Origin of the sequence: Streptomyces sp. NPDC050658, from assembly GCF_044457025.1 — a bacterium.
GTDB lineage: Bacteria > Actinomycetota > Actinomycetes > Streptomycetales > Streptomycetaceae > Streptomyces.
In genome coordinates this window covers 389808-447478 of sequence record NZ_JBITGM010000003.1, presented here as the reverse complement: position 1 = coordinate 447478, position 57671 = coordinate 389808, and the positions used below count along the sequence as shown (strand labels likewise).

General features: G+C 69.2%; 52 protein-coding genes (2 of these 52 cut by a window edge). 31 read left to right on the top strand and 21 right to left on the bottom strand.

The genetic code is table 11. From position 1 onward, the window contains the following. Positions 1-2283, bottom strand: the beginning of a protein-coding gene (locus ACIBKX_RS13615) for an FtsK/SpoIIIE domain-containing protein (protein WP_363276811.1). 2430 nt of this gene lie to the left of the window's left edge; the window shows 2283 of its 4713 coding nt (coding positions 1-2283); the start codon lies at positions 2281-2283; its stop codon lies off the left edge, out of view. 309 nt (positions 2284-2592) lie between these two features. On the opposite strand from ACIBKX_RS13615, the gene ACIBKX_RS13610 reads away from it, so the two are divergent. From ACIBKX_RS13610 to ACIBKX_RS13585, 6 genes are all read left to right on the top strand, one after another. Then, complete coding sequence (locus ACIBKX_RS13610; RefSeq protein ID WP_190085684.1) at positions 2593-2895, top strand: WXG100 family type VII secretion target; 303 nt, start codon at positions 2593-2595, stop codon at positions 2893-2895. Between the two features lie 139 nt (positions 2896-3034). Beyond that, positions 3035-3361, top strand: coding sequence for a hypothetical protein (locus ACIBKX_RS13605; RefSeq protein ID WP_363276812.1), 327 nt, complete (start codon positions 3035-3037; stop codon positions 3359-3361). An 8-nt stretch (positions 3362-3369) separates the two neighbouring features. Beyond that, positions 3370-4764, top strand: coding sequence for a hypothetical protein (locus ACIBKX_RS13600; protein ID WP_363276813.1), 1395 nt, complete (start codon positions 3370-3372; stop codon positions 4762-4764). Between the two features lie 55 nt (positions 4765-4819). After that, on the top strand, positions 4820-5494 hold the full coding sequence (locus ACIBKX_RS13595) for a hypothetical protein (protein WP_363276814.1): 675 nt from the start codon (positions 4820-4822) through the stop codon (positions 5492-5494). Between the two features lie 13 nt (positions 5495-5507). Then, positions 5508-6125 carry a hypothetical protein gene (locus ACIBKX_RS13590; protein ID WP_363276815.1) on the top strand — a complete coding sequence of 206 codons (618 nt, stop codon included), beginning with the start codon at positions 5508-5510 and terminating at the stop codon, positions 6123-6125. A gap of 31 nt (positions 6126-6156) precedes the next feature. Continuing rightward, positions 6157-6711, top strand: a complete 555-nt coding sequence (locus tag ACIBKX_RS13585; protein WP_363276816.1) for a hypothetical protein — start codon at positions 6157-6159, stop codon at positions 6709-6711. A gap of 14 nt (positions 6712-6725) precedes the next feature. Here the strand turns inward: ACIBKX_RS13585 and ACIBKX_RS13580 are convergent, their stop codons facing one another. The 7 genes from ACIBKX_RS13580 to ACIBKX_RS13550 all read right to left on the bottom strand — a co-directional run bounded on the left by ACIBKX_RS13580 (position 6726) and on the right by ACIBKX_RS13550 (position 12887). After that, on the bottom strand, positions 6726-7460 hold the full coding sequence (locus ACIBKX_RS13580) for a hypothetical protein (protein WP_363276817.1): 735 nt from the start codon (positions 7458-7460) through the stop codon (positions 6726-6728). Positions 7461-7574: 114 nt separating this feature from the next. Continuing rightward, positions 7575-8297, bottom strand: coding sequence for a hypothetical protein (locus ACIBKX_RS13575; RefSeq protein WP_363276818.1), 723 nt, complete (start codon positions 8295-8297; stop codon positions 7575-7577). Further along, the gene (locus ACIBKX_RS13570) at positions 8294-9106 is read right to left on the bottom strand and encodes a hypothetical protein (protein WP_363276819.1); all 813 of its coding nucleotides are present in this window, start codon (positions 9104-9106) and stop codon (positions 8294-8296) included. The genes ACIBKX_RS13575 and ACIBKX_RS13570 overlap by 4 nt, the downstream gene beginning before the upstream one ends. After that, positions 9103-10368, bottom strand: coding sequence for a putative T7SS-secreted protein (locus ACIBKX_RS13565; protein ID WP_363276820.1), 1266 nt, complete (start codon positions 10366-10368; stop codon positions 9103-9105). Before ACIBKX_RS13565 ends, ACIBKX_RS13570 begins: the two co-directional genes overlap by 4 nt. Beyond that, a complete protein-coding gene (locus ACIBKX_RS13560) occupies positions 10365-10676 on the bottom strand; it encodes a hypothetical protein (RefSeq protein WP_363276821.1) in 312 nt (103 codons plus the stop codon). Before ACIBKX_RS13560 ends, ACIBKX_RS13565 begins: the two co-directional genes overlap by 4 nt. Positions 10677-10860: 184 nt before the next feature. Beyond that, the gene (locus tag ACIBKX_RS13555; RefSeq protein ID WP_363276822.1) at positions 10861-11892 is read right to left on the bottom strand and encodes a hypothetical protein; all 1032 of its coding nucleotides are present in this window, start codon (positions 11890-11892) and stop codon (positions 10861-10863) included. Next, the gene (locus ACIBKX_RS13550) at positions 11889-12887 is read right to left on the bottom strand and encodes a methyltransferase domain-containing protein (RefSeq protein WP_363276823.1); all 999 of its coding nucleotides are present in this window, start codon (positions 12885-12887) and stop codon (positions 11889-11891) included. Before ACIBKX_RS13550 ends, ACIBKX_RS13555 begins: the two co-directional genes overlap by 4 nt. A 211-nt stretch (positions 12888-13098) precedes the next feature. On the opposite strand from ACIBKX_RS13550, the gene ACIBKX_RS13545 reads away from it, so the two are divergent. Next, a complete protein-coding gene (locus ACIBKX_RS13545; protein WP_363276824.1) occupies positions 13099-13725 on the top strand; it encodes a hypothetical protein in 627 nt (208 codons plus the stop codon). Positions 13726-13847: 122 nt separating this feature from the next. On the opposite strand, the gene ACIBKX_RS13540 is transcribed toward ACIBKX_RS13545, so the two are convergent. Then, on the bottom strand, positions 13848-14915 hold the full coding sequence (locus ACIBKX_RS13540; RefSeq protein ID WP_363276825.1) for a hypothetical protein: 1068 nt from the start codon (positions 14913-14915) through the stop codon (positions 13848-13850). After that, entirely contained in the window at positions 14912-15586 is a 675-nt protein-coding gene (locus ACIBKX_RS13535) for a hypothetical protein (protein ID WP_363276826.1), read from the bottom strand. The genes ACIBKX_RS13540 and ACIBKX_RS13535 overlap by 4 nt, the downstream gene beginning before the upstream one ends. A 202-nt stretch (positions 15587-15788) precedes the next feature. Between ACIBKX_RS13535 and ACIBKX_RS13530 the strand changes: the two genes are divergently transcribed. Continuing rightward, positions 15789-16313 (top strand): hypothetical protein, encoded by a 525-nt coding sequence (locus tag ACIBKX_RS13530; protein ID WP_363276827.1) that lies wholly within the window; start codon positions 15789-15791, stop codon positions 16311-16313. A gap of 86 nt (positions 16314-16399) precedes the next feature. On the opposite strand, the gene ACIBKX_RS13525 is transcribed toward ACIBKX_RS13530, so the two are convergent. Beyond that, on the bottom strand, positions 16400-17725 hold the full coding sequence (locus tag ACIBKX_RS13525) for a hypothetical protein (RefSeq protein WP_363276828.1): 1326 nt from the start codon (positions 17723-17725) through the stop codon (positions 16400-16402). Next, the gene (locus tag ACIBKX_RS13520; RefSeq protein WP_363276829.1) at positions 17715-19901 is read right to left on the bottom strand and encodes a hypothetical protein; all 2187 of its coding nucleotides are present in this window, start codon (positions 19899-19901) and stop codon (positions 17715-17717) included. The genes ACIBKX_RS13525 and ACIBKX_RS13520 overlap by 11 nt, the downstream gene beginning before the upstream one ends. 413 nt (positions 19902-20314) lie before the next feature. Here ACIBKX_RS13520 and ACIBKX_RS13515 point away from each other — a divergent pair, with 413 nt between their 5' ends. The 3 genes from ACIBKX_RS13515 to ACIBKX_RS13505 all read left to right on the top strand — a co-directional run bounded on the left by ACIBKX_RS13515 (position 20315) and on the right by ACIBKX_RS13505 (position 26066). Beyond that, on the top strand, positions 20315-20956 hold the full coding sequence (locus tag ACIBKX_RS13515; protein WP_363276830.1) for a hypothetical protein: 642 nt from the start codon (positions 20315-20317) through the stop codon (positions 20954-20956). A gap of 126 nt (positions 20957-21082) precedes the next feature. Then, on the top strand, positions 21083-25675 hold the full coding sequence (locus ACIBKX_RS13510) for an RHS repeat-associated core domain-containing protein (protein WP_363276831.1): 4593 nt from the start codon (positions 21083-21085) through the stop codon (positions 25673-25675). 61 nt (positions 25676-25736) lie between these two features. Beyond that, positions 25737-26066, top strand: coding sequence for a hypothetical protein (locus tag ACIBKX_RS13505; RefSeq protein ID WP_363276832.1), 330 nt, complete (start codon positions 25737-25739; stop codon positions 26064-26066). Positions 26067-26151: 85 nt separating this feature from the next. Here the strand turns inward: ACIBKX_RS13505 and ACIBKX_RS13500 are convergent, their stop codons facing one another. Further along, the gene (locus ACIBKX_RS13500) at positions 26152-27009 is read right to left on the bottom strand and encodes a serine protease (RefSeq protein ID WP_363276833.1); all 858 of its coding nucleotides are present in this window, start codon (positions 27007-27009) and stop codon (positions 26152-26154) included. Between the two features lie 238 nt (positions 27010-27247). Here ACIBKX_RS13500 and ACIBKX_RS13495 point away from each other — a divergent pair, with 238 nt between their 5' ends. The 10 genes from ACIBKX_RS13495 to ACIBKX_RS13450 all read left to right on the top strand — a co-directional run bounded on the left by ACIBKX_RS13495 (position 27248) and on the right by ACIBKX_RS13450 (position 34849). Further along, complete coding sequence (locus ACIBKX_RS13495) at positions 27248-27739, top strand: hypothetical protein (RefSeq protein ID WP_363276834.1); 492 nt, start codon at positions 27248-27250, stop codon at positions 27737-27739. A gap of 484 nt (positions 27740-28223) precedes the next feature. Then, on the top strand, positions 28224-28958 hold the full coding sequence (locus ACIBKX_RS13490; protein WP_363276835.1) for an RcpC/CpaB family pilus assembly protein: 735 nt from the start codon (positions 28224-28226) through the stop codon (positions 28956-28958). Positions 28959-28975: 17 nt separating this feature from the next. Next, positions 28976-29803 carry a hypothetical protein gene (locus ACIBKX_RS13485; RefSeq protein ID WP_363276836.1) on the top strand — a complete coding sequence of 276 codons (828 nt, stop codon included), beginning with the start codon at positions 28976-28978 and terminating at the stop codon, positions 29801-29803. Beyond that, complete coding sequence (locus ACIBKX_RS13480; protein WP_363276837.1) at positions 29800-31110, top strand: ATPase, T2SS/T4P/T4SS family; 1311 nt, start codon at positions 29800-29802, stop codon at positions 31108-31110. The genes ACIBKX_RS13485 and ACIBKX_RS13480 overlap by 4 nt, the downstream gene beginning before the upstream one ends. Before the next feature lie 7 nt (positions 31111-31117). Next, entirely contained in the window at positions 31118-32182 is a 1065-nt protein-coding gene (locus tag ACIBKX_RS13475; protein WP_363276838.1) for a type II secretion system F family protein, read from the top strand. After that, positions 32179-33114, top strand: a complete 936-nt coding sequence (locus ACIBKX_RS13470; RefSeq protein ID WP_363276839.1) for a type II secretion system F family protein — start codon at positions 32179-32181, stop codon at positions 33112-33114. Before ACIBKX_RS13475 ends, ACIBKX_RS13470 begins: the two co-directional genes overlap by 4 nt. An 89-nt stretch (positions 33115-33203) precedes the next feature. Next, positions 33204-33455, top strand: a complete 252-nt coding sequence (locus tag ACIBKX_RS13465) for a hypothetical protein (RefSeq protein ID WP_360768246.1) — start codon at positions 33204-33206, stop codon at positions 33453-33455. Between the two features lie 106 nt (positions 33456-33561). Next, positions 33562-33936, top strand: coding sequence for a TadE family protein (locus ACIBKX_RS13460; RefSeq protein WP_399375750.1), 375 nt, complete (start codon positions 33562-33564; stop codon positions 33934-33936). Beyond that, a complete protein-coding gene (locus ACIBKX_RS13455; protein WP_363276841.1) occupies positions 33936-34379 on the top strand; it encodes a TadE/TadG family type IV pilus assembly protein in 444 nt (147 codons plus the stop codon). The genes ACIBKX_RS13460 and ACIBKX_RS13455 overlap by 1 nt, the downstream gene beginning before the upstream one ends. Further along, positions 34376-34849, top strand: coding sequence for a pilus assembly protein TadG-related protein (locus tag ACIBKX_RS13450; RefSeq protein WP_363276842.1), 474 nt, complete (start codon positions 34376-34378; stop codon positions 34847-34849). Before ACIBKX_RS13455 ends, ACIBKX_RS13450 begins: the two co-directional genes overlap by 4 nt. 12 nt (positions 34850-34861) lie before the next feature. On the opposite strand, the gene ACIBKX_RS13445 is transcribed toward ACIBKX_RS13450, so the two are convergent. Both ACIBKX_RS13445 and ACIBKX_RS13440 read right to left on the bottom strand, forming a co-directional pair. After that, positions 34862-36610, bottom strand: a complete 1749-nt coding sequence (locus ACIBKX_RS13445) for a serine/threonine-protein kinase (RefSeq protein ID WP_363276843.1) — start codon at positions 36608-36610, stop codon at positions 34862-34864. Between the two features lie 926 nt (positions 36611-37536). Beyond that, entirely contained in the window at positions 37537-37977 is a 441-nt protein-coding gene (locus tag ACIBKX_RS13440) for an ATP-binding protein (RefSeq protein ID WP_399375749.1), read from the bottom strand. A gap of 157 nt (positions 37978-38134) precedes the next feature. On the opposite strand from ACIBKX_RS13440, the gene ACIBKX_RS13435 reads away from it, so the two are divergent. From ACIBKX_RS13435 to ACIBKX_RS13420, 4 genes are all read left to right on the top strand, one after another. Then, positions 38135-38986, top strand: coding sequence for a helix-turn-helix transcriptional regulator (locus tag ACIBKX_RS13435; protein WP_399375748.1), 852 nt, complete (start codon positions 38135-38137; stop codon positions 38984-38986). Further along, positions 38983-39192, top strand: a complete 210-nt coding sequence (locus ACIBKX_RS13430; RefSeq protein WP_363276844.1) for a DUF397 domain-containing protein — start codon at positions 38983-38985, stop codon at positions 39190-39192. The genes ACIBKX_RS13435 and ACIBKX_RS13430 overlap by 4 nt, the downstream gene beginning before the upstream one ends. Before the next feature lie 112 nt (positions 39193-39304). Beyond that, positions 39305-39766 carry a hypothetical protein gene (locus tag ACIBKX_RS13425; RefSeq protein WP_363276845.1) on the top strand — a complete coding sequence of 154 codons (462 nt, stop codon included), beginning with the start codon at positions 39305-39307 and terminating at the stop codon, positions 39764-39766. 40 nt (positions 39767-39806) lie between these two features. Further along, entirely contained in the window at positions 39807-40454 is a 648-nt protein-coding gene (locus tag ACIBKX_RS13420) for a hypothetical protein (RefSeq protein ID WP_363276846.1), read from the top strand. Here the strand turns inward: ACIBKX_RS13420 and ACIBKX_RS13415 are convergent. The 6 genes from ACIBKX_RS13415 to ACIBKX_RS13390 form a co-directional block, all read right to left on the bottom strand. Continuing rightward, positions 40451-42013 (bottom strand): substrate-binding domain-containing protein, encoded by a 1563-nt coding sequence (locus tag ACIBKX_RS13415; RefSeq protein ID WP_363276847.1) that lies wholly within the window; start codon positions 42011-42013, stop codon positions 40451-40453. The genes ACIBKX_RS13420 and ACIBKX_RS13415 overlap by 4 nt on opposite strands. Positions 42014-42192: 179 nt before the next feature. After that, positions 42193-42549: a hypothetical protein gene (locus ACIBKX_RS13410; RefSeq protein ID WP_363276848.1), complete on the bottom strand. Its 357-nt coding sequence runs from the start codon at positions 42547-42549 to the stop codon at positions 42193-42195. Between the two features lie 37 nt (positions 42550-42586). Continuing rightward, positions 42587-43021: a hypothetical protein gene (locus ACIBKX_RS13405; protein ID WP_363276849.1), complete on the bottom strand. Its 435-nt coding sequence runs from the start codon at positions 43019-43021 to the stop codon at positions 42587-42589. A 41-nt stretch (positions 43022-43062) separates the two neighbouring features. Further along, positions 43063-47598, bottom strand: coding sequence for a DUF6531 domain-containing protein (locus ACIBKX_RS13400; RefSeq protein ID WP_399375747.1), 4536 nt, complete (start codon positions 47596-47598; stop codon positions 43063-43065). A gap of 55 nt (positions 47599-47653) precedes the next feature. Then, entirely contained in the window at positions 47654-48745 is a 1092-nt protein-coding gene (locus tag ACIBKX_RS13395) for a hypothetical protein (RefSeq protein WP_363277414.1), read from the bottom strand. Beyond that, complete coding sequence (locus ACIBKX_RS13390; protein WP_363277415.1) at positions 48742-49392, bottom strand: hypothetical protein; 651 nt, start codon at positions 49390-49392, stop codon at positions 48742-48744. The genes ACIBKX_RS13395 and ACIBKX_RS13390 overlap by 4 nt, the downstream gene beginning before the upstream one ends. Positions 49393-49807: 415 nt before the next feature. On the opposite strand from ACIBKX_RS13390, the gene ACIBKX_RS13385 reads away from it, so the two are divergent. The 6 genes from ACIBKX_RS13385 to ACIBKX_RS13360 form a co-directional block, all read left to right on the top strand. Beyond that, positions 49808-52810 (top strand): BTAD domain-containing putative transcriptional regulator, encoded by a 3003-nt coding sequence (locus ACIBKX_RS13385; RefSeq protein WP_363277416.1) that lies wholly within the window; start codon positions 49808-49810, stop codon positions 52808-52810. Between the two features lie 14 nt (positions 52811-52824). Further along, positions 52825-53547, top strand: coding sequence for an A24 family peptidase (locus tag ACIBKX_RS13380; protein WP_363277417.1), 723 nt, complete (start codon positions 52825-52827; stop codon positions 53545-53547). Positions 53548-53617: 70 nt separating this feature from the next. Further along, the gene (gene mqnC / locus ACIBKX_RS13375; RefSeq protein ID WP_363277418.1) at positions 53618-54832 is read left to right on the top strand and encodes a cyclic dehypoxanthinyl futalosine synthase; all 1215 of its coding nucleotides are present in this window, start codon (positions 53618-53620) and stop codon (positions 54830-54832) included. 34 nt (positions 54833-54866) lie between these two features. Then, entirely contained in the window at positions 54867-55466 is a 600-nt protein-coding gene (locus ACIBKX_RS13370; protein ID WP_363277419.1) for a hypothetical protein, read from the top strand. Positions 55467-55601: 135 nt separating this feature from the next. Beyond that, complete coding sequence (locus ACIBKX_RS13365) at positions 55602-56294, top strand: demethylmenaquinone methyltransferase (protein WP_363277420.1); 693 nt, start codon at positions 55602-55604, stop codon at positions 56292-56294. 177 nt (positions 56295-56471) lie between these two features. After that, positions 56472-57671, top strand: the beginning of a protein-coding gene (locus tag ACIBKX_RS13360; protein WP_363277421.1) for a zinc ribbon domain-containing protein. Its footprint extends 1341 nt past the window's final position; the window shows 1200 of its 2541 coding nt (coding positions 1-1200); the start codon lies at positions 56472-56474; its stop codon lies off the right edge, out of view.

The window sequence follows — 57671 nt, the reverse complement described above, 5'->3', positions numbered from 1 at the left end:
ACCGGCGATCAGGCCGTGCGGCCCGTCGCGCCGCATGTCGATGCCGAAGGGACCGTCGTACGACTCACCGATGACGGCCATCGTCGACTGACCGCCCAGCTGCCAGCGGGCGGTGATCGCGTCGGCCGTCGGCGGCTCCAGCTGGAGCACGTCGAGCAGCCGGCTCGCGCCCGGCAGCGCGGAGTCCTCGGTCTCGCCGCTGATGTCCCGCAGCGGGGAGAGCGCGCGGGAGAGCCGTCCGCACCAGGCGGGGGAGACGAAGTCGGGGCGTACGTCGCGGATGCGGGCGGCGTCGGTCTTCTCGACGCGCAGCCGCAGTTCGAGGGGCTTCTCGGCGTTCTGGTCGGCGTCGTCGGCCGCGTTGGTGTGCCAGGCCTGGAAGGAGGGGAAGCCGCCGGGGGCGTCCGGGGCGGGGTTCTCGCCGCTCGCCGGCGTCGAAGCGGTCCGGCCCGGCAGGGCGATCTCCTCGGGCTTGGGCTCGGCGATCACGATGGCCTGGCACTCGCCGGGCAGGAACCGCTCCTCGTCGTCGAGGCAGAGCGCGTACATGGAGACGGCGGGGCCCTCGCGCAGCAGCTTCACCACGCCGGGCATGGACCGCAGCCGTCGCGAACCGTCCCACACCACGACGATGTCGGGGTCGCCGAACGAGGTCGCGCCGCCGCGGTTGTTCTCCTTGGCCGCCTTCTGGCGGGCGGCGAGGATCTGGGTCAGCTCACCGATGCGGGAGCCGACGGTCTCGGCGTCGGTGCCGATCAGTACGTTCACGTCCTGGGAGCCGGACGGCCGCGCGTGCGGCAGCCAGCGCGTCCAGTCCCAGGTGGTCCGCGCGGAGTTCTCCGTCAGTACGTAGAACTGGACGTCCAGCGGGCTGTGCAGCACCGCGGACTGCGCGACGGCCCAGCGGCCGAGCGCCTGCGCGGAGTCGCCGGGTCCCGCCATGCCGATCACGCCGAGGTCGCGCAGCGAGAGGGCGACGGGCGCGTCCTCGATCTTCCAGGTGACCTCGCGCTTGTGGTCGTCCTGCTCGGGGTCGTCGAGGACGACCTCGGAGTCGAGCCGTCCGGTGCCGACGCGGATCAGCAGATGGTCCGAGTCGGTGCGCCGCCGCTCCCACAGCCGGGTACGCGGTCCGGTGCTGAGGGAGAGGATGCCGGCGGGGCTGAGGATGGCCTGCCGTTTGTCCAGCCGTTCGGCGACGAGGGCTTCCTGCGCGTCCTTCTCGATCCGCTCCTTGTGTTCGTTGTACTCCTTGACCTGCTTGGCATGGGATTTGCGCCCATGCTTCTTGTCCATGAAGTAGTTTCCGAAAAGGATGAGCGGGCTCAGCAGCGCCATGATCAGGTAGTACCAGCGCTGGAAGATCATCACTGATACGAGAGCACCGACGAGCGGTGTGAGCGCCATCAGCCAGGGCAGTGGGCGCGCCTCGAAATCACGTACCGGACTGGGCAGCCGGAATTTCGTCTGGCGCTCGGGCGGGCGCAGTCGCGGCGGGCGGTTGTAGTCGAGTCCCGCGCCGTCCTCGGACCATTTGAGCGCGGCGTTCGGCGGGGCATAACGGTCGAGTTCGAGAAGGGTGTTGCCGACGGCGATCTGCGCGCCGAGCGGCCATTCCCCCTTGTCCCGTTTCTTGCCTTCGGCGTCCGGCTTGTTGCTCTTGTCGCGCTTCTTTTTCTTCTTCTCCGAGCCGTCGCCCGTCTCGCTCTGCTGCTCGCTCTTTATGTCCTCGTCGGCCTCGCCGAAGTTCTTGCCGTCGAGGGTCACGCCGTCTATGTCCCCATGTACGGCGACTTGGCAGGTTCCATCGGTTGCAACTGACAACGTGAGGGCTCGGGCGGGCAGTTCCGGGTCGTCGATGCGGATGTACGAGGCGGGGCCGCTGCCGATGTCGTAGCGCCCGATCCCGAGCCGGTGCACGGCGCCGGCCGCGGGTCCGCCCGCGATGCGCAGTTCGACCAGGCCGGTGGGTTCGCCGGGCAGGCAGCCCGCGGGGTCGTGCAGGCTGACGACGGCGCCCTCGCGCAGTGCGGAGGTGCCGATGGTCGCGGAGGCGTCGATGGGGTAGCCGTCCACGAAGACGACCGGTGCCCCGCCCTGGCCGCCGCCGGGCTGGAGTTGATGGCCGCCGATCGGGATGATCTGGGCGTCACCGCCGCCGTACCCGACCTGTTCGGCCAGCTCCTTGGCGATGTCCCCGACGGAGGACTCAGGATCGGCGTCGAGCACGACGTCGGCGTTGGCGCCGCCGAGCGGATCGACGACGGTCAGAGTCAGGCGCACGATCGTCCTCCCGTTAAGCCCCTTTTGACCGCTTGTGGAAGTGGTCACAGGGCTGGTCCACAGTGCCTGTGACGATAGCCGCTCCACCCTTACCGCAGGCAACGGGCCGTCCACGAGCTCATAGCAGAGCTGTGACTCAACCGGGCTGTGCTCACTTCTGCCCCACCCGTAAGCTGCTGACCCAAGAGCGGAAGATCGCACGAGCAACGGGGCGACCTCGCACGCGGGGGCGTACGGGCTTGCGCGGGCCCGCACTGGTGGAGCCAAGGGGGATGGCCCTGCGGCGAGTTGGATTGGATGTGAAGCCACATGGCCAAAGACGCCGATATCACTTATGAGGAGATGCGGACCGCGGCGGGCAAGCTGAACGACGCCAAGGACAAGATCGACGAGAAGCTCGACGCCCTCGAGCGCTACGTCGAGAACCTGGTGAAGAACGGCTACACGACTCGCAAGGGTTCGCAGGCCTTCGAGGACTCCTTCAAGGAGTTCAAGAAGGGCGCCAAGGACACCATCGAGGGCCTCACGGGCATGGGCAAGTTCCTGACCAGCGCCGCGAAGGCGTACGAGGACCTGGACGACGACCTCGCCAAGGGCGTCAAGGGCAAGTAGTCACGCCCTCGGGCTCCTTTCCGCGGGGGCTTTTGAGTACGTGAACCCATCGGTGCGGCGGTCCGCCCCTCTCGGCGGCCGCCGCACCGGTCGTATGCCGGTAGTGAATGTGTGAATTGCGTGAATGCATGGGGGCGCTGTGGGTGGCGATGGCGGCCGTACCAAGCTGGACCTTGACGTGATCAAGGGCATGGGTACGGGACTCAACAACGTGAAGAAGGCCTTCGACGGCCTGGAGGATCTCGGCGGCAAGTACGAGGACGACTTCGGAAACGACGACCTGGCCGACAAATTCGGTGATTTCGCGGACAACTGGAAGCTGAGCCGCAAGCGCCTGACGGACGAGGTCGACTCGCTCGCGCAGATCGCCAAGGCCGCCGCGGAGGCGTACGAGGACATCGACCACCAGCTGGCGGAGGCGATCCGCGGTGCGCAGGACGACTCCAAGCCGAAGAAGAAGGGCTGACCCCACCCATGGCCGGACGCCCACGCGATTGGTCCCCCGTCGCGGACAACGACCCCATCCCCGGTGACCCGGACCGGATCGCGAACCTCGGGAAGACCCTGCGCAAGACCGCCGACGAGCTAGAGCGGCAGATCAAGAACATCAAGGCCGTCTCCGAGGTGGAGGCCTGGGAGAGCAAGGCGGGCAAGGAGTTCAAGGAGAAGGCGCAGGGCAACGTCAAGAAGCTGGAGGCCGCCTTCAAGCGGTACGACGCCGCGGCGGACGCCCTGGGCAAGGAGGTCACCGAGGTCGGTGGCCGCTTCGAGGACCTGCTGCACGCGAAGCCGAAGAACTACGCCTCCGACCTGAACCGGGCCCAGGAGATGGCGGCCCTCGCGCTCAAGGACGCGCAGGACGCGGAGGGGCGCAAGAGCGCCAACCAGAAGAGCCTGGACGCCCTTTCGGACAAGGGCGGCAAGGACAAGGACAGCAAGGAATCGAAGGAAGAAAAGAAGAAGCTGGAGGAGGCACGGGACGGCGCGGGTGACGAGATCGAGGCGGCCCGCGCGAAGATCGGGCAGGCCCAGAAGGTCCGTGACGACGCGGCCAAGCGCGCGCGGGACGCGATCGAGGACGTCATCGCGGACGATTCCCTGAAGGACGGCTTCTGGGAAACGCTCGTGGACGACATCAAGGGCATCACCGAGATGATCTCCACGGTCTGCGGAATTCTCTCGTTGGTGGTCGGCTGGATCCCGGTGATCGGCCAGGCATTGGCGGGCGTACTCGGCGCGATCGCGATGATAGCGACGCTGATCACCACCATCTGCACGATCATCCAGGTGTTCCAGGGCAATGCGGACTGGATGGACGTGGGCCTGGCGGCGGTCGGCTTCCTCCTGATGGGTGTGGGCAAGGCCTTCTCGAAGGTGGCGGGCAAGTTCGCGAAGTCGGCGCTCAAGAGAATGGGCAAGGCCGGAGCCGCGCGCACCACGAAGCAGGTGACCCGGGCCAACAAGAACCTGCGCAAGCTCTCCGGCCAGAAGTTCAAGCTGCAGAAGGGCGAGGGCTGGAAGTCCCTCAAGGAGCCGTTCACCGAGCCGTTCTCGAAGGCTGCCTGGGGCAAGAACCTCAAGACCCTCAAGCCGGGCGAGGGAAACTGGGCGGCCGCGAGGAACGAGCTGGCCGAGCGGGGCGGCGGAAGCGCCTTCAAGGGCATTCCGAAGTCGTTCTCCATGGCGGACCCCGGTGTCGCGTCCGACCTGAAGGGGATCAAGGCGGGAATGTCGGGACTCGGCGGCCGATTCGACATGAATGCCGTGAGCCAGGTCTCCGCGACGGCGACGCGTCTGGGGGTCACCGGAGCGGGCATTACGCTGGCCGGCCTCGGCCTGGACGGTAACCTCAACCCGCTCGTGGCCTGAGCCCCCACCGAACAAGTCACCTCGCGGCCTGAGCCCCCACCGAAGAAGGAACGCAGTGAACACACCTGACGACGACGTCCCGGCGCTGTCCGAGGATTTCGCGATCCGTCTGGACCTCCGGCCCGGCTGGGTCGACCTGACGCTGCACGAGGTCTCGAAGGCGGAGGCGAAGGCGCTGGCCATCAGGACCGTGAACGAGCTCAATCCGCTCTCCCTGGAGATCGAGAAGAGCGCGGTCTTCGACGACATGGCCGAGCGGGCGCTGAACCTCAACGAGGACGCTCCGGGCCTCGCGGCGGCGTACTACTCGGAGAGCGGCGAGGGCCTGATCAACCTGGTCATCGATTCGTACGGCGACGAGGGCGTCCCGCGCCCGTCGGCGGACGAGGTCCTCCCCATGCTCCTGGACTGGGAGAACGGCGACGTCGTGGGGGAGCCGGAGGTCACCCGCCTTGAGCTGCCGGCCGGACCCGCGCTGCGGGTCCAGGCGACGCTGAAGATCAAGCGGATGTTCGGTCTGGGCCGCCGGGTCACGGAGTTCATCCGGTACGCGGTGTTCCCGCCCGGAATGAAGAGCCTCGTGGTGGTGACGGCGACGTGGGAGCAGATCCAGCTGACGGAGGAGATCGCGCAGCTGGTGGACGAGACCGTGCCGACGCTGAGACTGGACCTGGTGGACGAGGACGGAAACGACATCGCCCCGCACCGGACCCCGAACAACCCCGAGTGAATTCGAGACCCATATGAAGAACGCCGGAGAATTCACGTCGCCGCCCTCCGACTACAACGTCATCGTCCCGGACGGCTGGTTCCAGCTGCCGCTGAATCCCGAGGACCGCGACCGGGGCATCATCGCCCTCGCGGAGCAGCAGTTCCGGGGTGTGGACAACGCGCCGCACATCAAGAAGCAGTTCATGCGGGAGCTGCAGCGCAAGGCGAAGGACGCGTACAACGTCGGCGGCACGGAGCTCTACATCTCCACGCTGACCCTGGGCCCCGTCCCCCTCTCCTCCTCCCTCCTCATCAGCATCCCCGGCCCCGACGAGTGGCCGAGGATCTCGGACGCGGAGGAGCTGGCGGAGCACTTGGCGGACAAGGCCAAGGCCGAGGGCTCCGGCGGCCAGGTGAGCGTGGTCACCCTGGAGGCGGCGGGCCGGGCGGCCCGCCAGCGCCGCAGGGAGGCCCCGGACCCGGCGACCCAGCTGGGCAACGAGCTCCCGAGCACACTCGTGACGTACTACGTCCCGATCCCCGCGACCAAGAGCTGGCTGCTCCTGAACTTCTCGACGCCGATGGATCCGCTGGCGGACAAGATGGTGGAGCTGTTCGACGTGGTGGCGGGGACTCTGCACTGGTCCTGAGGCGACGAGTGCGTGAGGAGAACGAGAAACGATGACGGGACCTGAGAAGACCGGGTTCGGCGCGCGGGACGGATTCGGTGTCGCGGCCGTGGTGGCGGTGCTGGCCGCGGGCGTGTTCGTCGTCCTGTGGGTGCAGGGCGCCTGGCGCTGGGCCATTCGGCAGGCCCCGGACCTGATGGTCGACTGGCCCGGTGGACCCTGGCTCTTCGGCGTCATGGCCGGGCTGCTCGCCGTCGCGGGTGTGTACGGCGGCCTGTGGGCGTCGGACAACCTCGCCGGGTCCGGGACTCCCCGCCGGTTGGCCCGCAATACGGCGACGGCCGTGTGCTGGGCCCTCCCCGCGGCCCTGACCCTGTACTTCATCTCGGCGCTCCCGGCCCGCCGGTGCAGCTCGGACGGCCCGACGTGCGACCCCATCGAGGGCGTGGGCCCGGCCGTCATCACGTACGCCGTCACGGCGGCGGCCGCGGGCTTCGCCCTCTACCGCGCCCGTGCGGCCCGCGCGGAACGCCGCCGCGCCGAGCACCAGGCCCGGCTGCGGAAGCTGCGGAAGAAGGGCAAGGGGAAGAGCCGGGCGGCGCGCTGAGGCGGGCCCCGCCCTCATCCGCGTACCACCGCACCGCCGACTTCCCGCACCGTCGACTTCCCGCAGATCAGCGCCACCAGGCTGGCCAGCGACGCGACCTGCTCCGGGTTGAAGCTGTGGCCCACGACCAGGAGGCCCGGTCCGCCGTCCGTGGGGCGGGCGAGGGCTGCGGCCATGCCAAGCCGGGTGACGTAGCGGTCGTCCGCGGCGGCGTCCGGCTCGGGGAAGGTGTCCACCTCGCCGGAGGCGCGGACGCCGGGCTGCGACACCAGGCCGACGCCGCTGCCCATGGCTGCGGGGAAGGACTCGGCGTAGACCTCCTGGCCGTCGAGTTCCGCGCCGAGGTGCCGGGCGAGGACATCGCCCGCATGGCTGTCGGAGCCCACCGGGCTCGCATCGACGACGCCCGCGCAGACCTGCCAGATGACGGACCCGTCCTCCTCGACCGTCTCCAGAGTGATCAGACCGCAGCTGACCAGGCTGCCGCAGCCGACCAGACTGCCGCTGCCGGAGAAGAGCCGCCGGGCCGCGTGGAAGGTGCCGGCGACGGCAGCCTGGATCTCCGGGCGGCGATCGGCGTAGGCCATCGCCACCAACTGCTCGACGCGCACTGCGACGCGTCCCTCGCCGGCCCCGTCCACGAGCAGGTCGAACCAGTCCGTGGGGATGTGGAGGCTCACCTCGCCCAGGGGGGTGTGCAGTTCATGTACGTCAGCGGAGGTCCGGGGCGTCGTGTGGAGGGCGCTCATGGGGCCAAGTGGACTATGGCGAAGTCCGTTTCGGGAGGTGGGAACGGTCGGATTGACGTGCGGCTGACGGGGAATTGACGCTCCGCCGGCGGCGGGGCTTCCTCGCCGCGGTCCTCAGAGGTGGCCGGGCGTCGGCGGAGGGGGAGGGGGAGGGGGAGACGTGGATGGGGCGGGTGTCTGGGACAACTCCCATGCCCGGCGCGCCCGTTCGCGGCGGATGCCGATCGCTGCCGACCAGCTGACGGACGCCGTGAACGCGATGTCCGCGGCCGTGGCCAGACCGAGCCAGAGTGCGACGTCAGGGGCGGTGTTGCTGGGGCCGACCTCGCCCTCGGGGTCGAGGTACAGGCGGATGCGCTCGCCGGTGCCCGCGCCACGGCAGCCGCCCATCGGGCCATCGGCCACCCTCCCGTCGTCGAACCGTACGCGGCAGGAGGTCCGGTCGCCCTGCTGGGAGGTGTCGACGACGACTCCGCCGACCGTACGCCCGCGGTCGTCGAGGATCTTGTCCTGGACGAGGAACAGGCCGAGGAGCACGAGCGCGGCCGTCGCGAAGATGAAGGACGCCATGGGCCACAGCCGTTGGTTCGTCAGTACGGCGATGAACCAGAGCAGGGCCAGGGCGAGGGCGATGCCGGGGAGGACGAGCCAGCGGCTGATGACCGTGGAGATCATGGCGCCCACGACGAAGGCGACGGCCGCGGCCACGGCGTGGAACCGTGCCGGGGGCGTCCCGCGCAGCAGGCGCGCCAGCCAGGCCGGTGGGCGGCGGGTGTCGATGCCGCGGGGTTTGTCCGCGGGATCGTAGGCCCCGAAGTCCTCGTCAGGAGGCTTCACCGTACGCTCCCCTTTCCCTCCGCTGCGGTCACCCTTCCCTCTCCTGCGGTCCCGCCCTCACTGTCGTACCGCCGCACTGTCGACTTCCCGCAGATCAGAGCCACCAGGGCCGCCAACGACACCACCTGCTCGGGGTCGAGGCAGGTGCCGACGACCAGCAGTCCCGATCCGCCCCCCACGGGGCAGGACAGCGCGGCTGCCATGCCCGACTGCGCCATGTACCGGCTGCTCACCGGAGCTCCGCCGGGCGGCGGGAGTTCGGGGAACGTGTCCACCTCGCCCGAAGGGTGGACGCCGGGCTGGGAGACCAGGCCGAACCCCGTGCCCATTTCCGTGGGGAAGGACTCCACGTACACCTGCTTGCCCTCCAGACGCCGTCCGAAGTGGCGGGACAGCACCTCGCCCGCGTTGATGTCGGGATCCAGCGGGCTCACGTCGATGACTCCCGCACAGATCTGCCAGGTGACCGGACCGTCCTCGGCCGTGGCCGGCAGGGTGATCAGACCGCAGGTGATCATGCCGTCGTCGAGGAAGAGGCGGCGGGCCGCGCCGAACGTCTCGGTGACAGCGGCCCGGGTCTCCTGGTCGCGGTGTGCGTAGGCCCGCGCCACCAATTGCTCGATGCGTTCCTGGGCCGCCTCGTCGTCCTGGCCGTCGGCGAGCAGGTCGAGCCAGTCCGTCGGCGCGAAGAGGCTGACCTCGCCGCGCGGAACGGTGAGGTCACGCGGGGCGCCGGCAGGAGGCGAGCTGATGGAACCGGCCGCTGAGGCCGCCGCGAACCCCGTCGGCGTATCCGGCATGGTCGTCACTTCTCCGCCGCTTCCTTGAGTGCCCACGGGTTGAGCGCCTCGGGCCAGACATCCTTGCCGGGGCCTTTCGTCTGGTCCCCGGGGATGGCCTTCTTGCCTATGCCGAGTCCGATCTGTGCCGCGCCGCCCGGACCGAGGCCCACCGAGTTCACGCCCCAGTTGCCCACGAACTGCACGCCCTTGAGCCCGAGTTCGGTCCCGCCCATGACCCGGCCCGGCTGTGTCAGCACCGTCTTGAAGAGCCCGGCGGCAGGCGCGCCCATCCCCTTGAGCCCCTTCATCGCGGCGAAGGCGCCGCCGCCGAAGGCGAGCCCTGCCGCGTCGACGAGCACCGTCGGTGAGGTCAACGCCTTGCCGAAGCTGCCCGTCTCGCCCACCGCCTGGAGATAGTGGGCCACAAGTCCCACTCCCGCGAGGGCCAGGCTGAGCCCCGCGAGCGCCGGGAACGCGAGCGAGAGCAGGCCGATGACGGAGCTGAGGAAGCCCGCCACGTTCCCGATGAACGCGAAGGCCCAGGAGTACTCCTTGAGGAAGTCCTTGATCCCGTCGAGGATCATGTCGTCGAGCTTGTCGATCGCGTCGGCGAAGTCCCCGATGGCCTTCCCGACCCGGTCCCAGAACCCCGGCTCGTTCGGCGCCATGTCCATCGCGTGCTGCAACCGCCCCGCGACGGCTTCCCCCTCCTCCGCATACGCGGACTCCAGCCGCTCGGCCCGCCCCCGGATCTCCTCCAGGTCGGCGTTGGCGGTGTGCGCGGCCTGCTCCTTCTCGCTGCGGTCGGCCTCCTGGCGCTCCCGTTTCGCCTTGTCCTCATGGGAGTTGTCGCGGGCGATGTCCCCGAACCCCGGCTTGGGCGGCAGCCCGTCGAGTGCCTTCTGGGCGGCGCCCGCACGTTCCTTGGCGCGCGCGGCCTCGCCCTCCAGCTGCTCGGCGTACTCCTGCTTCCGCTTCATGTACGCCGCCCAGTCCTCCAGCGCCTGCGCGGCCTGGCGGAAGGAGTCGCGTGCGTCGTTCACCTTGGGCCGGAAGTTGTCGTGGAACTGCTCGCGGAAGGCCTCCGCGGCCTTCCCCTTCCAGTCGCCGCGGCCGGTGCCGTTCAGTACGTGGGCGATGTCCCGCAGGGCGTCGGCGGTGCGCCGCACGATGCCGGCGACGTCGGTGGCGGTCCGCTGGTCGCCGGGGCAGGGGCAGAAGCCGAGCGCGGGGAAGCGGGCATCGGCTGCGGGGTCGGGCCGCAGCCAGGGCGGCTGACCGTCGCTCACGCGGCCTGGCCCTGCCGCTCGGGCTTCTTGCGCAGCTCGTCCGCGATCTGGTCGTCAAGCTCCTCGAAGCTCTTCTTGATCTTCCCGAGGGCCTTCGCGGCGGACTTGGAGAACTTCGCCAACTCCTTGATCCCGTATGACCATTCGTCACCGAAGTCGTCCATGCGCTTGGCGAGCCTGAAGACCCCCATCGACGCGCCGTCGACTTCCTCCATCTCGCGGCACGGCTTCCGCATGACATCGGAGATGTTCCCGATGTCGCGCTGGGTCTGCTCCAGCATGTCGTAGTCGATGTAGAGGTCGCTCATGGGGCAAGTGGACTATGGCGGGGGCGGGTTGAGGGGATCTTCGGCCCGGCCTTGACGGTGGTCTGACGCCGAATTGACGAGGGGCTGACGGGGTGTTGACGGTGTTGAAGGAGCGTTGAAGGGGCGTTGAGGAGCGTTGAAGGAGCGTTGAAGGGGCGTTGAGGGGCGTTGACGGGCCCCGGGATCAGGCCCATCCCGTATAGCGCCCGCTCAGGCGCTCCCAGTCGTAGTTGCCGCGGATGCAGTGCCGCATCATCGACACGTAGGCGATGGTCTGGGGCGAGGCGGTGAGCGCGACCTCGTCCGCCAGGGCCATGAACTTCCGGGTTTCCTCGTCGTGGAGCCGGGCCGCCGCGTCGATTGCTCCTTGGTGCGTCAGCTGGTGGTGCTCGGCCAGCACGGTGGGCAGTGACAGCGACGGGCGGTTCGGCTGCAGAATCTCCTTGGGATAGGAGTAGATGTCGTTGAGCCAACTGCCGATGTTCGCCGCCATGCGGGCCAGCGAGCGCACGGTGCCGGTGATGAACTCCTGCTGTGGCAGGTCGATGTCCGCACCGACTTCCAGAATGTGCCACACCAGCATCAGGGCCGAGTCTTCGGCGCGGAAGAACGTGTAGTCGGACGGCGACGGCTGGCGCCCCGACTCGACGTGGACGGCTTTCCACAGGCTCGCCAGAAAGTAGCCCTGCCATCCGTCGGCCAGGCGGAACCATTGGTTGGCGGTGCACAGGTCGCGCATGAGGAGCTGGAAATCCCGGAAAGCGCGAAGGAGTGGATCACTGGTGGTGAGCGGGGCGTGAGGGTCGTCGACCACCCGGAGGTACTTCGGCACGGCGTCAGCGATCCTGCGTACGGGGTCATCCGTCGTATCGAGGATGAGATCGTCCATGCGGAAGGCGAGCGTGAACCAGATCATCACCGCTTCCAGGCGCTCGCCCTTTCCCTGCGGGCACACCCGTGCGGTGAGATCGGCGAATTGCGCTCGCGTGTATTCGTCGATTTCGGCCTCAGAGGTCAGCAGGTCGCGCTCGTGGAACCAGCGGAGGACGGTCGCGCCCAGCGAATCGACGTGGGGAAGGTTGCGCTCGTCCGCCGGGTCGGGGCAGTAAAGCTGTGGCAGGACCAGGTCACGCACGGGTGCTACAGAAGACATGGTTTCTCCCTCATCGCTTCTCGCCCTTCGTTTCTCCCTGAAGACGGCGGTGCTGTCGGTCACGGATTCGCGGTGCCGGTGAGCCGGAACAGCAGCAGCCGCGTCTCCATGGCGTGGTCGCGCCAGATGCGGAAGAACTTGCCGTGGGTGAGCGCGGACTCGATGAGACGTTCGCGGCTCCAGCCCGTCCGCACGGCGCCTCCGGCAGCGGAGCGATCGCCTCCCACCGCGGAGCAGCGGTCCAGCTCGGCGGTGCTCCAGGCCATGGACTGCACCCAGAACTCGGCCACGCGGTCCGTGACGTCCTCGTTCCGCTCCAGTGCGAAGCCCGCGGCCTCGGCGGCACGGACGTACTCGGTGAGGGTTCCGAGGCTGGTCTTGTAGTAGCCGTCGATGAACTCGACCCAGTCGGGGCGGCGGATGAAATGCTCCTGGATGCCGAACCATCCGCCTGGCTTCAAGGCGCGGGCCACCACCTGGAAGAGACGCTCACGGTCCATGTATCCGGAGGACTCATTGGCGTACGCGGCGTCGTACGCCTGCCGCTCGTCCAGGTGATGGATGTCCCCGTGGACAGCGGTGACCCGGTCGGCGACCTCGGCCTGCCGCGCGAACTGCTCGATGAGCGGCAGATGCTCACGGGCGACGGTGAGGCCGGTGACCTTGGCTCCGTGTTCCTTCGCCCAGTAGAGCGAGCTGCCGCCGACCCCGCAGCCGATGTCGAGAACGGATCGGGGCGGGCCGGCGTAAGCCCCCCAGGAGCGGGCCGCGTGGTCGACGATCGCTTCCTGGGCCGCGACGATGCGGCGTTTGAGGGCGGCCGGGGAAACAGCGGTGCTGGGGGCGGCACCCGGGGCGAACAATCCGACGTGGAAATGAATGCGTGGACCAGGGCCGTATTTGTGCAGGATCGCCGCGGTCTTGCGCGCGTAATACCGGGGCACTTCATGCCGCGCCACTTCATGCCGCGCCACTTCATGCCGCGGCCCTTCATGCCGCGGCCCTTCCCATGGGCCTGCGACCGACAGCGCGGGCGGCGTCCCGTGCAGCTCCGTCATGACGAACTCCTGAATGTGGTGGGTTCCCACGAGAGTTCCCGCGGCCGGGGCGACACCTGACCCGGAGGGATTCGTACCACCCCTGTGAAGGGGGTGGCTCAGTCGTTTGGCAGAGGACCGCCACACGGACGGTTGCGTACGGGTGCGGGGGCGGACACCGGTGATGAGGCTGGCAGCGAACTGTCCGCCTCAAGGTCCTAAGGATGTCCTCGTGAGAATGAAAGTGATCGCGGCGTCGTGTGCGGGTGTGGCGCTGGTGGGTGTGTCCGTGACGGCTTACGCCGATGCCGGGGTGTCGCTGCCGTTGGGTTCCGGTGGCGGGCAGTGCTCGCTGGAGTGGTCCAAACCGGGCATCACGATGGGGTCGTGGAAGCCGGCCGAGGGCATCAGCGGGCCGAGCGCGGCGTTCACGGCGGCCACGGGCACCTTGAACCTGAGCGCCGACCCGACGACGCTGCTCACCCCGGAGGCGCTTGCGGCGGCGACGACGCTGACGACGGAGGCGAACGGCGGTTTCGCCTTCGACAACGGCCGCGGGGTCCTGGTCGAGGTGTCGTCGCCCAACGCGACGCTGCCCGCCGGCACGGTCTCGCTGCTGGTGAAGAGCCCGGCTCACCCGGACGGAGTCCGCATCCCCGCGTTCCAGTACGACACGCCGACGACGTTCACGCCGAAGGTCGATTCGTTGCTGCCGCTGAAGGTGTCGGTCGCCCTCGACGGCATCAAGGCGACGATGACGCCGGAGCTGGCCGCGGAGCTGAACACGACCTTCGGAGCGGAGACGGCGGCCGCCGGCGACACGCTGGGCGTCTGCAAGGCGGACTTCACCGCCGGCTGACCCTCGTCAGGGGTGGCATGCCTGCCGGCCTGCCACCCCGCCCGCGGCCCCCCCCACACGCCCCACGGCCCGGCGGACCGACGGCAGCCGGGCCTGGATCCGGCGGTGAGGGGGAGCGGGCCTCAGCGGTTGATCGACTGGATCTCCTCCACCGTGATGTCCTGCACCGCCTCGATCGTGCCGTTCGGGAGGCCGACCGGGGCCGCCTGGCCCGTGCCCACCCAGCTGATCTCCCAGGTGAGCGTGGCCTTCAGCGGGAACGTGCCGTCGCCGGACGAGCGGCGGTAGGTGATCCCGCAGGGCGGGGTCTCCTTGGACTTGCCCTTGGCGTAGGGCTCACCGATCTTGCCGTCGACGATGGGGCACTGGCCGTCGGCGGGGATGGTGGTGGCGTCCTTCGTGCCGGGGTCCAGCGTGAGGGACTTGGGCTTGGCGGTCGTGGTCGCCTCAAGGTTGAAGCCGGGGACGTTGATGGCCGCCGTCGCCTTGACCTCGTCGAAGGTGGCGTCGTCGAGCCAGGCCCAGGTCGGCAGGTTCACCTTGGTGGTGCCCTCGGGGGCGAGGGTCACCTTGGTGTCGGGAAGCTCCATGTGCTGGTAGGCGAGCGCGGCCAGCATCTCCGGGGTGATGGCCTCTTCGTACTGGGGTGGCGCGGGTTCGCCGTTGTCGACCCAGAAGGGCAGGTCCGTGCAGGACATCCGCTTGAGGGCGTCCGGCTCGTCAGGGTTCTCGACCCCCGCCCAGAACATCCCCTCGCCGTCCTTGTCGACGTTGTAGTCCTTGTAGCCGGGGTTGTCGGTCCAGCCGTAGTCGTCCTCGTAGTGGCGTTGCATCTCATTGATGGCCCTGCCGGGCGTGCCGGTCATGCCTGGGGTGTTCTTGGCGTCCTCGATGTTCTTGGACATCTCCTTCTTGAAGTCCTTGGCACCGAGGTACGGGGCGTACCAGCAGGGCGGCGGGTCCCAGTTGACGTCGGCGGAGGAGACGTTTCCGCTGCCGCCGTTCTTGGTGACGGAGCCCGAGTACTGGACCTGCGCGGCGGCGTAGATGCCGGTCTTGTCGCTGCCGCCGTCCTCCTTCGCGCCGCCCTTGCCGTTGCCGAAGTCCTCGTCGGCGTGGGCGACCCCGCCCGCCAGCAGAGAGCTGACGGCGAGAGACAGCGAGACGCAGACGGTCGCAGCTCGGTTCACCCGCACTGGTCTGCCTTTTCCGTCACGTATACGAGCGAAGCGCGCCACAAGTCGTCCTTCCCCGGGAACTTGGACATGACGATTTTGAAGAAGTCGTACGACGCCGGTCCGGGTTCCCCCTTGCGGACCTTCTCCGACTTCACTTCCTTCGAGTAGAACTTGCTGGAGTCCACGCAGAACGAGACCTCGACCGCGTTGCCGTTCGGGGACTTCCGGGTCTTCTCCTGGAAGTGGCGGCGGGTGCCCGTGGAGGTCAGCCCGGCGTCGACACGTCCCTGGATCTGGGTGTGGGCGTAGCTGAGGCCCTTGTCCGTCGCGTACGTGGAGACGGCCGGGTCCTTGACCGACTGCTCGGCGACTCCCCGGTAGATCGACCGCACGAAGTGCCGGGCGTCGTCCAGCGCCGCCGCCTCGTCCTTGTCCTTCGGCTTGTCCCACTCGAAGACCAGCTTCATGTCCTCGGGCAGCGTCAGGTCCACACCGTCCGGCTTGTCCTCGTCCGGTGCGCCGGACGCGTCGGGGGACTTCTTCGGCTTGTCCGCGCCCTGATCGGCGCCGGCGATCTTGTCGTTGTCCTTGGAATCACCGTCGTCCCCGCTGCCGCATGCGGTCAGAAGCAGGGCTGCGGTCGCGGCGAGCGCGGCGGTGACGGGCATGGTGCGGCGGTTCACAGTCGGCTCCCGGTGGGGCGAGTGGTGTCTCCAACAGGCGGACGTTATCCGTGGGGTTGCCGGTTCCACTAGGGACGATTACCCCTCAAGTCGGTTCATTTCGACGGAATGTCATCTACTCGTGACGCGCGGCGCAAGGAGGGGTGCCCTTGCCGTGGAGGTCTTCCTCGGCCCCGCCCCCGGTCTGCCTAGGGTGGATCGCATGTACATCTCACCCCGCGCACTCGAAGGTGGCCGTCGTCATCGCCTGGTCGTCGGCACGATGTTGTTCCTCGTCATGGCCATGGTGGGGGTCGGGCTCGCAGCCTCTGCCGTGAACGGCGGCGTCGGGGCGCTCGCGCGCTTCGGACTCGCGGCCGGTGCCGTGTCGATGTTCGCCGTTGCCTGGTGGTGCGCCCGGTACTGGTACGCCGCCTTCTGCGAGGGACGGCGTGCGGAGCCGGTGCCGGATCCCAATCCGTGGCCGTGGATGCTGCCTTGGACGGTCGCTGTCGTGGCGCTGTTCGTCACGGGGGCAAGGCAGTTGATGGGCGGGGACGACGCGGGATGGTTCTCGCTGGGGTTCGGGGCGTTTATGACGACGCCGCTGATCGTCGGTGGGGTGGCGGGGCTGTGGGGGCTGGTCTCGGCGAACCAGCGGCGGGGGCAGGGGCAGGGGGCTGGCTCTGCGAATCCGGTACCCGCCGAGCCGCCTCGCCCGCGGCGCGACTGGGGGCCCATCGGCTAGAGCCGTACGGAGCCCTCTTCTGGAACTGGGGGGAGCCTCCCGCAGTCCTGCCCTCTTCAGCCTGGCTCTCTTCAGCCCGGCTCTCTTCAACCCCGCCCCCGTGAAAAGTCCCCCCGACCGACCCGCGCCGCCAGCCCCTCCTCCGTACCCCCGTCCCGCAGCAGCGACCCGTACCCCGTGGCCGCCCACACGCTCTGCTCCGCCGGGATCTCGAAATAGGGGACGGGACGGCCCTCGGGCCCGGTGTCCGTCAGTACCTCCGGGGCCCGGCGCGCCCGCACCGCCTCCGCGCACTCGCCGCACGCCGCGATGTGCAGCTGGTCCCTGCGGCCCAACGGGCGCCACCGGAGACGGAGTTCGGCCCGGCCGTGCAGGGGGTTGAAGAAGCAGAGGGGGAGGGCGGCGGGGGTGGCTGCCTCCAGGGCGTCGCGGCCCTCGGTCACCAGGGCGAGCACCCCGGCCAGGTCGGGCAGACCGCGGGCCGAGTCGAGGACCGTGCCCGCGGCGGCATAGGCGTCAAGGGCGCGCTGCAGCCCGGGAGTTGAGGTGTCGGCCTGCCGGGCAGCCTCGCCGAGCGCCAGGACCTCCGCCTCCGTCTGCCGCCGCAGCGCGGCCTCGTCGGCGATACGGGCCGCCGCGAACACAGCCTGGGGGAAGGTGAAGGGGGCCCGTCCGCGCGCCGACCCCCGCCCCCGTCGGCGTACGAAGAAGAAGAGGCCAACGGCGGCGAGGGCGACCGCGACCGAGACCGCGACGGGCAGCGGCCAGGACGAGCCGCCGCTCTCCTTCGCCTTGTCCGGGCCGCCCGGCAGACTCTCGTCGCCGCCGCCGCCGCTGCCCCCGTCCCCCAGATCCTCCGTAGCCTCCTCGTACGCCTTGGTGCCCTCCCCCTCGTCGATCAGCTCGATCGCCTTCTCCGTCTGCTCGGCGAGCCCCGCGTCCTTCATGGAGTCGAGGAAGCCGACGGTCGCGACGGCATCGGCGGCCTGCTGCTCGCGCCCCGGCCACTCGAAGCCGTTGAGGTTGCCGCTCCACTTGTCGCCGCCAGTGACGAGGATGAGCTCGCGCCGGTCGAGCCGGTCGTGCACGACCTCCGCGAAGGCGTCGGACTCTCCGTCGTACGCATCGCCCTGGACGATCGGCACCAGGGCCACCTTGATGGGCAGCCCGGTCTTCTTGATCTGCGCGACGAGCCGCTTCTGCCGGGCGGGCGGTACGGAGTCGGCGTACGCGGCATCGACGTACACCGGCGACTTGCGCAACGCGTCGGCGATCTTCTCGCCGGGGCTGGGGGCGCCGGGGCTGGGGGCGCCGGGGGCCTGCGCGGCAGCCGGGAGTGCGCTTCCGGTGGCGAGCAGGGCCACAAGGGCGACGGACACGACCGCGGAGGCTCGCTTCAGGTCACTGAACACCGGCGTACTCCCGTACCTGGCGGATGAGTTGAGGGATTCCCTGCCGTATCGCGGGCAGCGGCCCGGACGCCTCCTCGTACGGCACGCGCTCGGCGCGGCGGTCCGCACCCGGCAGCGTCAGCCGCAGCGTGTACGCGAGCCGCGGCTGCGCGCTCACCAGGACCCGGCACTCCGCGCACAGCGGAACGGTCCGCAGCCGCCGGTCCTCCGGCGCGTACAGGGCGTCGCGCCACCCGGTGGCCGGCCCGTGCAGCGGATTGAGCGCGCAGCAGGGCTTGTCGGCGCCGACGAGCGCGCCGCGCCCCGCCCGCGCGAGGACGATGGCGGCGGCGAGGTCGGCGGGCGTGGCGTCGTCGTCGACGTGCCCGTCGGGGTCGCGGTCGGCGAGCAGTGTGGCGGCGTCGAGGCAGTCCCAGACTCGGGCGCGGACCGCGGACTTGAGGGTGTCGGTGTCCGGGGCGAACTCCCGTCCCAGGGCGTCGAGTTCATCGCGCGCGGTACGCCGCAGGAAGTCGAGGGAGGGTGCCGGGGGCGCGCTGAAGGAGACGGTGCCGGAGGAGTCGGTGGCCGTCACGCGTGGCCGGGCCGGCAGCGCGAGACGCAGCAGCCCGAGCCCGGCGGCGACGATGCCGAAGAGAAGCCCGGCGGCGAGCGCCCCGACCAGCAGGCCGGGCCAGAAGTCACCGGAGAAGAGAGGCTGGAGGGCGTTGCTCTCGACGGGCTCGGGTTCGTCGTCCATGCCTAGGGACGAGGTCTCCGGGCTGTCGGTGCGCGGCGCCTTGTCGAGGAAGGTCATGAGCTCGCCGAGCCGCTCGCCGAGCCGGAAGTCGGAGGCGCGGCTGTCGTCGTCATCGCCGTGACGGATGGAGTCGGGCAGGTCGAAGGCGACGAGATTGGCGTCGATGCGGACGTCGTACGTGACGACGTCGATGTCACCGCCGAGCGGATCGGCGACGACGTACACGCCACGCGCGCCCGCGTCCCCGATCCGCTGCCGCACGGCTTCGACGAAGAGCTCGGGTTCGGAGCCGGATTCGTCTTCGGTGAGCTGCGGAACGACGGCGACGAAGACGGGCCCACGCTCGAACTTGCCGATCTCTGCGACGAGTTCACGCCGCTGTCGCTGATCGAGGGGCTGCGGGCTCTCCGGATCGCTGTAGATGGGCCCGTGCCGCTTCAGCCCGTCGGCGACGCGCTCGACACGGCTGCTGAGGTCGGCGGCGGTGGGCGGTGGCGCGGCGTCGGCGGTCTTCTGGTTGAAGAGGACGGCGGCACCGCCGGCGATGACGGCGGCGACGAGCAGGGCGGCGCAGGCTTCGACGCGGGGGGCGGTGAGGAGGCGGCCGCTGCTGTGTGGGATTCCGCCACCGGCAGTGCGGCGCCGCCGCCATCGACGTACGTAGGGACTCACACAAACAATCAGCAGCGGTACGCCGACGACGCCGATCCCGGTGACGAACGACTGATTGTCACGGTCGACGGGATCGATGTGCAGCTGCTCGGCTTCTTCGCCGCTGTCCCCGCCGTACTTCTTCCGGGCGGCCTCGGCCCGCTCGGCGGCCTTCTCGCTCCCTTGCGCGATGACGTCGGCGAACCGCTCGAAGCTGAGCAAGGGGCCCGCGTCGTAAGGGAGTTCGTACAGAGACACGGTGGAGGCGTCATCGGCGGGCGCACGCACTCCGAAGGCGACGGCGTCGGTGACCCCCATGTCATCGACCAGCACATAAAGTCCGTCCCGCCCGAGCCGATCATGCACGGCGGCAAGCAGCCGGTCCCCGCTGCTGCCTTGCGAGGGCAGCACGAGGACGTAGGTGGGCACCCCGGTCCGCTTGGCGAGCCTGGCGAAATCGGGGGCGGTGGAGCGGGGGATGTCGCGGGGGAGCTGGTCGGTGACGTAGACGGGGTTGTCGCGGAGGGCGTTGGCCAGGGCGGCGGGTTGGGTGGGGGCGCGGTCGTCGGCGGAGGCGGCCGGGGCGGCGAGAACGGACGCCAGCAGGAGGAGAAGCGCAAGGAGGGCGCACCTGCGGCGGCCGACACCCGGCGCACGACGACGGCTCCTGTCGCCGCCCCACGCCCGCCCCCACTCGGGCCGCCACCCGTCGCTGCCGCGAACCCCACGCCCGCGCGCGCCCACCACACCCACTGCTTCCATGGTCCCGTCGGCCCCCTCGTCCATTCGGCGCACTTTACTGTCGCGATGGGGGTGGGGCCATGGGGGTGGGGGGGACCCCCGGTGCAGACCTGCTTGATGATTCCGTACGCGGAGGAGGCCGCCAGTTGGGAATCCCACCGTTTGACGGTGCCGGGGCGGGCGAGGTCTGCGACTCTCCCAGCTGACCGGGCCGGTGCCGCACCTGGCCCGCACGCTCCGGACGACGGCAGGCACCGGGCATGTGCTGTGCAGGAGGGCGAGCGTGCTCGCCGAAGACCGACTTGTCTTCAGGATTCCGCAGCGCGGAACGTACGTCGCGCCGCCTGAGGAGGCGGAAACCGGCGCCGAGGATGGCGACGCGAGGTAGGGCCGCGGTCGGCCGCCTCGTACGCTGACACGTCAGACCAGCAAAGGCTAAGGGGACGGGGAGACAACGCATGGCCCGCTACACGGAAGCGCAGACCATCGCCCGCGGCGGATTCAGCATCAAGGTGCCGGAGACGTGGTGGGAGTTCGACGTCCGCCCGGAGTCCCGCGACGCCAGCATCCGGCAGATGATCAACGACCGCGTACGCGAACGCCCCGAGCTGGAGCCGCACCGAGGCACGTTCGAGGCGTTCCTGCGGAAGGCGTCCAAGGAGGCCTGGCAGTCCGGCGCCCTGTACTGCGGCTGTATGGCGGAGAGCTTCGGCGGCGACGTACCGATCACCGGCTCGGTCACGGTCTCCCTGGTCGGCGCCCGCACCTCGAAGGGCGACCTGCTGCCGACTGATCCGGCGGCGATCGTGGCGCAGCTCGGCGTACGCGAGGCCAAGCGCGAGGGCGACACGTACCGCAAGGTGACGACGGTCGACATCCCCGGCGTCGGCCCGGCGGCACGGACGTACGGCATCGAGGACGTCTCGGTCCCCGGCGACGACCGCACGATGCGTGTCGTACTGATGCAGACGTTCATCCCGGTGCCGGGCCAGGAGGGGAAGGTGGCACTGGTGGCGGGAAGCAGCCAGGTCCTGGACCTGGCGGAGTCGTTCTTCGACATCTTCGACGCGGTGACGTCTACGTTCCGCTTTGCCGAGTAGCTAGACCGGAAGGCCGAAACCTGTCGCTCGCCCGCCGTCGGGCCGCCTTCCCACCTCTCGTACGCGACTAGTAACTTCGCTTGTGCGTACGGGGGTTGGTGATTCGGATGCGACGGGGGTTGTGGGATGGCGGGGAATCGTCCGGCGGATTGGCATGTCCTGGACCTGGACAAGGACCCGACTCCGGGCGATCCGGACCGGGTCCGCGGCCTCGCCAAGAACCTGCATGACTTCGCCGACGACGTGTCCAAGGTGCTGCGGGACATCAAGGGGATGGCGGGCGAGGACGCCATCCTGACCTGGGCAGGGAAGACGGCGGAGTCCTTCACCGCCGAGTTCGAGGACGCGCCGGGCAAGTTGAAGAAGCTCAAGAAGAGCTACGACATGGCCGGCGACGCGATGGCGGCCTACTGGCCCGAGCTGGAGCGCGCCCAGGCGCTGGCCGACAAGGCACTGACCAAGGGCCGTGAAGCACAAGGAGACTTGTCCTCCGCCCAGTCCCGTCTCACCTCGGCCGACTCCTGGGTGGATCGGGCGGGCAAGGAAGCCGACAAGTACAAGGACGACGACGACGGCGGCGGTTCGAAGGCGGGCAAGGATGTGCCCAAGCCCGACCCCGACAAGGTCAAGGCCGCCACCCGCAACGCGACGGCCGCCGAGAAGGCCCAGTCCGACGCCAAGTCGGACGTCTCCAACGCGCAGAGCAACCTCGATGCCGCCAAGAAGATGGCGGAAGACGCCCGCAAGATGCGGGAGAACGCCGCCGGGACGGCGAAGAAGAAGCTTGAAGAGGCTTCCGACGCCGGTATCCAGAACCGCAAGTGGTGGGAGGAGGTCGGCGACTGGGTCTCCGACAACTGGGACACCATCGTCGCCGTCTGCAAAGTCGTCGTCGCCGTACTCGGCGTCATCGCCATGATCGTCGGCGGACCCATTCTCGGCGCGATCGTCCTCGTCGCCGCCCTCGTCGTCCTCGCCGACACCCTCCATAAATACGCCAACGGAGAAGCAGGCCTACTCGACGTCGCCTTCGCCGCCCTCGACTGCATCCCCGGCATGAAGGGACTCACCACTCTCGGTGGCCTCGCCAAGGGACTCAAAGGTGGCCTTGCCGCGATAAAGGGCGGAATGAAGGGCCTGGGGGCGGCAGCACGTGGACTCGGTGGTCGAGCCCGCGGGATGCTGAACGATGCCGTAGGCGGCGCGAAGAATATGTTCGAGAGCTCCAAGGACGCCTTTGGACGACTTAAGGACAAGGTCAGCAAAGGTGGCACCGACCCCGTGGATCTGGCCACCGGGAAGATGTTCCTGCCGCAGACGGACATTCTGCTCCCCGGGCTTCTTCCTCTCGGGTTCAAGCGGCGGGCCGAGTCCGGGTATCGCGCGGGCTGGTGGTTCGGACCGTCCTGGTCGTCCACGCTCGACCAGCATGTGGAGGTCGACGAGCTGGGCGTCATCTTCGTGGCCGAGGACGGACAGCTTCTCTCGTATCCCCACCCCACCGCGATCGACGATCCAGTGCTTCCAGAAGCTGGTGCTCCATGGCCGCTGCGTTCTCTTGAGGACGGTGGATACGAGGTCGTCAATCCGCTGACCGGACTGGTCCGTCGATTTGCACCGCCGGTCGACGGGACAGCGGTCATATCCCGGTTCTATGACCGGAACGACAACTCCGTCGAATTCGAGTACGACGCATTCGGCACCCCGCTTGAGATCCGGCACTCGGCGGGATACCGGCTGAAGCCGACCGTCGAGAGCGGCCGGGTCATAGCTCTGGCATTGGTGGAAGCGGGCGAGGGCGGCTCGGACGTGACAGTCCGGCGGTTCGGCTATACGGATGGCAATCTCACGGAGGTCTACAACACCTCGGACCGCCCGTTGCGCTACGAGTACGACGACCGCGCGCGCATCACCGCGTGGGTGGACCGTAACGACAGCCGCTACAGCTATGAGTACGACGCAGCGGACCGCTGTGTCGCGGAAGGCGGAGCGGGCGGCCACTTCGAGCTGGAGATCGACTACGACGGCGAGCATCCGGACTTTCCGGGGATGCGCGTCACCACTGTGACGACGGCGGACGGCGTCTCCAGCCGGCATGTCGTGAACGCGGCCTTCCAGGTCGTCGCCGAGATCGACCCGCTGGGGAACACCACCCGATACGAGTACGACGAGCGTCACCACCTCCTCGTCCAGACGGATGCTTTGGGTCGCGTGACGGCCTTTCTCAACGACGACGCGGGACGTCCTACGCGCATCACGCGGCCGGACGGCAACATGGTCGAGGCGGAGTACAACTCCCTCGGCCTGCTCACCGTGCTGCGCCTCGCGGATGGCTCCGGGATTCGGCAGGGCTTCGACGACTGCGGAAACCGGACGTACGTGACCGACCCGGCGGGTGCGACGACCACGTTCGCCTACGACGACGGCGGCCGGCTGACGTCGATCACGGACCCGGATGGCAACAGCACCGAATTCCTCTGCAATGCGGCCGGACTCCCGATCGAGGTCAGTGACCCGCTCGGCGGGCGGGTGCGGTCGCGACGAGATGCCTTCGGGCGCCTCATCCGCCTGGTGGACGCCGACGGCTCCGTAACCAGGATGTGGTGGACCGCGGAGGGCAGTCCGTCCCGCCGCATCGGGCCTTCGGGAGCCGAAGAAGCCTGGACGTATGACGACGAAGGCAACTGTCTCCTCCACACCGATGAGATGGGCGGCCAGACCCACTACGAGTACACCCACTTCGACCTGCTTGTTGCCCAGACGGGACCAGACGGCGCGCGCCAGGAGTTCGAGCATGACGCGGCGCTGCGGCTCACCAAGGTCATCGGTGCGCAGGGGCTCGCCTGGACCTATGAATACGACGAGGCCGGCCGACTGGCCGCGGAGTCGGACTTCGATGGTCGCCGAGTGGAGTACATCCATGACGCCGCAGGGAGACTCACGGCGCGCGTCAACGCGTCGGGGCAGCGCGTCACTTACGAGCGCGACATGTTGGGACGCATCGCGACGAAGGAAGCCGCCGGACGACGCACGGTCTTCGAGCATGATGCTGTCGGCCGTCTGCTTCGGGCCGAGAACGCGGACACCGCAGTCGAGTTCATGCGTGACGCCCGGGGCAGGACGCTCAAGGAGGTCTCTGGGTCCAGGGTGATGTCGTTCGTCTACGACGCGCTCGGACGTCGCATTCAGCGGATCACTCCCGTCGGAGCCGAGACCAGCTACGCCTACGACTCCGTCGGCCGCCGCACTTCCATGACCACCGCAGGCCGTACGTTCGACTTCACCCATGATGCCGTCGGGCGGGAGACGCTCCGTGTGCTCGACGGTGGTGTGCTGTCCCTCGCGCAGGCCTGGGACGAGTCCGGGCGGCTGGTGGAGCAGTCGCTCACCTCCGCGGACAACTCCCTGGTACAGCACAGGGCCTACAGCTACCGGGCCGACGGCTATCTGACGGGCATCGAGGACCGGGCCGGAGGCCCTCGCCGATTCGACGTGGACGCGGTGGGGCGCGTCACGGCAGTCCAGGCCCAGGGCTGGACGGAGGGCTACGCCTATGACTCCTCGGGCAACCAGACCCATGCGTCATGGCCCGAGGGGCATGCGGCAGGAGATGCGCAAGGAGACCGCGCGTACACGGGAGCCAGTCTCGTGCGGGCGGGACGGGTCCACTACGAGTACGACCGCGACGGACGGATCACCCTCAAGCGCCGAGTGCGGCTGTCCAGGAAGCCTGACATCTGGCGGTATCAGTGGGATGCCGAGGATCGACTCACTGAAGTCACGACGCCGGACGGCACTGTATGGCGATATCGGTACGATCCGTTCGGACGACGCATCGCCAAGCAGCGCCTCGGTGCGGACCCCGACACCGTGGTGGAAGAGACCCGCTTCGCATGGGACGGCGACACGCTCGCCGAACAGACCACGACAGCACCGGGGCTGCCGTCCCCGATCACGCTCACCTGGGACCACCGAGGTCTCCACCCGATTGCTCAGACCGAGCGACGAATCGATGCCCTGACAGCGGAAGAGGTCGACAGTCGCTTCTTCGCGATCGTCACTGATCTCGTCGGCACGCCCGTCGAGATGGTCGACGAGCAGGGAGCCATTGCATGGCGAACACGCTCGACGGTCTGGGGCAGCATCACCTGGAACTCTGATGCCACCGCGTATACCCCATTACGCTTTCCCGGCCAGTATCACGACCCGGAGACCGGTCTCCACTACAACCGGCACCGCCACTACGATCCGGACACCGGCCACTACGTCAGCCCAGACCCTCTTGGACTGACCCCCGCCCCGAACCACCGTGCCTATGTGCACAACCCGCACACCTGGGCCGATCCGCTCGGTCTGGAGGGCGACTGCGGAACGGACATCGCGCTGGGCCTGGAAAGCACCGACGACAATCCGATGGCACTCGCGGAATTCGGCATGGAACGGGGTGCGCTCACTTACCACGACTGGCCAGGCAGCGGATCGTGGCATCAGCAGCTCCGGGGCTATCTTGGAACTGATTCAAATGCGCGGATCCACTTCAACCTTGACGGGATCGACGACCCGGTGGCCTCGGCCAGGGCTGGGGACAGCGTCAATCCCGCCAATGACTTCGAGGGCCTGACCAACTGGGAACTCTCCCAGGCCCGGGACTCCCCTCACGCGTGGGACCGCATCTCTTGGTACCGAGGAGGTCAGACAGTTGCGAACCCCTTCGCCTGACGGCGGCGAGACCGGCGTACTTTTCCGTTCCACCCGCACGTTCCGGATATGGCGCTATGGGGTGGGCCACTCCCAGCTCCTGCTCCGTGCCGCCCCCGGCGGTGACGAACCGACCTGCCTGGACCTGCACTTCGAGGGAGTCGCAGCAGTTCAGCTCGGTACCCGGTATGCCGCCCCTGAGCTGCGGATGGCGACGGACGCAGAGAACGAGGCGCTCCTGAAGCTGTCGCAACTGAACACGAGAGTGCCCCACCTGGCGCTCACACTCCAGACCGCGGAGGGCATCGGCCATGTGCTGTGCAGAAAGGTCAGCGCCTTGCGGGGCGGCGCGGATCGCTTCGGCGGGACCGATGGGAGTGAGGTGCTCTGGAGCCGTCGCGCCAACGCCTAGCGGAACGTGGAGGGGGCGAAGTTGACCAGGCCAGGGAGGACCGGCTCGACCCGTAGTTCAGGGCCGAGCCGGGCTCAGTTCAGGTTCAGCGACGGTTCATGACCCGCTTGATCTTCTTGCCCCCCGCCGACTCGTCCAGCGTCTTCCACAGCTTCGACGAGCTCACCGACGTGTAGACGCCGGGCGCGCCCTGGTCGCCGCAGCCCTCGCCGTAGGAGACGACGCCTATCTGGATGGGGGCCCTGCGGCCGGGGACGTTGCGGAAGATGGGGCCGCCGCTGTCGCCCTGGCAGGAGTCCTTCGTCTCAACTCCCGCGCAGAAGTTGACCTTTGAGTCGTACTCCCCGTAGCTCGTCTTGCATTCCGCGTGCGAGAGGATCGGGACCTTTACCTCGCGGAGGCGGTCAGGGGTGTGGGGGAGTTCCGTGTCCGTGTTTCCCCAGCCCGTGACGGTCGCCTTCTGGCCGGGGCGGATCAGCGCGTCCGTGCCCTGGGTGGGGAGGGCGATCGGGCTGATTCCCTTGACCGGCTTGCTGAGTTGGATGAACGCCACGTCGTAGGCCGAGTTGCCCTTCAGGTAGCGGGGGTGGACCACTACCCCGCCCGTCGCCACGTTGCGGACCTGCCCCTGGCCGGACTTGGACAGAACCGTGCGGCCCACCGCCACCTGGAGCTTCGACGGCTTCAGCGGCTTGCCCGCCTCGTCCACCAGGCAGTGCGCCGCTGTCATCACCGTGTCCGCCGTGACCAGGCTGCCGCCGCAGAACTGGCGGTCCAGCGCGCTGCCGGCGCCCTTGTCCAGGATCGCCGCCATGAAGGGGTAGGCGTCGTTGGAGACTTCGGTGCCGCCGATGATGGCGTGTGCCGGGGTGGCCGTGGCCAGGAGGGTGAGGGACGCGGCTGCCGTCGCCGTCGCCGCCGCCGCGGACTTCATCCGGTTCATCCCGTGCTTCGCGCCGCGGTTCGTCTTGCTTGACTGACTTGAGTGAAAGGAAAGTCTCATGGGGGTTGAATTTCTCTTTCTCGGACTGAGCAGGAAACTGTGGCGCGGTGCGCCGGACTGTGAGAGGGCGTACGGCACGGGTGGGTTCACTTCGGCGATCGAGTTTTGCTGAGACCGCCAATCGGCCGTCCATCAACGGCAGATGGTCCATACCTATTGGCGACGCGAGGGGATATCGGTGAAGTACGTCAAGGCCGACTGGGATCCGGAGTTCCGGGGGTTTCTGGTCGACGCCCTCGATTACGTCGAGTCGCTTCCGGAGCTCCGGCCGCAACTGCCGCCGGGTGCTTGGGAGTACGTATCCGAAGAGGGGCACTACGACTACGCGAGCCCCACGTGCGTGAAGGATCTGGAGCTCGGCAAGATCCAGTTGCCTGTCGCCACCGCCGCCAACACTGCCACCGCCAACGCCGCCACCGCCTCCATCCGATTCCTGCCCAACCTCTGGAAGCACCCCGCCGGGCTACGGATCGAGTACACGGGCGTCACTCACTTCTCCGTCGAGTACCACCACTCGATCGACTGGATCGCCGCCATCGCCGTTCTGCTCGACGAGGTGCGGCCCGCGGGCGGCGCCGGCGAAGGCATCGTGCACGAGATCGAGTTCACCGACGCCACCATCGTGGTGCGATGTGCCGACCTTGTGGCGGTATGGGGTGTTGAGGCATGAGAGGAGGCCGGTCAACTCCGCCGGAATCGGCCCCACCGGAACCGACCGCACCCCTTCTCGCGTCATCCGTGCGGCTGGCGGGAAATCGCCCTCGGGTAATCCCGTGGGGTGGTCCATCCGTCGGCCCGTCCACCGGCCCATCCACCGGTGTTCCTCATCACCACGCCCAATCTCCCCCATTGAGCAAACGCCACCCATTCGCGTACGCACATCATTGCCTCCCTCGATGACCCCCGAGGATTCCCGGAATGCGTGGGAACCATGAAGCACGGATTGCGCGTGGATAACGATGAGGAGCGCGGGCTCCAGCGGCGTTGGCGCGTCTTGAGGGGCTTATGTGCTGCTGATACGGTGCGATGACTTGACACTGTGCCTGGGGCTGAATAGCCCGCCCGAGGCGAGCGATAGCCCACCCGAGGCGGGCGGGAGAGTCGCGAGTGTCCGAAAATGACCGAATCTTCTTGGGCGTGCGGGGAGCAGTTGCGTGAAGATCCAAGAGCGTACGGGGGCGGGCAACAGCCGTTCTGCCGCGCCGGTTCAGCCAGCGGTCGGTGAGCGCCTTCCCGCGCCGCCTCGCGAGCGCAAACCGGCACTCGCCGCCCTGGCCGTTCTGCTCATCCTCATCGGCGCCCTCGGCGCCACGGTTCTCGTGCTGCGCGCCGGTGACCGCATCGAGGTCGTGAAGGTCACGAGCGAGATCCCGGCGGGCGAGTCCGTCAGCGACGACAACGTCACCTCGGTGATGGTCGCCGACGACCCGAGCATCCACTACGTGAAGTGGGACCAGGTGGACGGGCTCAAGAAGCTCAAGGCCACCAACACCATCCCCGAGGGCGCCGTCGCCGTCGGCGAGATGTTCTCCAGCAAGAGCGGCCTTCCCGAGGGCAAGTCGGCCGTCGGCGTCTCCCTCAAGGAGGGCCAGTACCCGGCCGACGGCCTGAAGGCCGGCGACACCGTGGACGTCTACCAGGTCGGTGACTCCGCCTCCAGCGGCTCCAACGACAAGGAGACCGGCGGTTCGGCCGGTGGCGGCACCAGCGACAGCCCCATCGTCGCCGCCGCCCGCGTCAACTCCGTCGCCGACAAGAGCGACGCGACCGTCAGCACCGGCGCCCTCGGCGTCACGCTCCTGGTCGACAGCGCCGACGCCGCGGCCGTCACCCGGGCCGCGGCCGCGGGCGCGGTCTCGCTCGTCCAAGTGTCTCCCGACGGCAACTAGAGGCGAGTAGAAGAGACATGGCGCTCATTGCTCTCGCCGCGGACAAGGGGTCTCCCGGGGTCACCACCGCGGCCGTCGCTCTGGCGGCCGTCTGGCCCCGGCGCGTCCTCGTCGCGGAGACCGACCCCGCCGGCGGCGACCTGGTCTACCGCAGTGCCGCCGCGCACGGCGGACCGCTCAACCCGAACACCGGCATGCTCAGCATCGCCGCCACCGCGCGCCGCGGGCTCGTGCCCGACCAACTGTGGGACCACACCCAGCCGTTGGCCGGTGGGCTCGAAGTGCTCGTCGGGCTCGGCATCGCCGAGCAGGCCGCCGGGCTCGCCGGGCTCTGGCCCACCCTCGGGCGGGCCTTCTCGCAGCTCGCCGACTCCCCGAACGCTCCCGCCGACGTGATCGCCGACTGCGGTCGCATCAGTGGGGACACCCCTGCCGTCGAGCTGTTCCCGCAGGCCTCGCTCGTGCTGCTCGTCTCGCGCACCGAGCCCGAGGCCATCGCCCGCGTACGGGACCGTGCCGCGGCCCTCGCGGCCAAGCTGCACGGCGGATCGCGGGGTGCCGCCTCGCTGGCGACGCCGCTCATCGGCGTACTCCTCATCGCGGACCCCTCGACCTCCGCGAAGCTCGTCCACCAGGTCAACGACATGCTGATGGCCGCGCAGACCGGCGCCCGCGTCGTCGGCACGCTCGCCGACGACCCGGCGGGCGCCGACCAGCTGGCCGGGCGCAAGCGCGGCCGCCTCGACAAGTCGATGCTGATCCGCTCCGCCCGCAAGGTGACCGTCGACCTGTACCAGCAGTACGGCGCCGCGTGGGCCAACCCGACTGCTGGGGCGGGCCGATGAGCGTTCCTGTCGATCACCAGCTCGTCAAGCGGTTCCGGCAGGACGCCGGTGACCGCATCGCCGAGCAGCGTCGGCTCGACCAGGTCTCCGGTGTCACCCCCATGTCGAGCGAGGACGAGCGGCAGTACGCCCGCGCGGTCATCGCCCAGATCCTGGAGGAGTACGCCCGGACAGAGATCAACGCCGGGCGTACGCCGCTGGACGCCGAGACCGAGGAGAAGTACGCGGCCGCCGTGCACGCCGCGCTCTTCGGCGTCGGCCGGCTCCAGCCGCTCCTGGACGACCCCGAGGTCGAGAACATCGACATCAACGGGTACGACCAGGTCTTCGTCGGCTACGCCGACGGCCGCGAGGTCAAGGGTGATCCGGTCGCCGAGACCGACGAAGAACTCATCGAGCTCATCCAGGTGCTCGGCGCCTACTCGGGTCTCTCGTCCCGCCCCTTCGACTCCGCCAACCCGCAGCTCGACCTCCGGCTCCCCGACGGCTCGCGTCTGTCCGCCGTCATGGATGTCACGCGCCGCCCCGCCCTCTCCATCCGACGTGCCCGCATGGGCAAGGTCTTCATGTCGGACCTCGTAGGGAACGGGACGCTGACCCCGGAGATCGGCCACTTCCTCGCCTGCGCCGTCCGCGCCCGCAAGAACATCATGATCGCGGGTGCGACCAACGCCGGTAAGACCACGCTGCTGCGGGCCCTCGCCAACGAGATCCCGCCGCACGAGCGCCTCGTGACCGTCGAGCGCGCCCTCGAACTCGGCCTCGACCAGTTCGCCGATCTGCACCCGAACGTCGTCGCCTTCGAGGAGCGGCTGCCCAACTCCGAGGGCCAGGGCATGATCTCCATGGCCGAGCTGGTGCGCCGTTCGCTCCGTATGAACCCCTCCCGCGTCATCGTCGGTGAGGTTCTGGGCGACGAGATCGTGACCATGCTGAACGCGATGTCGCAGGGCAACGACGGCTCGCTCTCCACGATCCACGCCAACAGCTCCAGCGAGGTCTTCAACCGTATTTCGACGTACGCCCTCCAGGCCTCGGAGCGGCTGCCGATCGAGGCGAGCCAGATGCTCGTGGCCGGAGCCGTCAACTTCGTCGTCTTCATCCAGCGGCGCAACAACTACCAGACCGGCGGCAAGCTCCAGCGCATGGTGACCTCGGTCCGCGAGGTCAACGGCGTCGACGGCCGCGTCCTGTCCAGCGAGGTCTTCGCGGAGGCCCCGAACGGGCAGGTCGTCGCGCACGCGCCGATCGCCTGCATGGACGACCTGGCCGCGTTCGGCTACCGCCCCGCCGGGCAATGGGGGTGAGCACGACATGAACTCAACTGAGCTTGCGGCCGGACTCGGCTCGATGGGCGGTCTCTTCTCGCTGCCCGTCCTGTACGCACTGGGCTGCGGCGTCGCCGTCGGCGGCGGACTCGCGGTCCTCGCCATGGCGCTGCGCGGCCTGCCCGTGAAGCCGGACCACGAGAAGGCCAAGGCCAGCGAGCGGATGAGCGAGCTGATCCGCTTCGCGGGCCAGCGCGGTTCGCTCGCGGTCGGCGTCGGCCTCGTGGTGCTGCTGCTGACCCGCTGGGCGGTGGCCGGCATCGCGGCCGGCATCCTCGTCTTCTTCTGGGACAAGCTGTTCGGCGGCGCCGCCGAGGAGCGCGCGCAGATGAAGCGCGTCGAGGCGCTCGCCGCCTGGACGGAGTCCCTGCGCGACACCATCGCGGGCGCGGTCGGCCTGGAGCAGGCGATCCCCTCGTCCGCGCGGGCGGCGGCACCGGTGCTCCGGCCCCATCTGGACGCCCTGGTGGACCGGTTGCGCGCGCGTACGCCGCTGCCGGAGGCGCTGCAGGTCCTCGCGGACGAGATCGACGACGCGTCGGCCGACATCATCGTGGCCGCGCTGATCCTGAACGCGAAGCTGCGCGGCCCGGGTCTGCGGCAGGTCCTCGGCGCGCTCGCCAAGTCGGCGCGCGAAGAGGTCGACATGCGCCAGCGCGTGATGGCCCAGCGGGCGTCGACCAGGCGCTCGGTGCAGATCGTCGTCGCGGTCTCGATCGCGTTCGTGCTCGGCCTCTCCATCTTCAACCGGGACTTCGTCTCGCCGTACGGCACCGCGGTCGGCCAGCTCGTGCTCGCCTGCGTCTGCGGTCTGTTCGCGCTCGGGTTCTGGTGGCTGCGGAAGCTGTCGACTGTGGAGACGCCGGATCGGTTCCTCGTCCGCGACGAGCCCGGCGTGCAGTTCGTGCGGCCCCGCGGCCCGGTGACGGGTCCCGCCGGTGCGGGCGAGCAGGCGCCGCTGACGGGCCAGGCGGGTCCGTACGGCCAGCAGGCCCACCCGCAGCAGGCTCCGGGCCAGCCCGGCTTCTCGAATGAGGGGGTACGCCGATGAACCTGACGATGCCGATAGTGATCGGCGCGGTCATCGGCCTGGGCATCTACGCCCTCGTACGGGCGCTGATGCCGTCCAAGCGGAGTGCGGTCGCCACCGTCGCGCGGATCGACGCCATGCGGGCGCGGGGAGTGGCGTACGAATCGCATCGCTCCCCGGCTGCCGACGGCGGCAAGGAGCCGGGCCGCCTGGACTCGACGCGGGCCCGAGTGGGCGCGCGGGTCGCCGAGTTCTACCTCCAGCAGGGCTGGGAGCAGCGCTCGCTCCGGGCCGACCTGGCGGTGCTCGACCGAAGCTGGGAGAAGTTCCTGGCCACGAAGACGCTGCTGGCGGCCGTGGGTGTCTTCTTCGGGCCGTTCATGTTCGTCATCGTCTGGACGCTCGGGGTCGGCCGCAGCCCGATCATCCCCGTGTGGCTGGCGCTGATGTTCGGCGTCCTCTTCTTCTTCCTGCCCGACCTCGAGGTACGGCGCGACGCCGCGGACAAGCGGCGCGACCTGCGGCGCGTCATCGGCGCCTATCTGGACCTGGTGTCGATGAGCCTCGCGGGCGGCCGCGGTCTCCCCGAGGCCCTGATGGCGGCGGCGGAGATCTCCGACGGATGGGCGACACAACGTATCCGGAGCGCCCTGAACGATGCCCGGATCACCGGCATCAGCCAGTGGCAGGCGCTCGGCCAGCTCGGTGAGCAGCTGGGCGTCGAGGAGCTCAAGGACCTGTCGGCTTCGCTCGGTCTGGTGGCGGACGACGGAGCCAAGGTGCGGGAGTCGCTCGCCTCCCGCGCCGAGACGATGCGCCACCGCGAGATGGCCGAGATCGAAGGCAGCGCGGGCGAGAAGTCCCAGTCGATGCTCGTCGCGCAGCTGCTGCTGTGCGCCGGCTTCCTGGTCTTCCTGATCTTCCCGGCGGCGATGCGCGTGTTCCAGGTCTAGCGAACGACACGAACTTTACGGCGACGGACGGATCCGCCGGACGCAAGTGCCCGGCGACCATCCCCCCACTCCTGAGAGGACAACTCACCATGAACGGACGGAACTTCAGCACCGGTATCCCGGCTGTGGACTTCCTGGTCACCTTCCTGAAGGGCCGCGTCGAGCGTGCCCGCTCCGGCGAGCTCGACCGCGGTGCCTCCGCGGTCGAGTGGGTCATCATCTCGGCGGTCGTCGTGGCGATCGTCGGCGTGGTCGCCGCGGTCATCAACGGCGCGCTGAAGGGCGGCGCCGAGGACGTCAAGGACTGCATCGAGGGCGCCGACGCCGGCAAGACCTGCTGATCATCCAACGGTTACCGGGCAGCGAAGGCGGGGACGAGTGCGCGGGTGCGTGAAGCGATGGGTACGCCGCAGGGTGGAGGCAGCCTCCACCCGCGGTGAATCTGGCATGACCGCGATCGAGTTCGTGCTGCTCACTCCGGTCCTCTTCTTCATGATTTTCGCGACGGTGCAGTTCGCGCTGTACTTCTTCGCGGACCATGTCGCCCAGGCCGCGGCCCAGGCGGGCGCGCGCAAGGCCCGTGCGACGGCGGACGAGAACGCGGCGTGGCGGGGCGAGGCGCGGGACGTGGTCGACGACTACATCCAGCAGCTCGGCCCTCAGCTGGTCCTCGATCCGAACGTGAAGACCGTGGAGCCGAAGGCGAACACGGTCGGCGTGGAGATCACCGCGAAGGTGCCGTCCGTCTTTCCCGGCCTCAACATGACCGTGCGCGCGCGGTCCGAGGGCCCGGTGGAGCGGTTCGTGGAGGAGGGCGGCTGATGCGGGAGGTATGGGAGCGGGCCCTGGAGCGGATGCGAGCCTCGGACCGCTGTTCGGACCGTGGGCTCTCCACCATCGAGGTCGTCATCCTCGCGCCGGTGATGATCCTCTTCATCCTGATCCTGGTGGCGTTCGGGCAGCTCGTCGACGCCAGGGGAGGCGTGGACGGCGCGGCGCGTGACGCCGCGCGTGCGGGTTCGATCCAGAAGGACCGGAACACCGCCATGGCCGAGGCGAGGGCGGCGGCGGAGGCGGACCTGGAGGGCGTGTGCGTCGGCCCGGTCGGCGTCACACAGACGAGCCCCGGCTTCGAGTCCGGCACCATCTTCACGGTGGAAGTGAGCTGTCAGGTCCGGGGCCTGGGCATTCTCGGCCTCGACATGGAGACGACACTGAAGGCCAGCTTCAGCTCTTCGCTGGACCCGTACCGGAGGTCGGCGTGAGCATCGTTCCTCTTGCAGGCGTTGTACGCGACTGGGTCGCCGCCCGCCGCGAACGTCTCGACGACCGCGGCTCGGGCGCGGGCGCCGTCATCATCTTCGCCCTCGTCTTCCTCTCGCTCTCGGCCTTCGTCATCGACGGCGGCCTGTCCATCTCCAAGCGCGAACGGGCCGCCGACATCGCGGAGCAGGCCGCGCGCTATGCGGCGCAGGACCTCGACACCGAGGGCATCTACGAGGGTGCCAAGGGCGCGCCCATCAACTACGAGAACTGCGACGCGCGCGCCAAGGACTTCGCCGGCGAGATGGGCATGCGGGCCGGCGACATCGCGGCGACGCACTGCGTGACGGCCAACGCCGATCAGGTCGAGGTCGAGGTCCAGATGACGTACAGCCCCGTGTTCACCGGGATGTTCTACGGCGGGGACGTGACGGTGCGGGGACGCGCGGTCGCGGAGAACGCGGTCGGCTAGCGACGGCTCCGGCTACTCGGCCTTCCACTGGGTGGCCGTCATCACGTACGTACGGAGATTGTCGTTCTCCGCGGATTCCTTGTTGACCTTGGTGATCCACAGGTGGGTGACGGCACCTTCGCCGGACTCGATGCAGACGCCGGTGTCCTTCTTGAGCAGCGAGTCGTTCCGGATCTTGCTCAGTGGGATGGGATTGGGCAGATCCGACTTGTGCGCTGACTCCTGGCAAGCGCTCGGAGTGGGGCGCTCCTCGGTGGTGGTGCCGAAGCTGCCGCCCTTGTCGGCGAGGCGGATGCCGTTGCGGCTCAAGGGCTCCGCGCAGTCCGTGTACGTGAGGTAGGGCCCGACGTTCACGAGGTATCCCTGGTTCGTCTCGACGGCCAGATCGTTGACGTCCAGCTCGGTCACGTCGGACGGCTGGCAGATCGAATCGAGCCCGGCGTCCTTGGAGTTGGGGTAGAACTTCGGCGCGCGCAGGACGAGTGTCTTGTTCCGCTCGCTCACCTGCCACCCCGCCTCGGTCTTTGGCCCCGCAGGCTTCCCGTCGGCCCCACTGTCCGCCTCGCCGCCGCCAGGCTTGCTGCCGGCATCGGACCCGGAACCACCCTTGCCGGTGGCCGAGTTGTTCTCCTTGTCGTCCCCCATGAGCTGGTACGCGGCGACGCCCCCGCCCCCCACGGCCAGGACGCCCACGACGGCGACCGCGGCGATCAACGGCGTGCGGCGGCGCTTGCCGCCGGTCGTCGGGGTGGAGGGCGGTGCGTAGGCGGGGGCGGTCGGCGCGGCGGCGTGAAAGGCGACGCCGGGGGAGTGGGCCGGCTGCGTGGGGAGGGGAGGGGCGGCGGGCGAGCCAGGGGCCCCCGAGGCATACAGCCGCATCGTCTGCTCCTGCCGAGTGATCTGCTGCGCGACCGCCGGCGGCAGCCACCACCCCTCCTGGCGCGCGAGCCCCGAGGTACCGGCGAGCGAGGCGCAAGCGTCGATGATCTGGGCCGGGGTCGGCCTCGCCCCCGGCTCCTTGGCGAGGCAGGCGGCGACAAGACCGCGCAACTGCTCCGGGCAGGCGGAGAGATCAGGCTCGGTCGAGACGATGCGATAGAGCAGCGCGTGCGAGGCGCCGTCGCCGAACGGGTGTTGGCGGGTGGCGGCGAAGTGCGCGACCAGGCCGAGCGCGAAGACATCGAGGGCCGGGGTGACGTCACCGCCCATGGCCTGCTCGGGAGCCATGAAGGCGGGCGTGCCGAGCCGTACGTCGGTGCCGGTCAGCGCGGTGGTGTCGGCGGCGCGAGCGATGCCGAAGTCGATGACGCGAGGGCCGTCGGCGGCAAGCAGCACATTGGACGGCTTGAGATCACGGTGGATGACACCGGCGGCGTGGATGGTCTGCAAGGCCTCGGCTATGCCGGCCATGAGCTGCAGCACCGTCGGAACGGGGAGTACGCCGTGCTCGTACACGGCGGAGGAGAGGGAGGGCCCGGGGACGTAACTCACGGCGAGCCAGGGCTCGGGTCCGTCGGTGAAGCTGTCCAGTACGGGAGCGGTGTACGGCCCCTGTACGCGCCGTGCGGCGGTGACCTCTTGCGTGAACCGCTGCCGGAACTCGGGGTCTTGGGCGTACTCACGCCGGACCACCTTGAGCGCCACCGGCTGGCCGCCGCGCGTGTGCGACAGATAGACCATGCCCATCCCGCCCTCGCCCAGGCGGGCGCGCAGTCGGTATCCGGCTATCTCGCGGGCGTCGTCCGGCGCCAGCTCGTCCATGGTGGGTCCTCCCCGAATCGGTGGGGCCCATGCTACGTAAGGGGGTTGTGGGTGTTCTGGCCCCCTGTGGGGTGTGGGAAGCCTTCGGGGCGCGGGACGCCTTCGGTGGACGGCGGGGGTTCTGCTGGTCCTGGGCTTCGTTGGGTGCCGGGGCCGCCCGGCGGTGTGAGTTTGGCGGTTCCGGGGTGGGAGTCAAGGGCGCTCCCTGCGGTCGCGTCGGCTTCGCCGATTGCGCTTCGCTTAACCCTTGACTCCCACCCCTCCACCGCTAGGCGGACGGAGTCCGGGCGGCCCAGGGGCGGGGCTCTCGGGGAGGGCCGTGGGGTACTTCGGCTTGAGCGCCGGGTGCGGACTGGTTCGTTTCAGGTGCCCTCGCTTGGAGGGGTGCGCGGTTGGTCCGGGGATGGGTGCGGGTCTCGTCAAGCGGCAGCCGACCAGTTCGTTGGGGATGGCCCCGGACTCGCGCGGTGGCGGCCGAGCCGCCAATCGCCCAGAAATCCCGCCCTGCAAGCCTCTGACCGGCCATGGCGTGGGACTTTCTTGCCAACCGCCCCCCGGCACACCCTCCAGCGGCGGTCACCCCCTTCGGACTGGTCCGCAGACGCTTGACGAGACCGGCACCCATCCCCGGGTCAACCGCGCGCCCCTCGCGCGCAGGGTCACCCCCTTCGGACTGGTCCGCACCCGGCGCTCAAGCCGGATGGCCCCACGGCCCTCCCCGTGAGCCCCACCCCCTGGCCGCCCGGTCATTGGCCTTCTGCGCTGGAGGGGCGGGTGTCAAGGGTGGAGCGAAGCGGAATCGGCGCAGCCGACGCGACGAAGGAGCGCCCTTGACTCCCGGCCCGGAAGTGCCAATCTCGGGACAACCGGGCGGCCCCGGTAACCGATCGAAGGCGCAGGAGCAGAGAAGCCCCGGCGGCGTGCGGTCACGTGGGCGTGGACAGGTCGACTTCCGCCCAGATTGTCTTGCAGGGCGTCGGCCCCAGTTCCGTACCCCATCGGTCGCTCAGTGCCGCGACCAGCAGCAGACCTCTGCCCGACTCGGCGTCGGCGGCGGGTGGTTGGGGTTCATCCGGCGGGCAGCGGTCCGCTCGTGGGTCCGTCACCTCGATACGGAGCGTGGCCGCCTCGGAGAGGCTGAGCCCGAGTCGGAAGCTTCTTCCGGGTACGTGGCCGTGCAGCGCGGCGTTGTTCGCCAGCTCGGCCACGATCTGCTCCGCCGTCTCGAACGGCAGCCCCCACGAGCGGAGTTGGTCGACCGCGAGCAGCCTTGCGAGGCGGGCGCCTCTGCGCGTGGCGGACAGCAGGATCGTGAACTGACATGCAGGGGGATGGGTCGTCCGAGGGCGGACGGATTCTTGGTTCACGTCACTCAGCGTGGCCGTGCGTGCGTACCGTGAACAGCGGTGCGTGCTGTGCGTACCGAGTTTGTCCTGCGCTTGTCCCGGCTTGTCCCGGCTGTCCCGGGTGACGTCTGGGTACGAGTGCGCGTTGGGCTTGGACGGCACGTCGGAGGTGGGCGCGGTGGAGCGTAACGACGGTGTGGATGAACCTGGTTGGGACGTCGATCCCGAGGACGAGATCAGTGCGGTGGTCGAAATGGCGGGCCACCATCTCAAGCTGCGGAGGGAGGCGGCGGGCCTTCGGGTGGCGGAGTTCGGGGAGGCCATCGGGTACGGGGAGGACCTCATCCGGAAGATCGAACGCGGGGCGCGGATTCCTCGTCCCGAGTATCTGGACAAGGTGGACGAGGTGTTGGGGGCGGGCGGGCTGGTCTCCGCGATGAAGAAGGAGATGCGGGAGGCGCGGTATCCGAAGAAGGTGCGGGAGCTGGCGAAGTTGGAGGAGCGGGCGGTGGAGTTGGGGTTGTACAGCAACCACAGCATCCATGGCCTGCTGCAGACGGAGGGGTATGCGCGGGCGCTGTTCGGGATGCGCCGGCCCGCGTACTCGCAGGGAGAGGTGGAGCGCGTGGTGTCCGCGCGCATGGCTCGGCAGTCCATCTTCGAGCGTTCACCTGCTCCAGAGTTCAGCTTCGTCCAGGAAGAGGTAACGCTCCGACGCCCGCTTGGGGGGAGGATGGTATTGCGTCAGCAGCTCGAACGTCTGCTTGAGGTCGGGCAGTTGCGCAATGTCGAGATCCAGGTGATGCCGATCGACCGTGAGGAGCACGCCGGTGTGGATGGTGGGATCGAGGTGCTGAAGTTCGGGGACGGCACGGCGGTGGGGCGCTCCGAGGGTGCCTTCAACGGCCGCCCTGTGTCCGACCTGAAGCAGCTCCGTATCCTCGAACTGCGGTATGGCATCATCCGGGCCCAGGCTCTATCTCCACCTGAGTCGCTGGCCTTCATCGAGCAAGTGCTGGGAGAGACATGATCCGTAAGGCCACTGCCGGGGACACTGCCCAGCTGAACTGGTTCAAGAGCAGTTACAGCAGCGGCAGTGAAGGTGACAGCTGCGTCGAGGTAGCCCCCACCCCCACCACCATCCACCTCCGCGACTCCAAGAACCCCCATGGCCCGCGCCTGGCCTTCGCCCCCTCCGCATGGGGCGACTTCGTGACGTACGCATCCAGTAGCTAAGGGGGCGGCGCTGCCCCTTGGGGCAGTGCCCGAAGGGTCAATTTCGCCGGACTGTCCGGAAATCTAAGCTTGTTGACGATCGTGGGAACCACACGTCAACGGGAGATTTCGCTTGAACAAGAAGCTGGCAACCGCAACGCTGTGCGCGGCTCTGCTCATGGGTGTCGCGGCGCCCGCAGGGGCAGCCGAGCAGGCCCCCCGCCCCGGACCCGGTGTCTACGCCACCAACGGTGACTTCGTCCACGTCTCCTCGACCAAGCCCGCAACGGCCTCCGGCCACGGATGGTGGTTCAAGGTCAAGGGCCCCGGCACCAAGGCCAAGGTGACCATCTGGCTTCAGACGAGGAAGAAGGGCTCCAAGACGTGGCACACGGTCGCCAAGGGCTCCAAGACCGTGAAGCCGAGCAAGAAGCTCAACAAGGCGCCCAGCACCTGGCGGGCCAACGCCCGCAAGAAGTGCGCGAACCGTAAGCCGCGCGAATGGCGCAGCGTGATCGACACTGACATCATCGGCGTCGCCGACTCTCCGGAGAAGGCCGTAACCAAGGTCCGCCGCGTCAAGTGCGGCGTGTGACCGAGTCCGTCTGATCCCCTGATCCGCCGATTCGGAGTCGATGTTGACGCCTTCCTCCTCTCTCTACAGCACCCGCATCCAGGCACAGGTGGTCCATCTGGTCCTGCGTGACCTGTCCCGCCCGTTGCACGGGAACACGTACATGCGGGGAGTGCTCCCACCACAGGGCGGGGAGGAAGCCGTCTGCGTCGCCGTCGGCGCGGAGGGCGCGTGTGCGCCGGACCTGAGTGTCTACGAAGTCCCCCTGATCCAGGACGAGATTGTCATCGACGCCGGTGAGGTCCTCGGGATCGCGCGGGTCGCCCAGACCGCGGACCCCTTCTACCGGACGTTCTACCGGGACGACGAGAACGACCTGTCGCAGATGCCGTCCCTGACGCTGGACCTCCTCGACATCAGGGCGGACCCGGGGCAGCAGGAACCGGCGGCCGTCCTGCCCCCGAAGACGGCGCACTCGGCAGACAGCAGCAGGCCGATTCTGGTGGGCGTCCTCCCCCTGGCGCCCGGCCGGCATCGTCTGTACTGGTCGTACGGCGACTGGCCCGGGATCATCGCCTCGGACGTCGATACCTCCGGCGGCCCCGAAGCGCTGCGGACGGTCGCCGCGCACGCCCTGCCCGATGCGAGCGGCGCGCAGCCGTCAAAGGACCCCCACTGCTGGAGGATCGCCCCGCTCCAGGCGCTCTAGGACGAGACCGGGCGGCAGAGCAGCGGCTTCTCCAGCTCGGAGCAGGGCCGGTGGCCGTGCGCCGGGAGGCTGTCCTTGCCCGCGCCCTCCGTGAGGTAGCGGAGGAAGCCCGCCGCGATGGAGTCGGCGGGCGGCTCGCCGTACGTGTAGGCGAACTCCGTCTCCCAGTAGGGGTACGCGCCCGCGTCGGCGCCTTCCACGGTGGCGGGGTATCCGGCGATCCGTACCTGCTGGATGCCTTGGTGGGTGAGGGCGGCACCGGCCTCGCTGTGGCCGAGTGAGCCGGGGGTGGAGGCGACGGTGTCCAGGAGGGTGCCGGTGTCGCCGACCTCGCAGCGGCCGGGCTTGTCGCGCCCCATGCCCGCGCAGTCCCCTGAGGTGACCTCCAACAGCTCTTTGCCGTCGAGGACTTGGCGTACGAGGGCTGCGCGGGTGCCGGAGCCGGGATGACGGCTGACGAGGTGGATGGGGACGTCGTTCCCGTTCACCTGGGACCAGTTGGTGATGTCGCCGGAGTAGATCTGGCGTACCTGCTTGAGAGAGAGGTCCTGGACGCCCGCGTCCTTGTTGACGGCGAGGGTGAAGAGGGAGAGGGCGACGGGGCGGGGGAGAAGCTGAGGGCGTCCGTCGCCTTTGGCCCCATCGGTAAAGGCGATCCGATCTCCAAGCCCGCTGCTGCCGCTACCCCCCTTCTTCCCGGCTGCCGCGAGGGAGTCCAGCCCCGCGACGCTCCCCTTGAAGGTGTCGTCCGAGATGGGGATCTTGGCCCCCGTGCACTTCTTCACGTACCGCTTGGCGGCTTCGGCGACGGCGTCCTTGAAGGCGGTGGAGCCGGAGAGGGTGAGCGTGCCCTCGGCGCAGTCGACGGGGGCGGCCTGGGCGCGGGCGTCGTCCCTCGTGAACGAGGTGAAGGACTGCGCGGCCGCGACCAGCACGAGCAGGGCGATGAAGACCATGACGGGGCGGGAGGCGAAGGTGTGGCTCTCGGTCTTCTTGATCTGGCCGCCCCGGACGCCGCCCTTGATGCCGGCGACGACGACGGGGTCGGGGAATTCCCGACCGGCAGCGAAGTCGGGGTCGCGCTCCAGGACGGCGAGGACCTTGTAGTGGGTGCCACGGTTGAGGGGGACGCGGGGCAGCTCGATGTTGTCGTCGTTCCTGCGCAGCCCGACGGCGTTCTCGAAGCAGGGCTCCAGGTAGTCGTGGCTGGTTTCGGTGACGACCATGCCGCGGACGCGACGGCCGGGGAAGGTGATTCTGATGCCGACCTGGTCGTCGTCACGTCGTACGTAGTCGCTGGGGTCGATGTGGGTCCAGCCGCTGTTCTGGACGCGCAGCAGCACGAAGGACGGGTCGACGAGCGAGGTGCCGTTCTGCTGGAGCTGCCGCAGCACTCCGGCGTGCAGATGGGTGGCCGCGTTCTTGGCGGTGGTGTCCATCTGCACGCGGTAGCCGAGGCGTTTGCGCCCGGCGAATCCGAATTCCCACAGGGCGGCGCCCACGGGTATCGCGAGCCCGAGGGCGGCGACCACCGACTCCCAGGAGAACCCACCACTCATCGCCGAACGCCCCCCGTTGGCTGCCGCACAGTTCGCTTGGGTGGCCAAGTTACGAGGGGGGTGCCGGCGGAGCGAGGCCAACTGCGCTGACTTCAGGGGGAGTTCATCGGGGGGTTACCGGGGTTGGCCGGGGGTTCACCGGGCGTTGACGCGGGCGCGTCCGCCTAGTCCTAGTCCGCCTAGTCCCCCTTGTCGCCGCCCTTGCCACCCTTCTCGCCCTTGCCGCCCTTGTCCTTCACGCCCTCGGAGACGTCCTTGGCGAGCTTGTCGTCGAGCTTCTTGAACTCGCGGACGACGGCGTCGGACATGTCGGCGAGGGCGGTCAGCTGCTGGGTGATGTCCTCGCGCCCGTCTTCCCAGTTGGACTCGAAGTCGTCGAGCGCGTCGTACACGCCGCCGTCGCCGATGTCGTCCTTGTAGGACTCGAAGGTCTTCTTCGTGCGGTTCATCCGGTCCTTGATGGACCGCAGCCGGCTCCCGTAGTCCTCAAGATCACTGAGCGGAAGCGCGAGGTCGCTCTTGCCTTTGCCTGCCATGCTTTCGTCCCCCTCTTGGAACTACTGCCTCATGGAACTACTGAGGCGTGTGGAAGGTGAGCCCCGAGATGTCGTACTCGGCGAAGTGCTCGGGGACAAGGGTGACTTCCTCGTCCCGCCGGTCGGCACCGCAGAAGTAGCGCGGGCCCGGCGCGCGCAGGTACAGCACGTCGATGTCCTTCAAGGCGTCTTCGGTGCGGCACAGGACGGCGGGCTCGCCGCCGTTGTACATGATCAGCACCCAGCTGTGCCCGCCGAGCGGCGTCTTGCCGCAGGCGTCGAGGAAGTCCGGGTCGTCGGACGGCGGCTCATCGATCTCGGTGTGCGGAACGTCCGCCCACTGGATCCGGCTGGAGGCCCAGGGGAGCGTGTCCAGGTAGCGCTCCAGCGTGGCGGAGTACGCGGCATCGAGAATGCGGTGGTCGTGCTCGGCGAGCCATTCGCGCAGATGCTCGTGGTCGGTGTATCCCATGGCCGTCCTTTGCGGTTCCCTTGTTCCGGTGCAGGGTTGCCCTACGGGAAGTGACGCAGGACGTCCTGGTACTCCTGGTTACCGGCGCCCCTGATGATGTTTGCCCCGTACTTCCACTTGTTGCTGCGCTTGGCCCCTTCCTTGTTCCACCAGTTTACGTGGAACCCCTTGTCCGACTTCGGGTCGTAATCGATCCGCCAGCCCCGCATGCCGTCCGGGCTCTGCATTCCCGTCCAGCGGCCCTTCTCCGGACCGAGCTCCTGCTGGAACGGTATGGCGTCGTCGCCGAGACCCGCTCGCTCACGGGCATTGGCGCGTGCCTCGGCGAAACTGTCGAAGTGCGCTTCCTCCTCACGCGGCTTATTGGGGTCGGGCTCTTCGTCTTCGCCCTTCTTCTTCTTGCACTTCTGGAGACCGAGCGGATCGATCCAGAACGTTGGATTCTCTACGTAGGCGTGATGATTGGGGGCGGCATCAAGGCCCAGGGGGTCGGGGGAGACGTACCGTGCCGTTTCCGGGTCGTAGTACCGGAAATAGTTGTAGCTCCAGCCGGTCTCGGGGTCGTGGTACTGCCCCGGATAGCGCAGCGGGCAGTCGTCGGTCGATCCGCTGGAGGGGGAGGCGGGGACACCCCAGAGAGTGCCGGGCTCCTGTGTGAGGACGTCACCGTCGGCGGACACCAACTCGGTCGGTTTTCCGACCAGATCGGTGACGATGGCGTAGAAGCGCGCGGCTGTCTCACTGTCGTCCGGCGCGGCGCCCCGTTCGCTGCCCGACGCGTTGACCTGTAGGACCGGCCGGTGTGAATCGGGAGCGTATTCCCACGTCGTGACGGAGACGCCGGCCGTCTGCTCCGCGATGCGTGTGTCGTCCCAGACGAAGAGGACCTCGTCGCTCGCGACGCCGTCGGCGGACATCGCATGCTTGGAGATGCGCCTGCCGAGCGGATCGTAGGCGTAGCGCCAGCTGACGCCGTCCGGTGTGGTCACGGACAGCAGCCGGTCGTCCGCGCCCCAGTGGTAACGCCAGACGCGGGTCTGCCCGTTGAGCAGCTTGCGCCTGCGGCAGACGAGCCTGCCCTGACGGTCGTGCTGATAGGAAGTGCGTCCCGACCGCTCGATGAGAGTGCCGTTGAACTCCCGGCCGCCGGGGTCGCTCAGGCTCTCGGACTCGGCGTGCGAGAGGTTGCCTGCGGCGTCATAGGCGTACTGCTCGGACCAGTTCCCCGCGTTCACCGCCTCGACGCGGCCAGCGGCGTCGAGAGTGAAGCGGCGCCGGGTGTGCGACAGATCTCGGATCTCGGTGAGGAAGCCGTCGGCTCGATAGCCGTAGTGACGTTCCCGGAGAACACGTTCGTCACCTTCGTGCCCCAGGGTGAGGGTCTGGCTCGCCAGCTGGTCCACCGCGTTCCAGGTCTGCGAGAGGTGTACGCCGGTACCGAAGGACCGCCGGGTCTCCCGTCCGGCCTCGTCGTACGCGAAGTGGAGTGTTTCCCCGGACGCCGTGAGGGATTCGGGGCGCCCCGCAGTGTCGTACGACCATTCCGAAAGCACGCCCGACGGCAGCCGGCGGCTCGTTCTGCGGCCTGCCGCATCGTGGGTGTAGGAGACCACCCGGCCGTTGACGGACTCGGACACGACCCGGCCGAGCAGATCCCTTTCACGCTGGATCTCCGCGTCGGCGTTGACCGCCCGGACCAGTCGGCCTGCGGCGTCGTAGCCGAACGTGGTCGATTCACCCGAGTCGCAGTGCTGTCGGCTGATCCGGCCGAGCAGATCGCGCGTGAACTCAAGCCGTTCCCCGGCTCCGTTGGTACGCGCGACCAACTGGCCCGCCGAGTCGTAGGTGTAGGTGAGGTCGCGGCCGTTGAAGTCGGTCTCGGACGTCAGACGGCCCGCGGGGTCGTACCGGTAGACCCAGGTCCGACCCGCCGGATTGGTGACCTTTGTGAGCTTGAGTTCCGTGTCGTGTTCAAAGGCGAATGTCTGTCCCCTTGAATCAGTGCGCGAGGCGGAGAGATCGAAATGCGTCGACGTGTGGGTGGTCGTCTGCCCGTTGGCGTCCGTATAGGACACGAGATTCCCCTCGCCGTCCCACGACCATTGTTCCCGGACACCGGCGGATTCCTCACGCCATGCGGGCCGGCCCTCGACCGTCCATCCCATTCGGGTGACCTGCCCCAGCGGGTCGGTGACCCGGGAAATACGGCCGAAGGCGTCGCGTGCGGCCTCGGTGCGCAGGCCCTGCGGGTCGATGACCGCCTCCGGGAGGCCCGAGGCATTCGTCTCGAAGCGGCGGGTCCGGCCGTCGGCTTCGGTCGTCGACAGCAGATGTCCCTTCTCGTCGTACGAGTGGGAGATCTCGAAGCCGAGCGGGTCGGTGGTCGACAGGCGGTTGCCCCGCTCGTCGTAGGAGTAGGCCCAGGCGGCTCCGGTCGCCGTCACGATCCGGGTCGGCTGGTGCTGATCGTCGAAGACCGCGGTCGAGCTGGTTCCGTCCGGTCGTTCGATACGGGTGACGTTCCCCGCCGCGTCGTGGGAGAACCGGGTCGTCCGGCCCAGCGCGTCCGTACGGGAGAGAAGCCGGTTGAACGGGTCCCAGGTGGCCTGGCTGCGGTTCCCCAACGGGTCGGTGATCGCGGTGCGTTGGAGCAGATCGTTGTAGTGGTGGGTCGTGGTGTGCCCGAGGGAGTCGGTGTATGCGGTGGCGCGGTTCTCCGTGTCGTAGGCGATGGTGCAGCTCAGGAATCCGTTGGCACCGTCTCCCTTGATGACGCGGTGCTGCTCGTCATAGGTGAACCTGAACCAACTCCCGTTGCGGTCGGTCCAGGACGTGATGCGGTCTTCGTTGTCGTACGTGAGTCTCAGGGGAAGACCGGACTCGTTGAACACCTCGGTGAGGTGGCCGTCGTCGCTGTATCCGTACCGGATCAGACTCGTGCTCCCGGAACCGCCGTCGGTGCCGAGCAAGCGGATCTCCGATATGCGGTCCGCTTCCTCGTTCGTGTCGATGGCGAGCAGATAGCCGTCCGACCGGACGGCGACGGGAGCCCCGTCGTCGTCGCGTTCGATGACGACGCGATTGCCGTTCCGGTCCGTGACGGAGACGAGGGGGAGGGTGAACGCCTGGTCCGTCTTCATGGAACGGCCATTGGAGCTGAAGTCCCGGATCCGCCCGGTTCGGGGATCGGTGATGCGCAGTGGTGCTCCAGGCGTGCCGTCCCACAGCAGAGGCCAGCGCGGCCCTTCGTGCGGCATGACGGCGACACCCGGTTGCGGCGGTGGATACGTGAGCAGCATGCCGTCCTCGCTGGCGAAGACGGCTCCCTGATCGTCGAGTTCGAGGCGTTCGTCCAGCGTTGAGGCCCAGGACTCCCCGAACCACCTGCCCCAGCGATACGTGGACAGATGCGTACGCCTGAGGACCACCGGCAAGAGGCCGGGCAGCTCGACGTCGGTCTCCTCCATCAGCATCTCGCCCGAGATCATGTCGATCGGGTCGCCACCCTTGCAACGGGTCTCGGCGGTCTTGCTCTTGGCGACGGCGTCGTCCGCCCCCTTGCGCAGCCCGCCCTTGCCCAGGCCCTTGATGCCGTTCTTGAGGCCCTTCATGCCCTTGGCGAGTCCGCGGAGGGAGGTGAGGCCTTTCATGCCGGGGATGCAGTCGAGCGCGGCGAAGGCGACGTCGAGGAGGCCTGCTTCTCCGTTGGCGTATTTATGGAGGGTGTCGGCGAGGACGACGAGCGCGGCGACGAGGACGATGGCGCCGAGGATGGGTCCGCCGACGATCATGGCGATGACGCCGAGTACGGCGACGACGACTTTGCAGACGGCGACGATGGTGTCCCAGTTGTCGGAGACCCAGTCGCCGACCTCCTCCCACCACTTCCGGTTCTGGATACCGGCGTCGGAAGCCTCTTCGAGCTTCTTCTTCGCCGTCCCGGCAGCGTTCTCCCGCATCTTGCGGGCGTCCTCGGCCATCTTCTTCGCCGCGTCGAGATTGCCCTGGGCCGAAGACACGTCCGACTTCGCCTCGGTCTGGGCCTTCTCGGCGGCCGTCGCGTTGCGGGTGGCGGCCTTGACCTTGTCGGGGTCGGGCTTGGGTACGTCCTTGCCCGCCTTCGAACCGCCGTCGTCGTCGTCCTTGTACTTGTCGGCTTCCTTGCCCGCCCGATCCACCCAGGAGTCGGCGGAGGTGAGACGGGTCTGCGCGGAGGACAAGTCCCCTTGCGCTTCACGGCCCTTGGCCAGCGCCTTGTCGGCCAGCGCCTGGGCGCGCTCCAGCTCGGGCCAGTAGGCCGCCATCGCGTCGCCGGCCATGTCGTAGCTCTTCTTGAGCTTCTTCAGCTTGCCGGGGGCGTCCTCGAACTCGGCGGTGAAGGACTCCGCCGTCTTGCCCGCCCAGGTCAGGATGGCGTCCTCGCCCGCCATCCCCTTGATGTCCCGGAGGACCTTCGACACGTCGTCGGCGAAGTCGTGCAGGTTCTTGGCGAGGCTGCGGACCCGGTCCGGATCGCCCGGAGTCGGGTCCTTGTCCAGGTCCAGGACATGCCAATCCGCCGGACGATTCCCCGCCATCCCACAACCCCCGTGACAGCCCTACAACTTGCGATGGAACGTATGCGTGAACTGATCAGCGATTGATCGACTGGATCTCCTGGACATTCATGTCCTGGGTCGTCTCGAAGGTGCCGTCGGGCAGGTCATCGCCCGTGTTCTGGGAGCCTTCCCACGAGATCTCCCACGTCACGGACGCCTTCAGCTGGAACGGCTTTCCGTTCGTGGCGCGGAGGTAGTTGATGCCGCACGGGGGGTCCTGCTTGGACTTGCCCTTCGTGTACGGCGTACCGATGCTGCCGTCCTCGTTGATCTTGCACTCGCCCGACGCGGGGAACGTCTCCGCGTCCGGGGTGCCGGGCTCCAGGTGGAGGCTCTTCGGCTTGGCCGTCGTCTCCGCCCACAGCGGGGTGTTCGGGAGTTCGGCGCGGACCGAGACCTCCTTGAACGTGCCCTTGTCCAGCCAGACCCAAGTGGGCAGATTCACCGTCGACTTGGCCTCGGGCTTCAGCTCGACCTCGGTGTCGGGGACCTTCACCTTGTCGTACGCGTACTCGGCGAGCATCTTGGGCGTCGGGGCGTTCGGGTCGTCCGGGATCTCACCGGCGTCCACCCAGAACATGATGCGGCCGCAGTCCCACGACTTGGGGTCGGAGGAGTCGGGCGCGACGCCGCGCCAGAAGCGGCCGTCCTTGCCCTCGTTGTAGTCCTTGTAGCCCTCGGCCGAGCTGTTCGTCGGCGCGTTCAGGTCGAAGTTGTCCGCCGGTTTGCCGTCGCGGTAGTGGTCCGTCCACAGGCCCTTGCCGAACCACGACTCGTGGATGCCGACGTCGCCGCCGCCGTCCTTGTCCACGAACTCCTTGAGCTCCTTGGACGTGAACGCGGGCTCGTACCAGCAGGCCGGGGGCTCCCAATTGGGGTCGATGGGGGCGAGGTTGCCCTTCTTGCCGCCTCCGTTGCCGCCCTTGGGGTACGACAGCTTGATCGAGGAGGTGCCGGCCGAGAGCTCGTTGCCGTTGACGCCACCACCGTTGTCGGCCGGGGGATTCGTGGGCTGGGGCGTGGTGTTGTCGCCGGGGCCCGCGGCGTGGGCCGAACCCGCGGACCAGAGCACCGCCGACGCGGCCAACGCGGCCGACCAGCGCAGAGTGTGTCGTATCGGTGTCATCGCCTGCACTCCTTCACTCGACCCTCCACCTCGATCTGGAGCACCTTCCAGATCTTCTCCGAGCCCTGGGGCTGCTTCATCAGGAGACGGAACTCCTGGTAGTCCTCCAGGCTCGGCTTCGTGTACCTGACCTTCTTGGTGTCGACGTTCTTGCCGTAGAACTTGCTCTGGTCCCGGCACATGGTGACGAGCACACCGGCCGTGCCGACCTTGTCCGTCTTGCTCCGGTAGTAGCTGTCAGTCCCGGTGGCGGTCCATTTGTCGTCCACCCACATCGTGATCTGCTTCTTGGCGTACGTGGCGGCGTTGCCCAAGGAGTAGTACTGGTACGCCGGGTCCTTCGGGTCCTGGGCCGTGATGCCGTGGTTCAGGGCGCGGATGTAGTTCCTGGCGTTCTCGAGTGCCGCCCGCTGACGCTTGTCGGAGGGGTTCGTGCCGTCGAACTCGACCTTCAGGTCGCCCGGCAGGGCGAGGTCGGGCTGGCCCGGCGGGGTCTTCGACGCCGAAGGCGACGCCTTGTCCGAGCCGCCCCCCGCCCCCTCGATCTTGTCCGAGGACGAACCGTCCCCACCGCCCCCACAAGCGCTCAGCAGAAGCGTCGCGCTCGCCACCAGCGCGGTCACGATGGGCAGGGTGCGACGGGCCACGATTGCAGTCCCCCAGAGGTCGTATATGTGCAGGCGAGAATGGAGTCGAACGAAGTTATCAGGCGTGGGTTACCGGTACTGGTGCGCTGTGTGAAGGCTCTCGCGTTCCGCGTGATGACGGAAGCGAACGGTCCCCGGCGGTCCCCAAGTGCTACGCGGGCGCAGCGAATCCGTGCCGGAACTGTGACGGGAGATGTCCCGCCCGGTCAGTGCCGGGCAAGCGTGCGTCACAACTGGGCAGAGCGAGCTGCGCTTAAGGGGCAACTCGTGCGCAAACCGGCACCTCCGGTAGCCGCTGCCCCTGTCTGACCATCGGTCGCTTCCGTACCATCGCCTAAGTACGCTCAAACGCTCAGCTCGCGACCCGCGACCTCGACCCACTCCCTCCCAAGCAGAGGACACCAGGACTCCCGCCATGGCGCGCACCACTTCACGTTCGACGGGCGGCCCGTCGGCTCCACGGAATCGGACGCCGCAGCCCTTGCCCCGGCGTCGCCGTACCTTCGGGGACTTCGTCAAGGCGTTCCTCGCCTTCGTCGCCCTTGTCGCGCTCGTCGTCGGCGTGCCCGGAGCTCTCGCGTACGCCGTGGGGTGGCCGCTGCCGGGCGGGGCGCCCTCGCTGGACTGGCTGCAGCAGGAGATCACGGTCGGGACGTTCATCAACGTACTGACCGTCGTGGTCTGGCTCGCGTGGGCCCAGTTCACCGCCTGTGTGCTGGTGGAAGTGAAGGCCGCGCTCTCCGGGGTCGGGATGCCCAACCGCATTCCCGGTGCCGGGGGGAGTCAGCTGCTCGCGCGGCAGCTCGTCGCCGCCCTGCTGCTCGTCGGCGCCACCGCCGCCAGCTTCGCGCCCGGGCTCTCGCAGTTCGGGCAGTCGCTGGAGGGCAATCAGAAGCCCGCCTCCGCCGCCTCCGCCCAGCAGACCCCCGGCGGTCTCTTCGGGCAGGACCAGGCCGGCAGCGCCGCCAGTGCCGTCGCCGAACAGGCCGAGCAGGCCGCCGCGCACGCCGACGCGGGCGGGGGGAACAAGAAGGACGGGGACACGAAGTACTACCGGATCCAGCCTCCCGAGGGGCGTCACCACGACTCCCTCTGGGAGATCGCCGAGCGGCACCTCGGCGACGGGCGCCGGTACAAGGAGATCTACCAGCTCAACAAGGACCGGGAGCAGCCGGACGGGTCCCGGCTGTCGGAGGCCAGCCTCATCCGGCCCGGCTGGATCATGGAGATGCCCGCGGACGCGCACGGCGGCGAGCTCGTCGAGATGCCCGACGAGGCGCCGAAGATCTCGCAGGACGTGAAGGAGCAGATCTCCGACTACGCCAAGTCCGGCGACCACAAGGAGGGCGGCGGCGCCCAGGAACAGGGCGGCGGGCAGCAGGGCGGTGGGTCCGTCGACCGCGACACCGCGCACATCGTTCTTCCCGAGCAGCGGCCCGGCGGGGCGGGCTCCGGCGAGAAGGGCAGCGGGCACCAGACGCCCGTCGCCACCCCCGCCGGCGAATCCGAAGGCTTCTCCTTCGGGCTCCCCGAAGCGCTCCTCGGCGCGCCCCTCCTCGCCGCCGGACTCCTCGGCGCGCTCGGCCGTCGGCGCAGGCACGCCCTGTGGCAGTCGGCCATGGGCGCCGTCGGCGGACGCCGCGGCATGGAGCCGCCGACGCCGACCGGTGGTGCGGCCGACGCGCAGGACGCGCTTCTCGTGGGCGCCGACCCCGAAGGCGTACGACTGCTCGACCTTTCGCTGCGCGGGCTCTCGGCCTCGCTCGCCGAGGAGTCCCGCGCCCTGCCGACCGTGTACGCGGCCTGGCTCAGCAACGGCGATCTGCACCTCCAGCTCGCCCAGCCCGCCGGGCGGCCGCCCGCGCCGTGGCAGCTCGGGCAGGACCAGACGTTCTGGATGCTGGCCCGCACCGACGCCGAGCAGTACGAGGACGTGGACACCGCCGCGCCGTATCCGGGGCTCGTCAGCCTCGGCACTCTCGACGACTCACGGCTGCTGCTGAATCTTGAGGCCGTGCCCGGTGTCGTCTCGCTGAGCGGCCGCGAGGCCGACCGGGCCGCCGTGTTCGCCTCCGTCGCCGCCGAGCTGGCCACCAACGGCTGGTCGGACCGCATGACCATCACGCTCGTCGGCTTCGGCCAGGACCTGACGCCGCTCGCGCCCAACCGCCTGCGCCACCTGGACGACATCGAGGCGCTCATCGAGACCATGGAGGCGGAGACGCGGCAGCGGCGCGGCGCGCTGGGTGCCGCCGGGCACGACTCCGTCCTCACGGGCCGCACCGGGCCCGCCCAGCACACCCGCTGGGCGCCGCACCTGGTGCTGCTCGCCGCCGAGCCGACCGGCGACGACGCCGTGAAGCTCGCCGAACTGGCCGCAGACGCCGGCCGGTTGGGCATCGGCTACCTGGTCGGCACGGAGTCCGGCGATCTGCCGGGTGCCGCCTGGGAGATGGAGATCACCCGCCAGGGCAAGCTCCTCGCCCCGCTGCTCGGGCTCGAACTGGAGGCGCAGACGCTGCCCGAGGCCACGCAGCGCGCGGTCGTCGAGCTGTTCGTCGACGCCGACCCCGGGGAGGACGCCGCGGGTTCCGGCTCCGGTCGTACGGCGACGGCTCCGCCGTTCCTCGTCGACGTCACGGAGCAGGGGCGGCCCGCGGTCTACGCCCGCCTCGTCGGGACGTACGAGATCATCGGCCTCGACACGCCGGACGGCGACCGCAGCCCGCTGATGCACGAGGCGCTCGCGCTGCTCCTGCTGCACCGCGAGGGCGTGCACCCGCGGGTGCTGTCCTCCGCGCTGTGGCCGCGCGGCGTCACCGAGGACGTACGGGACGCGCTCGTCGACCGGCTGCGCGAGTGGCTCGGCACCGAGCCCGACGGTTCGCCGCGGCTGCGCGCCGACCAGAGCGGGCGGCTCACGCTCGCCAAGTCCGTCGTCTCCGACCTGGACGTACTGAGGTCGCTGTATCACGAGGCGACGCAGGGGCGCGGGGCCAACAACCGTGCCGTACGCGGGCGGATGCTCACCGACGCGCTGGTGCTCGTGCGGGGGCCGCTGCTCGCGGACCGGCCGCAGGGGCGCTACGGCTGGCTCACGCACGAGATCATCGACGCCCAGCTGCCGCTGCTCGTCGCGGACATCGGGCTCGCGCTCTCCGAGTTCCACCTGGAGAAGGGCCGCGCGGAGAAGGCCATCGAGGCGCTGAACGCCGCGCTGAACTCGGCGCCGGGCGACGAGCGGCTCTGGAACGAGCTGCTCCGGGCCACGCACGCGCTGGACGACCCGGCCCGCCTCCAGCAGGTGGCCGCGGACCTCGTCGCCCGCAGCGGTGCGCGCGGCGTGCCGCCCCGGACGGAGGCGCTCCTTGACGAGCTGCTGCCCGCCTGGCGCAACGGGCTCTCCGCGGTCGGCTGACGGGGAGCGGGAACTTGCTGCTGATCCTCACCGGGGGCGCCCTTCTCTGGGGCGCCCTCGTCGGGCTTCTCGTCCCCCGTGCCGCCTACCGCCTCTCCGTCGCACCCGACGAGGAGTGGCGGGAGGCGTGCCCCGAGGGGCATGAGATCAAGGGCTGGGCCGGGCTCGCCCGGTGCGGTGCGAAGGGCGACCGCTACGGTCCCCGGAGCGCCGCGCTTGCCGTGGCCACCGCTCTCGTCTGCGCCGCCCTCGCCGCCGCTACGGGCCCGCGGCCCGAGATCGGCGTCTGGCTGCTCCTCGCCCCCTTCGGGGTCCTCCTCACCGTCGTCGACTTCACCGTCCACCGGCTGCCGGACGTCCTCACGCTGCCGCTCGCCGCAGCGGCCCTCGCGCTGCTCGGCGGGGCCGCGCTGCTGCCGGAGCACGGCGGCTCGTGGCTGCACGCGCTGTACGGCGCGCTGGCGCTCGGCGGCGGCTATTTCGTGCTGTTCCTGATCTCCCCGAACGGCATGGGCTTCGGCGACGTGAAGCTGGCGCTGAGCCTGGGGGCCGTACTCGGCTGGTACGGCTGGGGCGTGCTCCTGCTCGGCACCTTCGCCGGTTTCGTCCTCGCCTCCCTCTACGGAGGGGCCCTCGTCGTCGCCCGCCGCGCCGGTCGCAAGACGGCGATCCCGTTCGGCCCGTTCCTGGTCGGCGGGGCGTTCGTGGGGCTCTTGATCGGGGCGTACGCCGCCTGACGTCGGGTGGCCGAAAGGGCTGGCGTACGCTGGATCAGTCCGTCCGCAACCCTTACGAAAGGGACCCCCGGTGACCGAGAAGGCCGACCTCACCTCTGTTGATGTCACAGCCGTCCTCGACCGTGCCGCCGCCGGTGGGCGGATCACCCCGGAAGAGGCCCTCGACCTCTACCGCGACGCCCCGCTGCACGCGCTCGGCTCCGCCGCCGACGCGGTGCGCCGTCGCCGTTACGCCGGGACCGAGCACATCGCGACGTACATCATCGAGCGGAACATCAACTACACGAACGTCTGCGTGACGGCGTGCAAGTTCTGCGCCTTCTACGCCGCCCCGAAGGACACCAAGAAGGGCTGGAGCCGCGACCTCGACGACATCCTGCGCCGCTGCGCGGAGACCGTCGAGCTGGGCGGCACCCAGATCATGTTCCAGGGCGGGCACCACCCGGACTACGGCGTCGAGTACTACGAGAAGCACTTCGCCGCCATCAAGAAGGACTTCCCGCAGCTCGTCATCCACTCCCTCGGGGCCTCCGAGGTCGAGCACATGGCGCGGATCTCCAAGGTGTCGGTCGAGGAGGCCATCCAGCGGATCCACGCCGCCGGGCTCGACTCCTTCGCCGGTGCCGGCGCCGAGCTGCTCCCCGCCCGGCCGCGCAAGGCCATCGCCCCGCTCAAGGAGAGCGGCGAGCGCTGGCTGGAGATCATGGAGATCTCCCACAACCTGGGCGTGGAATCGACCTCGACCATGCTCATGGGTACGGGCGAGACCAACGCCGAGCGCATCGAGCACCTGCGGATGATCCGCGACGTACAGGACCGGACCGGGGGCTTCCGGGCCTTCATCCCGTACACGTACCAGCCCGAGAACAACCACCTCAAGGGCCGGACGCAGGCCAGCATCTTCGAGTACATCCGCATGATCGCGATCTCGCGGATCTTCCTCGACAACGTCGCGCACATCCAGGGCTCCTGGCTGACCACCGGCAAGGAGGCGGGCCAGCTCACCCTGCACTACGGCGCGGACGACCTCGGCTCGGTGATGCTGGAGGAGAACGTGGTCTCGTCGGCCGGTGCCAAGCACCGCAACAACCTGCGCGACATGATCGACATGATCCGCAGCGCCGACCGCGTCCCGGCCCAGCGCGCCACGACGTACGAGCACCTCGTCGTGCACGACGACCCGGCGAACGACCCGACCGACGACCGCGTCGCCTCGCACATCTCGTCCACGGCCATCGAGGGCGGTACGGCCCACCCCGAGCTGAAGCTCCTCGCCTCCAACTGATCCAACTGATCCGGCTGAGCCAACTGGGGCTGTCTTGCGCACACTTCACTTCGCCGAGGCGTCCCCGGAGGCGGCGGTCCTGGTCGACGGGGCGAGCGTCGCCGCCGTCGGTCCGTACGAGGAACTGGCGGCGGCGGAACCTTCGGTACGCGTCCGCCGCTGGCCCGGCATCCTCACGCCGGGCCTGCTGAACCCGTACGGACCCGAACTCCTCGAAGCGACGTACCACCCCGACCCGCGCGAGGCCGACGCCCTCGGCACCGAGCCGATCGGCGGTGAGCGGGCCGCCGCGATCTTCCGCGCCGACCCGTCCCGCCTGGGCGCCAGCGCGCGGCGCGGCGTCCAGCGGCTCTTCGCGCACGGCACGGTGGCGGTGGCGGGCGAGCTGCGGGCCCGCCCGGTCCTCGACGCGGTCAGAAGGGCGGGTCTGGCGGTCGGCCAACGCCCGCCCCGGCTTCCGGGCCCGCCGTCCCTCTCGCCGACCCCGCTGGTGCTGCTGCCGCCCCTGACGGCGGGCGGGCCGGCGCGGTTCGCGGTCTTCGATGTGGCGGACCGGGGGGAGCTGGTGCGACGGGGGGCATCGACGTGCGTGGCAACGGTGCTCGAGGGGCGCCTGGTGTTCCGCCGCCGGTGAGGGCAGGCGCCCCGTAAGGGGCGCGGGGAACTGCGCGAGCAACCACAAACGGACCCGCACTCGCCAAAGATCCGCGACACGGCAGACGCAGACGCGCCCGAAGGTAAAGAGGACCGGCCTGACACAATGGGCCGGGTGACCCGAGCCTCCTTGGACAAGCAGCCGCACGAAGTCGCCTCGATGTTCGACGACGTCGCGGAACGGTACGACCTGACCAACGACGTGCTGTCGCTCGGCCAGGCCCGGCTGTGGCGCAAGGAGGTCGCGAAGGCCGTCGACGCGCGCCCCGCGCAGAAGGTGCTCGACCTCGCGGCGGGCACCGCCACCTCCTCGCAGCCCTTCGCCCGAGCGGGAGCGTACGTTGTGCCCTGCGACTTCTCGCTCGGCATGCTGCAGGTCGGCAAGGCCCGCCACCCCTGGATGCCGTTCACGGCGGGGGACGCGACGAAGCTGCCCTTCAAGGACGACACGTTCGACGCCGTGACGATCTCCTTCGGGCTGCGCAACGTACAGGAGACGGACCAGGCGCTGCGCGAGATGTACCGCGTGACGAAGCCGGGCGGCCGGGTCGTCATCTGCGAGTTCTCGCACGCGACTTGGGGGCCGTTCCGCACGGTCTACGAGGAGTACCTGATGCGGGCGCTGCCGCCGGTGGCGCGGGCCGTCTCGTCCAACCCCGACGCGTACGTCTATCTCGCGGAGTCCATCCGCTCCTGGCCGGACCAGCCGGCCCTCGCCGCACGGCTGAAGGACGCGGGCTGGTCGAAGGTGGCGTGGCGGAACCTGACGGGCGGCGTGGTGGCGCTGCACAGGGGGTTCAAGGCGTAGCCACGCGGTCCCGTTTCAACGGGACCACGCGGGCCCGTTTTAACGGGAGTTGACGGGAACCGGCCACGGGGCAAGATGTGTCCGTTGTTAAGACTCCGTCAGAGCCTCGGACGCTGCGAGCTCGGTCGACGGGTCGGTCGGTTCGTCTTGTCATCTCCCCAATGACGGAGCATTCCCATGGCGTCGCACTGCCCGCACTGCGGGTCACCCATCCCTGATGAGGCCCGCTTCTGCATGAAATGCGGGAAGGAGCGGCCGCGGGACACGTCCGTGGACGCGGGGCCGGGCGCGCCGCCGGACGCGGAGCTGGGTGCTCCCACGGGCGTGGGTGCCGAGGCGTCTGCCGCCGAGTCCGTGGGGGTGCCCGCCGCTGAGCCTGTGGGGGTGCCCGCCGCGCCTGCATCGCCGCCTCCTCCTGCGTACGTTCCCGGGGGCGCCGCCCCTGGAGTTCCCGGCGCTCCTTCCCCCACCGGCGCCTTCTTCGGCCGCGTCTTCCGCGGCGACTGGGCCGGTTCCGCGCAGGCCGCGCTCTGGCCCATCGGGCTCGTGCTCGTGGCGGCGGTCGCGATGGCCGTGCCCTCCTACGGGCAGGAGGACAGCGGGGAAGTCGTCGTCGGGTTCAGCGACCGGCTGCGGATCGCGCTCGCGCTGCTGCTCCAGGCCGTCGGCGGCGGCTTCGAGATCTCCGGGGGCGAGCGTCAGGAGTCGGTGTTCGGCGGGAGTTCCGGCGGTGACGTCGCCTTCGACGGCAGCGCCACGCTGAGCCTGATCCCGCTGACCGCCACCGCCCTGTGGATCGGGGCCCTCTTCATCGGCGTACGCATCCTGCGCAACCGTGTCCTCGTACGCGGCGGAGGCCACGGCGGCGGCACGGCCGGGCTCGAAGCGGCCGTGCGGGTCAGCCTGTTGGTGACCGCGGCGATCCTCGTGCTCAGCCTCTTCGCGCAGCCCGAGATCCAGGGCGTCGAGATCTCCTCGTCGCCGGTGCTCGCCGCGCTCGGCGCGCTGATCCTCGCGCTCGCCGTCTCCTGCGGGGTGCTGCAACGGCACGACCTGGGCCAGTGGCTGGCCGCGCGGCCCGGCTGGCAGACGGCGTTCCGGGCCACCGGCACCGCGCTGCGCGCGCTCGGCATCGTGCTCGTGCTCTGCTCCGTCGTCGCGTTCATCAGCCTCACCCAGATCGACGACCTCGCCGAATTCGCCGACCTCGACGACACCGACGTGTCCCCGCTCCTTGTCGCGCTGCTCGTGCTGCCGAACCTCGGTGCCGCGCTGCTCGGCCTCGGCTGGGGCGCGCCGCTTGAGGCGTCGGTGCAGGGCAGCAGTTCGATGTACGGCGGCGGGTCCGAGGGCGCTTCGTTCGGGCTCTCCGAGCTG

Coding starts and splice junctions, on each gene's coding strand:
- ACIBKX_RS13610 (WP_190085684.1), top strand. CDS start 2,593: ATGGCCAAAGACGCCGATATCACTTATGAGGAGATGCGGACCGCGGCG.
- ACIBKX_RS13600 (WP_363276813.1), top strand. CDS start 3,370: ATGGCCGGACGCCCACGCGATTGGTCCCCCGTCGCGGACAACGACCCC.
- ACIBKX_RS13590 (WP_363276815.1), top strand. CDS start 5,508: ATGAAGAACGCCGGAGAATTCACGTCGCCGCCCTCCGACTACAACGTC.
- ACIBKX_RS13585 (WP_363276816.1), top strand. CDS start 6,157: ATGACGGGACCTGAGAAGACCGGGTTCGGCGCGCGGGACGGATTCGGT.
- ACIBKX_RS13580 (WP_363276817.1), bottom strand. CDS start 7,460: ATGAGCGCCCTCCACACGACGCCCCGGACCTCCGCTGACGTACATGAA.
- ACIBKX_RS13560 (WP_363276821.1), bottom strand. CDS start 10,676: ATGAGCGACCTCTACATCGACTACGACATGCTGGAGCAGACCCAGCGC.
- ACIBKX_RS13550 (WP_363276823.1), bottom strand. CDS start 12,887: ATGACGGAGCTGCACGGGACGCCGCCCGCGCTGTCGGTCGCAGGCCCA.
- ACIBKX_RS13530 (WP_363276827.1), top strand. CDS start 15,789: ATGTACATCTCACCCCGCGCACTCGAAGGTGGCCGTCGTCATCGCCTG.
- ACIBKX_RS13520 (WP_363276829.1), bottom strand. CDS start 19,901: ATGGACGAGGGGGCCGACGGGACCATGGAAGCAGTGGGTGTGGTGGGC.
- ACIBKX_RS13515 (WP_363276830.1), top strand. CDS start 20,315: ATGGCCCGCTACACGGAAGCGCAGACCATCGCCCGCGGCGGATTCAGC.
- ACIBKX_RS13510 (WP_363276831.1), top strand. CDS start 21,083: ATGGCGGGGAATCGTCCGGCGGATTGGCATGTCCTGGACCTGGACAAG.
- ACIBKX_RS13500 (WP_363276833.1), bottom strand. CDS start 27,009: ATGAACCGGATGAAGTCCGCGGCGGCGGCGACGGCGACGGCAGCCGCG.
- ACIBKX_RS13485 (WP_363276836.1), top strand. CDS start 28,976: ATGGCGCTCATTGCTCTCGCCGCGGACAAGGGGTCTCCCGGGGTCACC.
- ACIBKX_RS13480 (WP_363276837.1), top strand. CDS start 29,800: ATGAGCGTTCCTGTCGATCACCAGCTCGTCAAGCGGTTCCGGCAGGAC.
- ACIBKX_RS13475 (WP_363276838.1), top strand. CDS start 31,118: ATGAACTCAACTGAGCTTGCGGCCGGACTCGGCTCGATGGGCGGTCTC.
- ACIBKX_RS13470 (WP_363276839.1), top strand. CDS start 32,179: ATGAACCTGACGATGCCGATAGTGATCGGCGCGGTCATCGGCCTGGGC.
- ACIBKX_RS13465 (WP_360768246.1), top strand. CDS start 33,204: ATGAACGGACGGAACTTCAGCACCGGTATCCCGGCTGTGGACTTCCTG.
- ACIBKX_RS13460 (WP_399375750.1), top strand. CDS start 33,562: ATGACCGCGATCGAGTTCGTGCTGCTCACTCCGGTCCTCTTCTTCATG.
- ACIBKX_RS13455 (WP_363276841.1), top strand. CDS start 33,936: ATGCGGGAGGTATGGGAGCGGGCCCTGGAGCGGATGCGAGCCTCGGAC.
- ACIBKX_RS13445 (WP_363276843.1), bottom strand. CDS start 36,610: ATGGACGAGCTGGCGCCGGACGACGCCCGCGAGATAGCCGGATACCGA.
- ACIBKX_RS13430 (WP_363276844.1), top strand. CDS start 38,983: ATGATCCGTAAGGCCACTGCCGGGGACACTGCCCAGCTGAACTGGTTC.
- ACIBKX_RS13420 (WP_363276846.1), top strand. CDS start 39,807: ATGTTGACGCCTTCCTCCTCTCTCTACAGCACCCGCATCCAGGCACAG.
- ACIBKX_RS13415 (WP_363276847.1), bottom strand. CDS start 42,013: ATGAGTGGTGGGTTCTCCTGGGAGTCGGTGGTCGCCGCCCTCGGGCTC.
- ACIBKX_RS13410 (WP_363276848.1), bottom strand. CDS start 42,549: ATGGCAGGCAAAGGCAAGAGCGACCTCGCGCTTCCGCTCAGTGATCTT.
- ACIBKX_RS13405 (WP_363276849.1), bottom strand. CDS start 43,021: ATGGGATACACCGACCACGAGCATCTGCGCGAATGGCTCGCCGAGCAC.
- ACIBKX_RS13400 (WP_399375747.1), bottom strand. CDS start 47,598: ATGGCGGGGAATCGTCCGGCGGATTGGCATGTCCTGGACCTGGACAAG.
- ACIBKX_RS13395 (WP_363277414.1), bottom strand. CDS start 48,745: ATGACACCGATACGACACACTCTGCGCTGGTCGGCCGCGTTGGCCGCG.
- ACIBKX_RS13385 (WP_363277416.1), top strand. CDS start 49,808: ATGGCGCGCACCACTTCACGTTCGACGGGCGGCCCGTCGGCTCCACGG.